Raw genomic sequence first — 55,537 nt, forward strand, 5'->3', positions numbered from 1 at the left:
CATGCCGCCCACTGCCTGACGCAACAAAGGCGTGCCGTCGGCGGCTTCGCTGGCGAACAGGTTATTGCCGTGTGCATCCGCCAGGCTGACGTGCATGTGCATGCCGGTGCCGGCCAAGTCGTCGAACGGCTTGGCCATGAAGCAAGCCGTCATCCCGTGTTTATGCGCCACGCCTTTGACCAGGCGCTTGTAGCGCACTGCTTCGTCCATGGCTTGCAGGGCATCGGCACGGTGCTCCAGGGTGATCTCGACCTGGCCGGGGGCGTATTCGGAAATCGCCGTGCGTGCCGGGATGCCTTGCAGTTTGCAGGCGCTGTAGAGGTCGGCGAGGAACGGCTCGATCTGCTCCAGTTCGCGCAGGCCGTAGACCTGGGTGGCGCGCGGGCGGCCGCCGTCTGCGTCCCGCGCCGGTTGCGGACGGCCATTGCTGTCGAGCTTTTGATCCAGCAAGTAGAACTCCAGCTCTGCGGCCATTACCGGGTAATAGCCATCGGCCTTGAGCCCGTCGATCACCTTGGCCAGCAAATGCCGGGGATCAGCCACGGTGGCTGGCAGCCCTTCGGTGGGGTGCATGCTGACCTGCACCGCCGCCGTCGGGATCAAGCGCCAGGGCATCGGTTGCAAACTGCCGCTGATGGGATAGGCACGGCAGTCGATATCGCCGATGTCCCAGACCAGCCCGGAATTTTCTACGTCGTCGCCGTTGATCGTCAGGCCGAGGATGGTGCTGGGCAACGGCCGCCCGCTTTCATACACCGCCAACAGCTCATCGCGGTGCAGCAACTTGCCTCTGGGCACGCCATTGTTGTCGAGGATAAACAGCTCGAACAGCTCGATGTCCGGGTGCTGTTCAAGGAAGGATTGGGCTTCGTGCAGGCTCGCAAAAACACTCATGGGCAATCTCATACGCAGGTGTCGGGCAGGCGCACAGGTGCGCGCCATCCTTTGGGGTGGATCAACGTAGGAGAAAGGCGTCCGGCGGGCGGGCGTGACGGCAGTGAAACAGTGCCCAGAAGGCCAGCTCGGGAAGCGTGTCTTGGCAACCGTCCATGGGTAATCGCAGTGAAGTAGGTGCGCGGCAGCGTCACACGCCTGCCCAGCCGATTAAATTCAGGCTTGGCGGAGTGTGGTTGCAGCGCGGCTAAACATTCAGCGACCTGAACCGCAGCCGTCTACGCTCTGCACACACCAACAAGAACGAGGGACATGCCATGAAGGCACTGCTGCGCATCACTTGGCTGCTGCTGTTGTGTTTCAGCCAGGTACAGGCGGCCACCACCGAGGAACAGGACGCCACCGCCGCCAAGGCGCTGCTGGAAAAAGCCTTGGCGTATTACCAAAGCAACGGTGACAAGGCCTTTGCCGCGTTCAGCCGCCAGGGTGAGTTCGTCGACAAGGACCGCTATGTGTTCGTGGTCGATACCCAGGGGGTGTTGCTGGCCAGCGGTGGGCCCTCCTCCGCGCTGATCGGTCGGGATGTGAGCGAGGTGCTCGGCCCGGACTTGCGCCAATCGTTCCAAAACGCGCTCAAGGTGCCGGAAGGCCAGGGCATCCAGCAGGCCGAATACCGCTGGCAAAACTGGAACGACGGCAAGGTCGAGCGCAAGCATGTGTTCTACCAGCGGGTCGGCGAACGCATCCTGGCGGTGGGTTACTACCTGCCACGGGCAACTCCGGAACAGGCGCGAGCGCTGCGCAACAAGGCGGCGGACGCGTTGGTCAAGGATGAAGCCGGCACACTCAAGGCGATCAACTCATTGCAGGGTGGTTTCCTGCAGGATGACCTGTATGTGTTTGTGGTCGACCTCGATACCCAGCGCTACGTGGCCCACGGCACCAACCTGCGGTTGATCAACACCGATTTCAGCAAGATCAAGGACCCGGACGGCAAGCCGGTGGGTGAGCCGATCCTTAAGCTGATGGCCGAGCAGGACCAGGGGGAATACAAGTACCGCTGGAAGAATCCGGTGACGGATAAGGTTGAGAACAAGCATGCGTATGTGCGCAAGGTGGGGCATTTTATGGTTGCGGTGGGTTACTACAGCCCCTGAAGAAATTGAAATGCAACCCAATGTGGGAGGGGGCTTGCCCCCGATGGCGGTGGCTCAGTTGGAACACTTCTGACTGGCACACCGCTATCGGGGGCAAGCCCCCTCCCACATTTTGACTTTCATTGTGTCTGTTATTTGGCCTTATCTTCCCGCCCACGCAGCACCCGGTTCGGCATCGCAATCGCCGCCGCCAACCCCAACAACGACACCGCCGCACTCACCCACAACAAATGCCGGAACGTCACCGCCAACTCCCCGCGCAACGCATCCTTTGCCGGACCCGGCGCGGCGTTGAGGCCATCGAGCAACACATTGCCCGAACCGCCCTCGCTCACCAGTGCACCGCTGGCCAGATGCGCGAAACTGGAATCCTGCAACAGCGTCAGCAACAACGCCGACATGCACGCCACCCCCACCGCCCCGCCGAGGGAACGGAACAGGTTGGTGGTGCTGGTGGCGACGCCGATGTCCCGTTGCTCCACCGAGTTTTGCGAGCCCACCAGCGACGTGGGGAATTGCATACCGGCAGCAATCCCACACAGCAGCATGAACACCCCCGTAAGCAGCACCGCCTGCGGCGCGCTGAAGGCCATGCCGAGGATTGCCAGCGGGCTCAGCAATGCGCCGCCGAGAATCATCGGTTTATAGCGACCAGTCACGGAAGTCATGCGCCCTGCCGTATACGCGCCAATCGGCAAGCCCATGGCCAGGGGCAGCAGGTGCAAGGCGGCGCTGTCGGCACCGCCGCCGGTCACCGTCTGATAGCGCAGGGGCATCAGCACCGTCAGCGAAATCGCCTGGAAACTGGTGAAAAATACCGTGCACCAGCACAGCACCGCGCTGCGGTTGACGAACAGGTGCATCGGCAACAACGGCTCCCGCGCACGGCGCTCGTGCCAGACAAACACCATCAATGCCAGCAGCCCAACGCCGAGAAGACTCAACACCTCGTGATCGCGCCAATGATGGCCCTGGCCGATTTCGGTGATGCCCAGCAGCAACGCGGTCAAGCCGATGATCATCAGCACCGTGCCGACGTAATCGATGATCGGTTTGCGCTGCGGCACCGGCAGGCCCACCAGGGTGCGATGGGCCACGTACCAGGCGCCGGCACCCAATGGCAGGTTGATCAGGAACACCCAGCGCCACGACAGGTACTCGGTCATAAAACCGCCGAGCACCGGCCCGGCCACACTGGCCACCGCGTACATGCCGCTGAAATAGCCCTGGTAACGCCCGCGCTCACGGGGCGGGATGATGTCGCCGATGATCGCCTGGCTGACCGAGATCATCCCGCCAGCACCAATGCCCTGCAGCACCCGCGCCAGCACCAGTTGCTCCATGCTTTGCGCCATGCCACAGAACAGCGACGCCACGGTAAACAGCCCCATGCCGATCAGCATCATCGGCCGGCGCCCGTAGAGGTCGCCGAGCTTGCCGTAGATAGGCACCGCCACGGTCATCGCCACCATGTAGCCGGAGATCACCCAGGCCAGCAGGTTGACGTCATGGAACTGGGCGGAAATGGCCGGCATGGACACGGCGACGATGGTCTGGTCCAGGGCGCCAAGGAAGATCGCCATCATCAGCGAGGCGAGGATGCTGCGCACAGCGGGAAGGGGCGGAGCAGGCTGATTGAGGTGGGTCACGACAGAACCTTCGAGCAAGGCCCGCAGGAAAAAGTGGCCCACGGGAATGCTCGATACGATAGCAGGCTATTCAATAGGTTCGTAAGGAAGTCCCACGTAATTTTCGGCGATGGTCCTACGGCCGGCTTCCGAGTGGATGAAGTACTCAAGCTCACTTTCGGCGATGCGCTGGCTGAACCCGTCGGCCTCCGGGAACGAGTGCAGCATCGAGGTCATCCACCACGAAAATCGTTCGGCCTTCCACACCCGCCGCAGGCAAATCGCCGAGTAACGCTGTAGCAAGTCCACCCGACCCTCGCGGTACACCTTGAGCAGGATGCGATACAACGTGCTCACATCACTGGCCGCCAGGTTCAGGCCCTTGGCGCCAGTGGGCGGCACGATGTGCGCCGCATCGCCGAGCAGGAACAGGCGCCCGTACTGCATCGGTTCCACCACAAAGCTGCGCAGTGGCGCGATGCTTTTCTCGATGGACGGCCCGGTCACCAGCTGTTCGGCCAGTTCGCGGGGCAGGCGGGTTTTCAGTTCGCCCCAGAAGCGTTCGTCCGACCATTCCTCCAGGGGTTCTTCCACCGGCACTTGCAGGTAATAACGGCTGCGGATCGGCGAGCGCATGCTGCACAGGGCAAAGCCGCGTGGGTGCTTGGCGTACACCAGCTCGCCGTGCACCGGCGGCGTGTCGGCGAGGATGCCGAGCCAGCCGAAGGGGTAGACACGTTCAAAGATTTTCAGTGAGTCGGCGGGGATCGATTGGCGAGCGACACCGTGGAAACCATCGCAGCCGGCGATGTAGTCGCACTCCACGCGAAAGGTGTCGCCCTGATGCTCGAAGGTCAGCCAGGGTCGGTCACTGTTCAGACCATGGGGCTGGACATTGCGCGCCTCGTACAGGGTGGCGGCGCCCGCTTCGGCGCGGGCGGCCATCAGGTCGCGAGTGACTTCGGTCTGGCCGTAGATCATCACGGATTGGCCGCCGGTCAGTGCCTTGAGGTCAATGTGGGTGAGTTGGCCATTGAGCGCCAATTCAAAACCGTCATGCACCAGGCCTTCCCTATCCATACGGTGGTGAACGCCCGCTTCGCGCAACAGGTCGACCATGCCTTGTTCCAACACCCCGGCGCGGATACGGCCTTGTACGTAATCGGCGCTCTGGCGCTCCACAATCAGGGTTTCGATACCCGCGTTATGCAGCAACTGGCCGAGCAACAGTCCGGAGGGACCGGCGCCGATAATGGCGACTTGGGTTGTTAGGGTTTTCATTATTTTTATCGCCCGTAAATTCCACCCGAACGGATAGAGTGAAAGCGTTGTCATTGTGTTTGTTGCTGACATTTTTCACTTGAGCGGTCGGCATAAGAAGGTGAAAACTGAGCCAAAGCCTGCGCTTTTTACCAATCGGGGCGATTACCGCACCACTCTCCTGGGTATCGGATTGAAACCATGACAAAAACCGCGATTCCGGTCTTCAAGCTTTACGGGGAAAGCCAACAATGGCCCACCCCCGATTTGTTGCACTGCGAAACCATTTCCCGACGGAGCCGGGAATACCAGTGGGAAATCCAACCCCACCGGCACGCGGACCTGTGCCAACTGCTTTATGTGCATAAGGGCCAGGCACAGCTGGAAATCGAAGGCCAGCGCACCACGTTGAACCAGGCGACATTGCAAGTCCTGCCGCCGATGTGCGTGCACGGTTTCCGGTTTTCCGAAGACGTTGAAGGTTACGTAGTGACGCTGTCGGCACCGCTGGTCAGCCATTTGCAGGCGCAGCTGGGTTCGACGGTGGACGGTTTGCAGGCACTGGGCAGTTACCCGGCAGGAAAGGACAGCGACTACCTCAACAGCCAGTTCGCCCGCCTGCAGGACGAATACGCCGATGAGCAGCCGGCGCGGGACATGATGCTGCACGCGTTGGTCAGCGTGTTGCTGGTGTGGATCAGCCGCCAGGCCATTCAGCTCCGCCATCCACGCGCGCCACGCGGGCGCGAATATTTCCGGCGCTTCACCCAGTTGGTCGAACAGCATTACCGCGAACACCCGAAGATTGAGGATTTGGCCCACAAGCTGGGTATCTCGGTCTCACACCTGAATGGGACATGTCGGGAATTGGGTGGGCAGCCTGCATTGCAGATCATGCATGACCGCCAATTGCTGGAGGCCAAGCGCTTGCTGACCTACACCAGCATGACCATCAATGAAATGTCGGAGGTATTGGGTTTTTCCGACCCAACCAACTTCTCCCGGCTGTTTCGCCGGCGGGTCGGGTTCTCACCCAAGGCGTTTCGTGAACAACTCAAGGCCGAACAATCGGCTACCTGAGTGCACTGAAACTGCCGCTACGGGGCACACACAAATCCTGATGGCAACTGACCGCAAAGGTCGGTTGCATGCGCGTCTGTTCAACACGATAGGCGGCGGTGCCATACAGCGCAGTCGCTATGGCGCAGAGGATGAAGATCATCAGGTACTTTCTGATTTTTAGAGTCATGGCACAGACCTCTGAACGGATCTAAACGGTGCTGTTTAAAGCATAGGTCAGACCGGGCGAGTTGCCATTATTGGACGCCATTCAACAGGTTTATGTCGGCTTACAGACCGACATCCCACGCCGGCTCCTCCGGGAACCGCAACACCAGGAAATCCAGCAGGCTGCGCAGTGCCGACGGCATGTGCTTGCGCGAGGCGTACACCGCGTAGATGTTCATCTGCCGGGGCTCGGCGTGGGGCAACAGGCGCACCAGTTCGCCGCGGCGGATGTAGTCGCCGGCCTGGTAGCTGGGCAACATGCCGATACCCGCGCCCGCCAAGGTCACGCGCAACAGCGTGCTGGCTTCGTTGGCGGTGATATTGCCGTGCACCGGCACTGACACGGGCTCCCCGCCCTCATCAAAATGCCAGAGGCTTTTGCCGTAGTAGGAATGGGTGAGGCAGTTGTGTCGGGCCAGGTCTTCGACTGTCTGCGGGCGCGGGTTTTCCAGCAGGTACGCCGGCGAGGCGCACACCACCGAGCGGCATAAGGTCAGCCTGCGGGCGATCAGGTTGGGGTCCAGGTCGCTGCTGGTGCGGATGGCCAGGTCGATGCGCTCGTCCACCAGGTTTACCGTGCGGTCGAGCATTTGCAGGTCGACGGTCACCAGCGGGTAACGCTTGACGTATTCGGCGATGGCCTCGGCCAATTGCGCCTGGCCGAACGAGGTGCTCACGCTCAAGCGCAGCAGGCCACGCGGCGCTTCATCCGGCTCGCTGACGGCGGCCTGCATGTCACCACACAATTCCAACATCTGTCGGCAGCGCGGCAGGGTTTCGCCTCCGGCGGCGGTGAGGCTGAGCTTGCGCGTGGTGCGGTGCAGCAAACGCGCGCCCACCCAGTCTTCCAGCTCAGCCAAGTAGCGCGACACCACCGGCCGCGAGAGGTCCAGATGATCCGCCGCGGCGGACTGGCTGCCCAGGTCCACCACGGTGACAAACACACGCATTGCTTGAAGACGGTCCATGATCTGCCCGATTTTAGAAACAAACTATGTCCCAGCATCGCATTTTTAGTTGTGTTTGGTGCAACTAAGCTCTGTGCATCTTTTATGCGATGGCAGGAGCTGCCCGATGTTCTCGACTTTCAAGCGTTTGACCCTGGCCACCGCCGCCCTGGCCTTCGCCGCCCACGCGGCAGCGGCCGACCTGACCCTCGACGTGTACAACCCAGGCGAAGCCGCGATCTTCCCGGTCAGCTCGGTGCTGGTCAGCGGCACCAAGGACGCGATCCTGGTGGACGCGCAATTCGGCAAGGGCCAGGCCGAGCAACTGGTGCAGAAGATCCGCGCCAGCGGCAAGCACCTGACCACCATCTATATCAGCCATGGCGACCCGGACTACTACTTCGGTCTAGACACCCTGACCGCCGCGTTCCCCGACGCGAAGGTGCTGGCACCGCAACCGGTGGTTGACCACATCAAGGCCACCGTGGCCGGCAAGCTGGAATTCTGGGGCCCGAAAATGGGCGCCGACAAGCCCGCCAAAACCATCGTGCCGGGCGTGCTCGAAGGCCACAGCCTGACCCTCGAAGGCCAGCAATTGGACGTCATCGGCCTGGACGGCCCGCAGCCGGATCGCAGCTTTGTATGGATCCCGTCGATCAAGGCCGTGGTGGGTGGCGTGGTGGTCGCAGAAAACATCCACCTGTGGATGGCCGACACCCAGAGCGCTCAATCCCATACGGATTGGCTGACTACACTGCAACGCATCCAGCAGTTGCAACCGAGCAAGGTGATTCCGGGTCACTACCTGGGCACACCCACCCTTGCCTCGGTGGCCTTTACCGCTGACTACATCAAGGCTTTCGACATCGAAACCGCCAAGGCCAAGGACTCCGCCGCCCTGATCGCGGCGATGAAAAAGCGTTACCCCACCCTCGCCGACGAAAGCTCGCTGGAACTGAGCGCCAAAGTCGCCAAGGGCGAAATGAAGTGGTGAATGGTTTAAACCCTAACGAGTTGGAGAATGTCATGAGCAAGATTGCAATCATCGGTGCCACCGGCCGTGCTGGTAGCCAACTGCTGGAAGAAGCGCTGCGTCGTGGGCATAGCGTGGTCGCTATCGCACGTAACCCCGAGTCCATCGATGCAAAGGCTGGTGTGACTGTTAAACAGGCTGATGCGTTGAATGCAGACGAACTGCAACAGGCTGTCAGCGGAAGTGATGTGGTAATCAGCGCCGCACATTTCGCGACCGTGCCAGCCGAAGCAGTGATCGGCCCGGTGAAAAAGGCGGGCGTGAAGCGTTTGTTGGTGGTGGGCGGTGCCGGATCGTTGTTGCTACCTAGTGGAGAACGTGTGATCGACAGCGCTGGATTCCCCGAGGAATACCGTGAAGAGGCTACCGCTGGCAGCGTGTTTCTCGACAAACTGCGCCAAGAAAAGGAACTGAATTGGTCCTTTCTGTCACCATCTGCAGAGTTCGTTGAAGATGTGCGCACCGAAGACTTCCGTTTGGGTCAGGACCACTTGCTGATCAGCAGTAAGGGCAGAAGCTGGATCAGCTTCGCTGACTACGCCATCGCACTGATCGACGAAGTTGAATCGCCAAAACACTCCCGCCAGCGCTTCACTGTGGGCTACTGACACAACTCGGTTAAAACCTGTGGGAGGGGGCTTGCCCCCGATAGCGGTGGATCAGTTACAGATGTATTGGCTGACACACTGCCATCGGGAGCAAGCTCCCTCCCACATTTTGATCCTCAGTGTCAGGGCTGTTGTGACTGGCTCACCAACCAATCCATCAGGGCTTCCAGGCCTTCAGACGGCACCGTCCCCCGCGGATACACCAGGTAATACCCCATCCCCGTCGGCACCCTCAGTTCAAACGGCATCACCAACCGTCCCGCCTTCACATCCTCGCCAATCAACGCACTGTCGCCAATCGCCACGCCCGAACCCTGGGACGCCACCGTCATGGCCAAATCCAGCGTTTCGAAATGATGGCCCTGGCTCAAGTTGCCCAGTTGGGTATTCACCGCCTTCAACCACAACGCCCAATCCCGCTCATCCCGTGTGGGGTGCAACAAAATCTGTTGCTGCAAATCCTCGGGCCGCTGCAAACCGGCCAGCAGCGCAGGGGCGCAGACTGGGGTGAGTTGTTCATCAAACAAATGCCGCGCCTCGGCCGACTGTTCAGCGATGGGCGCATAGATCACCGCCGCGTCGAATTGCTCGCGCCGAAAATCCACGGTGTAGGCCACGGTGGTGGTGAGTTCCACCGGCACGTCCGGACGTTCTTTTTGCCATTGCATCAGGCGCGGCAGCAGCCAACGCATCACGCAAGTGGAGGCCTTGAGTTGCAGGGTCTGGCGGCGATTGCCGATCTGTTCTACCGCCTCACCGATCAGGCCAAATACCTGTTGCGTGCGCAGTGACCATTCGCGGCCTTCTTCGGTCAGGCTCAGGCCGCGTGCCTGGCGTTGGAACAACGGGTAGCCCAGGTGGCTTTCCAACCCGGCAATCTGGCGGCTCACCGCGCCTTGGGTGATGTGCAATTGCTCGGCGGCGCGGGTGAAGTTGCAGCACTGGGCGGTGACCCAGAATGTGTGCAACGCAGGCAGTGGCGGGAGGCGTTTCATAAGGGCGCAGCCATGACGTGAGGACATGGCTAGTATGACTTTTTATCGATTGTTGCCGCTACCGGCCAGCCGCTCCAATAGCGCCTTGAATCCCTGACAAGAGCGACCTCAATGGCGACCTGCGGCGAAGTATTGGTGCACCTTCTGGAAGGCTACGGCGTGGACCAGGTGTTCGGCATCCCCGGCGTGCACACCGTGGAGTTGTACCGCGGCCTGGCCCGCTCCAGCATCCGCCACGTCACTCCACGCCACGAACAGGGCGCGGGCTTTATGGCCGACGGCTATGCGCGTACCAGCGGCAAGCCCGGCGTGTGTTTCATCATCACCGGCCCCGGCATGACCAATATCACCACAGCCATGGGCCAGGCCTACGCCGACTCGATTCCGATGCTGGTGATTTCCAGCGTGCAATCGCGCAGCCAATTGGGCGGTGGGCGCGGCAAGCTGCATGAGCTGCCGAACCAAGGGGCGATGATCGCCGGCGTGGCGGCGTTCTCCCATACTTTGATGTCGGCGGCAGAATTGCCCGGCGTATTGGCGCGCGCTTTTGCGCTGTTCCAGGCGGGGCGCCCGCGCCCGGTGCATATCGAGATTCCGCTGGATGTGCTGGTGGAAAACGCCGACGCGTTGCTGGGCAGCGAGCCGGTCAGCGTGGCCCGCGCTGGCGCGGCGCCGTCGGCGGTGACGCAGATGAGCCGGTTGCTGGCTTCGGCCAAGCGGCCGTTGATCCTGGCCGGCGGTGGTGCCATCGATGCGGCGCCCGAATTGACCCGCCTGGCCGAAGCCCTCGGCGCGCCAGTGGCGCTGACCATCAACGCCAAGGGCATGTTGCCCGGCGGTCATCCACTGCTGATCGGCTCGACCCAAACCCTGGTCGCCACCCGCACACTGGTGGCCGAAGCCGACGTGGTGCTGGCCATCGGCACCGAGCTGGCGGAGACCGACTATGACGTGACCTTTGCCGGTGGTTTCGAGATTCCCGGTGCACTACTGCGTGTTGATATCGACCCCGACCAGACCGTGCGCAACTACCCTCCGCACGTGGCCTTGGTAGCCGATGCGCAGATCGCTGCCGAGGCGTTACTCGCCGAATTGAGCCGCACGCCATTGCCCGCACGCAACAGCGACTGGGGCGCCGAACGCGTCGCCCGTCTGTGGGCCGAATTGACCCCCTCCTGGGACGCCGCCACCCGTGCGCAAACCCTGTTCCTCAACATCGTATTGCAAGAACTCCCCGGCGCCGTGCTGGTGGGCGACTCAACCCAACCGGTGTACAGCGGCAACCTGACGCTCAACCCCGACCACCCACGCCGCTGGTTCAACTCGTCCACCGGCTACGGCACTTTGGGCTACGCCTTGCCGGCCGCCATCGGCGCCTGGCTGGGACGTGGCGACGGGCAACCGGTGGTGTGCCTGATCGGCGACGGCGGCCTGCAATTCAGCCTGCCGGAACTGGCCAGCGCCGTTGAAGCACGCACGCCGATCATCGTGCTGCTGTGGAATAACCAGGGCTATGAAGAGATCAAGAAATACATGGTCAACCGCGCCATTGAACCGGTGGGCGTGGATATCTACACCCCGGACTTTATTGGTGTGGCCAAGGCACTCGGTTGCGCCGCCGACAGCATCCAGGGCGTCGAGCCATTGCGCCACGCGTTGCGCGCCGCCGCTGACCGTCAGGGGCCGACCTTGATTGAAATCGACCAGGCCGCCTGGATGAAGGAGGTTGCAGCATGAGCACCGTGTTGAAGGGTGTGTACATCGACGGAACCTGGCGTGAAGGCCAAGCCCTATTGGAAGTGATCAACCCTGCCAGCGAGGCGGTGCTGGCCCAGGTCAGCGTGGGCGATGGGTTGGCGGTGAAGCAAGCGGTGGACGCGGCCAGCGCGGCCTTTTCCGGCTGGTCGAACAGCACCGGCCGTGATCGCGCGGCCCTGTTGCGCAGGATCGCCCAGGGTGTCAGCGAGCAACGCGAACAGCTGATGCACCTACAGTCGAGCAACAACGGCAAGCCGCTGTTTGAAGCCGGTATCGACGTGGACGACGTGATCGCCACGTTCGAGTACTACGCCGCTGTTGCCGAAGCGTTGGACGCTGGTCAGGACCAGCCGGTGGTGCTGCCCACTGAGGATTTCAGCGCACGTTTGCGTCGTGAACCCTGCGGCGTCGTGGTCCTGATCGTGCCGTGGAATTTCCCGATGGTCACCACCGCCTGGAAGCTCGCCCCGGCCCTCGCTGCCGGGTGCTGCGTGGTACTAAAACCCTCGGAAGTCACGCCGCTGGCAGAGCTGCAACTGGCACGGATCATTGCCGAAGCAGGCGTCCCGGCGGGCGTGTTCAACCTGGTGTGCGGCACGGGCCTGGATGTGGGCGCACCGTTGGCGGCGGACCGTCGCGTGGCGAAGATTTCCTTCACCGGCAGCAATGCGGTGGGCGTGCAAGTGATGCAACGCGCCGCCGAAACCATCAAGGGCGTCAGCCTGGAATTGGGCGGTAAATCCTCGTTGCTGGTGATGGCCGATGCCGACCTCGACCTGGCGGTGGAGCTGGCATGCGGCGGTGGTTTTTTCAATGCCGGGCAGATGTGTTCCGCCACCAGTCGCGTGCTGGTGGCTGACGGCTTGGCGGATAAATTCCTACGGCGGTTGCAGGTGCGGGCGCAAGGCATTCGCGTCGCCGATCCGTTTGCCGATGATGTGGAAATGGGTGCGCTGATCAACCGTGCGCAGTATGAGCGCGTGCTGGGGCATATCCAGCGTGGCATCGAAAGCGGTGCACGGTTGCTGTGTGGGGGCGAACGCCCGGTGGATTTGCCCAACGGCTTTTTCATTCAGCCGACAGTGTTTACCGAGGTGCCGTTGGACAGTGCGTTGTGGAATGAGGAGATCTTCGGGCCGGTGCTGTGTGTCAGACGTTTTGCCACTGAAAGCGAGGCAATTGCCCTGGCCAACGACAGTGATTTCGGCTTGGTCGCCAGCGTGGTCAGCGCCAATACCGAAACCGCCGAGCGTGTCGCCAATGCACTGCAGGCCGGGACGGTGTGGATCAACGCGCCGCAAGTGATCTTCCCTCAGACCGCATGGGGCGGTTACAAGCAGAGCAGCATCGGTCGCGAGCTGGGGCCGTGGGGGTTAGCGGCGTTTCAGGAGATCAAGCATGTGATCCGTGCCCACTGACACCCCAAACTCCCCTGTCAAATGGGGACCAATGTGGGAGGGGGCTTGCCCCCGATAACGGTGGGTCAGTAGCAGATGTGCTGGCTGACACACCGCCATCGGGGGCAAGTCCCCTCCCACACTTGATCGCATTTTTTCAATAAGTCCTGCGACTTTCTGATTTGCCCCTCGCCCCCGCCGATGGCCTGATTCACGCCTGTTCTCTCAAGGCCTGCCCATGGAAACCGTCCACACAAAACCCACCACCGCCCTGTGGCTGATGCTCAGCGTCGTGCTCGTCGCCCTTAACCTGCGCCCGTCAATGGCTGCCGTGGGGCCTTTGTTGTCATCGATTCGCGGCGACGTGCCGTTGAGTTTCAGCAGCGCGGCGTTGCTCACCATGCTGCCGGTCATGGCCATGGGCCTGGCGATGTTCTTTGGCATGGGCCTGGCCAAGCGCTTCGGTGAACACCGCAGCATTGTGCTGTCATTGTTGGTGATCGGCGTGGCCACGTTGTCACGCTTGTTCCTCGATTCGGCGCTGGAGTTGATCGTCAGCGCCATCGCTGCCGGGGTGGGCATCGCGATGATCCAGGCGGTGATGCCGGCGCTGATCAAGTCGCGGTTCAGCGATAACGTGTCGTTGTTCATGGGCCTGTACGTCACCGCGATCATGGGCGGCGCAGCGCTGGCGGCGTCGTTCGCGCCGTTCGTGCAGGTGCAGACCGGCAGTTGGCGCATCGGCCTGGCCGTGTGGGCCGCGCTCGCAGTAGTGGCCCTGGTGTTCTGGTACGCCCAGCGTTCGGTGTTACCGCCACTGCCCCAAGTCGCTCCTGGCCTGCAAGAGTCGTTCTTCGGCAACGCTCGCGCTTGGTTGCTGGCCGTCTTCTTTGGCCTGGGCACGGCCGCCTACACTTGCGTCCTCGCATGGCTGGCGCCGTACTACGTGGAGCAAGGCTGGAGCGAACAGAATGCCGGTTTACTGCTGGGCTTTTTGACGGCGATGGAGGTGGTATCCGGCTTGATCACACCCGCCATCGCCAACCGTCGCCGGGATAAACGTAGCGTGGTCGCCGGGTTGCTGGTGCTGATCATCCTGGGTTTCTGCGGCCTGATTCTTAGTCCGCAACACCTCAGCCTGCTGTGGCCGTGCTTGCTGGGCCTGGGCATCGGCGGTCTGTTTCCGATGAGCCTGATCCTGTCCCTCGACCACCTGGACAACCCACGCCGCGCCGGTGGCCTCACCGCGTTTGTGCAAGGCATTGGCTACTTGATCGCCGGCCTGTCGCCGCTGATTGCGGGCATGATCCGCGACCAGTTGGGCAGTTTCGAATGGGCCTGGTGGTCACTCACGGCGGTGATCGTGGTGATGCTGCTGATGGTCACGCGCTTTAATCCTGTGCATTACGCACGACATATCCGCTGACGTCGTGTTGCAAACAGTATTTGTCTCACTTCAAACATAGAAACGCCCTACAGAACTTTCTTATGGCACGACCGTTCCGTTAAGCTTTTGCGCTGTCTTGTACTGAGTTCGGTGCAAGGGTTTACGGACGGAACCGATGCTAAACAGTAACTTGCTCAGAAAACTCGATATGCAGGACTTGATGGTGTTTCTCGCCGTCTACGACCAGAGCAGTGTTACCGAGGTGTCTGAAACACTGTTCGTCAGCCAGTCCACGGTGAGCTACAGCTTGAAGAAGCTGCGCACCAGTTTTGAGGACGAGCTGTTTATCAACACCCGCGCGGGCATGCGCCCCACCGGCAAGGCCACCAGCATGTATGGCCATGTGCAGAAAATCCTCGAAAACATCAACCTGTGCCACGCCGGCGGCCAAGCGTTTGACCCTACGCAACAGGCCGTGACCTTTAACGTGTGCGCCCCGGAATATTTCGAGCAACTGATTTTGCCGCGCCTGTTGAAGCACTTCGACCGCGCAGACCTGCCGGTGATCGTCAACGTGCAGAAACTGGAAACCGACATTCCCGCCGACGACCTGCGTGAAGGTCGCCTCGACCTGGTGATCTGCTTCGGCCCGCACTTTCACCGCGCCCACAAAGACTTCAAGACCCAGATGCTGCTGGAGGACGATCTGGTGTGTGTGTTCGACAAACGTGCCGCGCCCAATGAGCCAGCCTTCAGCCTGCAATCCTTCGTCGAGCGGCGTCACGTGTTCCCCACGCCGTGGACCTCCGACACCAACATGATCGACGGCTGGCTGACGCGCCAGGCACACAAGCGCCAGGTGATCGCCCGCGCCAACAGCTACGGCGCGGCGTTGAAGATGATCACCGGCACCGACTTTATCGTCACCCTGCCCCGCCGCGTGCAAAAACTGCTGGCGCCCGCCACGGTGTTTGGCCACTGCGACGCACCCAAGGGCTTGCCGGGTTTTACCCTGGACATGCAGTGGCACGAAACCAGTGGGCGGGACAGCGCCAATGCCTGGTTTCGTGAGCAAGTGGTGAAAGTGTGTGCGGATCAGGGCTTGCTGTAGCGGTCAGCCGATGGCGACTTTGCTGTAGGACTCACGATCGATATCCAGCAGCTCAACGCTCAATTGCACCTGCACACCTTCTGGCCATGGACCGAGGTCCTGCACCACCGCCAGCAGGCTTTCCGACAGCTGCTTTTTGATCTGCGGCGAACGCCCGCTGAGCAGGGCCAAGCGCACCGCGACAAACCCACGTTCATTCAGGCCGGTGCCCACACGAAAGCTCTCGACCTTGAGGGCGCGGCTCTTGATATCGAACTCGGCACCGAACTGACCGGAGGCCACCAACGCATGGTTCAGGCGCAACAGAGCCTTGTCGGTGTCCAGCTGCGTCAGGTTGGCGGTGTATTCCAGGTGCAGATGCGGCATGGGTGTCTCCGAGGTTTACGTAGGAAGACTCGTAGATATATCACGGATAAAAGCATCAGGCCTTGTTCGCCACCCCTCGGTCACTCATGAACGCTTCCAGCCGCGAACGCACCCAGCGCTCGGCGGGGTCCGTGTCGACGTGGCTGAGCCAGACCATGGACAAATCCAGGGTCGGCGTTTCGAACGGGAACGGCTCACAGAACAGGTTGCCCGACACCGCCATGGCCTCGGCGGTGTAGTCCGGCAGGCTGGCGATCAAATCCGTACCCGCCAGCAGTGCAGGCAGCGCACTGTATTGCGGCACCGACAACACCACCTGGCGCTTGCGGCCGATTTCCGCCAGCCACTCATCGGCAAACCCGGACACGTTGGCAGTGTGGGACACCAGCACATGGGGGCGTGAGCAATATTCATCGAGGGTCAGCGGTGTGTCCGACGCGTCGGCACGCAAGATGCGCGGGTGGATATGGCGCAGCAACTTGCGCTTGGCATTCGCCGGCAGGCCACGGGTCTGGGTGATGCCCACGGTGATGTCACCGGACGCGAGCAGGTCGGGAATGCGCCAGTAATCCACATGCTGCACCACGAACACCACCTGCGGCGCTTCCCGGCGCAGGCTGCGCAGCAAGGGTGGCAGCAGGCCGAATTCGACGTCATCGGACAGGCCGATGCGAAAGGTCATGGTGCTGATGGACGGGTCGAAATCGTGGGTCAGGCTGAGGGCCGACGACAGTGAATCCAGGGCCGGCGACAGGTGCTGGATGATTTCCTCGGCGCGCGCGGTGGGCTCCATGCGGTGCCCCACGCGAATGAACAGCGGGTCATTGAACAACGTTCGCAAGCGGTTGAGGGCCGAGCTGATGGTGGGCTGCCCCAGAAACAGCTTCTCCGCCACCCGCGTCACATTGCGCTCAAGCATCAAGGCTTCAAACACCACCATCAGGTTGATGTCGGCTTTGCGTAATTCATTGCGATTCATCGGCGCCTGCCCCTTCCCCAAGACAAGCCGCAGTTTAGAAAGCTCGCGGGGTGGCGTCTATGTGTACGGTTCCTGCCAAGGCTGAATATACAACCAATGTAGGAGCGAGCTTGCTCGCGAAAAACGTCAACGATAACGCGTGCAACCTAGATGAACCCGTTGCCTTCGAGTTCTTCGCGAGCAAGCTCGCTCCTACATAAAGGCATCAGGGTTTGAGCGGACGCTCCTGGTCGCGCTCGGAAAGCTCTGTCCCATCGTCTGGATGTTTCCAGGTCTGCGGTTTTTCTTCTTCGCGCCGTCGGGGTTGTTCACGTTCAGGCTCGTCTTTCGGTTTCTGTTGCTCAGCCATTGCCACCTCCCATCCGTAAGAATTGGTCACACCGTCAAGCATAGATCAGCGTTGGCACTTTCGACCCACCTTCCAATTGATAGCCAACACACATCAATCCATCCAAATTTGTCACTTATCATTTCTAAATGTGTCAGCCACTATTCTCGGTCTTAGGCGAAACAAGCACTTTAAAAAGAACGCTGGAGACACAAAACCATGACTAGCCCTACCCGGCCCGACTCTGCCCGTTCGAAAGTTGGTGCGGTATTCCGCGTTACTTCGGGCAATTTCCTCGAACAGTTCGACTTCTTTCTGTTCGGTTTCTACGCCACCTACATTGCTGCCGCGTTCTTCCCTGCCGCTAATGAGTTTGCGTCATTAATGATGACCTTCGCCGTGTTCGGCGCAGGTTTCCTGATGCGTCCGTTGGGCGCGATCATTCTGGGTGCCTATATCGATGACGTCGGTCGTCGCAAAGGCCTGATCGTGACCCTGTCGATCATGGCCAGCGGCACGCTGCTGATCGTGCTGGTGCCCGGTTATCACACCATTGGCCTGTGGGCGCCGGCGCTGGTGCTGCTGGGCCGCCTGCTGCAAGGTTTCTCGGCCGGCGCGGAGCTGGGCGGTGTCTCGGTATACCTGGCCGAAATGGCCACCCCGGGCCGCAAGGGTTTCTACACCAGTTGGCAATCGGGCAGCCAACAGATCTCCATCGTGGTCGCCGCTGCACTGGGCTACGGCCTGAACGTGTGGATGGAACCTGCCGTGGTGGCCGATTGGGGCTGGCGCATTCCGTTCGCCGTCGGCTGCGTGATTATCCCGTTCATCTTCATCTTGCGTCGCAACCTGCAGGAAACCGAAGAGTTCGCCAACCGCAAGCATCGCCCCACCATGCGTGAAGTGCTGGCCACCCTGGTGAAAAACTGGTCCGTGGTCATCGGCGGCATGCTGATGGTGGCGATGACCACCACCGCGTTCTACCTGATCACTGTGTACGCACCGACCTTCGGCAAGACCGTGTTGCAATTGAGCACCTCCGACGCCCTGCTAGTGACCTTGTTGGTAGCCGTGTCGAACTTCATCTGGCTGCCGATCGGCGGCACCCTCAGCGACCGCTTTGGCCGCAAGCCGGTGCTGATCGCCATGACCGTACTGACCGTTCTGACTGCCTATCCAGCACTGTCCTACGTCGTAAGCGCACCGAGCTTCGCCCATATGCTGGAAACCCTGCTGTGGTTCTCCTTCCTCTATGGCCTGTACAACGGCGCGATGATCCCGGCGCTCACCGAGATCATGCCGGTCGAAGTGCGCGTGGCGGGCTTCTCCCTGGCCTATAGCTTGGCGACGGCGATTTTCGGTGGTTTCACCCCGGCGATCTCGACCTGGTTTATCCACATCACCGAAGACAAGGCTTCGCCGGCCTACTGGATGATGTTCGCTGCCGCGTGCGCCCTGTGCTCGACGCTGGCGTTGTATCGCCGCGCCAACAGCCGTGGCCAGGTGATGCAGGGGGCGGCATGATCAAGCCTCTGTTCAAGACCCTGACGGCCCTGGCCCTCGGCGCCCTGGCGCTGACGGCCCAGGCCGAAGCACTCAAGGTGATGACCTCCGGTGGCTTCACCGCTGCGTATAAATTGCTTGGCCCGCAGTACGCCGAGCACAGCGGCGACACCCTGGACACCATCCTCGGTCCGTCGATGGGCAAGGCGCCGGAAGCGATTCCCAACCGCCTGGCCCGTGGCGAACACGCGGATGTGGTGATCATGGTCGGCTACGCCCTGGATGACCTGATCAAACAGGGCAAGGTCGACAAGGCCTCCCGCGTGGAATTGGCAGACTCGCGCATCGGCCTGGTGGTGAAGGAAGGCGCGGCCAAGCCAGCCATCGGCACCGATGCGCAGCTCAAGGCCGTGCTGAGCAACGCCAAGTCAGTGGCGTATTCGGACAGCGCCAGCGGCGTGTATGTCGAGAAAGAGTTGTTCAAGAAACTCGGCATGCCCGCCAAGGGCACCATGATCGAACGCATCCCGGTGGCCGAACAGGTCGCCAAGGGTGATTACGAGGTGGGCTTGCAGCAGGTGGCGGAACTGCTGCCGGTCAAGGGCGTGACTTACGTCGGCAAGATCCCGGAAGACGTGCAATCGGTCACGCGTTTCGCGGCGGGCATTCCAGTGAATGCCCAACACCCTGAACAGGCCAAGGCGCTGTTGCAGTACCTGGCCTCCCCCGAGGCGCAACCGGTGGTGCAATCCACCGGCCTGGACTCGGTGTCACGCTGACCGGAACGGCATCTCCCGCACCAACCGCTCCAACTCCAACGCCGCTGGCGGCAATGTCCGCCCGCGGCGTTTTATCAAGCCCACATTGCGCATCACCTGCGGCTCCACCAGCGGCACGCTGACCAGAATCGGGTGCTCATTGGACGGCATGGCAATCGACGGCACCATCGCCACCCCCAGCCCGGCTTCCACCAACCCGATCATTGTGGTCACGTGATGGGTCTCGCAGATACTCGGCTTTTTCACCCGCACACCGCGCAAGGCCTGATCCAACAGAAAACGGTTGCCTGAGGTTTTGTCCACCGTGATGTAGTCATGCTCATAGGCCTCGGCCCACGGCACGCTCTCACGCCCGGCCAGCGGATGATCACGGCGACAGGCCAGCACATAGCGTTCCTGCAACAGCAACTCGAACTCCACTTCATCGGCCAGGCTGCCACTGAAACTCACGCCAAAATCCGCCTCGCCACTTTCCACCGCGTTGCACACTTCACCGGCGCTGGCATCCAGCACCCGCAGGCGAATCTTCGGATACAGCTTGTGGAATTCGGAAATCACGTGGGGCATGAAGTAGTACGCCGTGGACGGCACGCAAGCGATGGTGACATTACCCATGCGCGTTGAGGCGACGTTGCTGATACCCATCAGCGCCACGTCAAGGTCGTCGAGCATGCGCTCCACTTGCGGCAGGAACGCGCGGCCGACCATGGTCAGGCTGACCCGCCGCGTGGTGCGCTCGAACAGCTTGACGTCGAGGGCGGTCTCAAGCTTCTCGATGCGGCGGCTCAGGGCTGGCTGGGAGATACGAATGGCCTCGGCGGCGCCGCGAAAACTGCCCTTGTCTACCACGGCGCGGAAGGCTTGGAGGTCGTTGAGGTCGAAGTTGATGATCACAAGGAGACGCCAGGGTGGTCGAGGTGGGTTGGCATTATCGTATGGCAACTGAAGGCGCGCCATTCATGCTGGCAGCGGCTTGCATGAATAACCCTGCTACAAATATGAAGTCATACATATCAGTGGGTTATTTACCCACTTGAACCACGCAATCGCCAAAAAGCGTCAATACTTCCGGCCTGACCTACTCACCGGGAGAGAGAATGACTCATGGAAACCTGCCAGAACCCCTGCCTTTTTTGGTGCGAAGATGAGACATCGGATATCAGCGTCGATCAGTTGCTTCTTGCATCACGCCAATGGTCAAGTAGGATTGAATCCTACCCATCATCGGCAGACATCCAAATGCGCTCGACCCAACAAATGAGCATCACCTTGCCCATCGAAATGGCTGCCATGGTCAAGGCCAAGGTCGCTGCCGGTGACTATGCCAGTGAAAGTGAAGTGATCCGCGATGGCTTGCGCGTACTGCTGGCACGTGATCGCGCCATGGAAGCCTGGTTGCGCGACGAGGTGATTCCAGCGGCGGCCGCCCTTGAGGCGAATCCTGGGCGAGCACTGTCCGCCGAGCAGGTTCGTGAACACATGAAGGCCAAGCGTCAACGAAAAGGTTCCGACAAACCGTGAGTTATGGGGTAGCCTTTTCGCCTAAAGCCTTGGCGCAACTTGACGCCCTTGAAGACTACATCAGCAATGCTGGCTCCCCGCAGGTTGCTGAACGCTTTATCGACAACCTCATCAGCTACTGCGAAAGTCTTTCCCTGTTTCCCTTGCGCGGCATTCGCCGTGACGACCTGTTACCCGGACTGCGGATCACCCATTACCGGCACACCACCAGCATTGCATTCAGGGTGGACGCCAATACCAACACGGTATCGATCCTGGGGGTGTTCTACGGTGGCCAGGATTACACGGTGCTGTCACAGGAAGACGCGGACTAGTCCCTGACAATAAGAGCGATCAATGACAAATACCGCTGGAAGAACCAATGGCACACGCTTTCGAGCCTTGAAAACAGGGCTCTGGGTGATCGGCATGCTCTGTGCGGCCACCCTGGGTTTCTTCGCCTGGCAAAGCTTCTACCCGGTGAGCGCGGCAAGCGGTTGGCAGGTTCAGGTCGTGCACCGCGATGTACCGAAAGCAGCCTCGCTGCTGCCGCAACCGGACGGCTCGCTGCTGGTCAGCCAGGAACTCGACAGGGGCATGGGCAGTATCGTACGCATCCGCCCCGACGGCACACGCGAGGTGGTGGTGGCCAACCTGTCCAAACCCGACGGCATGATCCCGACCCATGGCGGTTGGGTGTTCAGCCAGGAATCTGGCGGCCTGCCCGTCAGTTTCTACAAGGACGGTGTGGTCACCGAACTGTTCAAAGGCGAAAGCGTGCAGGGGCTATGGGATGAAGGCGATGACCTCTACGCCATCGAAGACCGCAACCCTACCGGTCGCCTGATGCGTTATCGCTGGAGCGACCAATCCCTGACCGTGTTGCGCGACCAGGTGAATGAAGGTGAATCCATCATCCGTTGCACCGATGGCCGCCTGCTCTACAACGAAAAAAAGCGAGGCGTAGTGCGCGAGTTGACCGACGACGGCAGCGACCCGGTGATACTCAGCAACCTGAACCAGCCGACCTTCCTGATGTGCGATGAACGCGGGTTGTGGGTCAATGAAGACTCCACACACCGGGCGCGCTTGCTGCTGATTGATAAACAGGGGCGCCAGCAGACGATTCTTTCATTCCTGAAGGCGCCCCAGTCGATTGTGCCGACGGGCCGCGGAAGTTATCTGCTGGCTGAGGGCGGCAGGAATCGGGTGCTGGAACTGACGCCTGAGTAACGTTTTGTCTTGGGGCATGCGCTCGTCGAGCGTACGAGAGCATGTCCTTCGCACGGGCATGGACGCCATGGGGAAGGTCTAGGCACTTTCCCTTAAGCAGGGTTGAAATGGAAAAGACTGTCATTGCAGCTGTATTGATTTTTTGCATGACCGGCTGTGTCGGCGTGCAAGTTTCACTTCCGGATAAAAAGAACGAGCGCATCGCAGATCACCAAAAATCGCCTGATGAAAAATCAGAACGCGAATGGTGCGGCATGACACTTTGGGTTGGGTTGCCTCTGCCTTTGCAGCTCCCTGTTTGCCAGTCACGCCCCCCACCCTCCTACCTATATGCATGCGGGCCTTTCATGTTCCTGGGACCGATCATGCACAGCTATAAGGGAAATGCCTTGTGTGGAAAATTTCTTTGATAGCCATCCGCAAATACTGAAAAAAGTGACAAAAACCTCTGCTTGCACAAGTCCCATCATGGGACTAAGATCTCCTCATGAGAATTATCGCGATCAGCCAACTCAAGACCTTTTGGCAGAAATACCCGGATTCTGAACAGCCATTGCTGTCCTGGATAGACGAGGCAAAAAATGCCAACTGGTCAGCACCGACTGACATCAAGGACCAGTTTCGAAGCGCCAGTATTCTCAAGAGCCGAAGAGTCGTCTTCAATATTAAAGGCAACGACTACCGGCTAGTGGTCGCTGTGGCTTACCGCTACGGCGCTCTCTACATCAAGTTCGTCGGCACACATAAGCAATACGACGCGATTGACGCCGATACCGTTGAAACGGAGTAACCCATGAACATCCGCCCTATTCACACTGAACAGGACTACAAAGACGCACTCAAGTCAGTTTCCCCACTGTTCGACAACGAGCCAGACCCAGGCACACCAGAAGGTGATTATTTTGATGTGATGATCACCTTGATCGAGGCCTACGAAGCGAAGCGCTTTCCAGTAGACCTCCCTAATCCGGTCGATGCCATTCGCTTCAGGATGGAACAGTCTGGGCTATCGGCAGCCGACCTTGTGCCCGCGATCGGTCGTCAAAATCGCGTTTATGAGGTGCTCAATGGCAAACGCGCACTGACGTTACCAATGATCTGGAAGCTGCATGAAATGTTTGGCATTCCTGCCGAAAGCCTGATCAGGCCCGTAAAACACGCGTGAAGGCAGAGGCTGGTTGATCGAACACACCGATATTATGAAAGCCTGTCGAGTATCGGGCTCGGCAGGCTTTTCTTATCTCTTGAGCGCTTCATCAACCCTCGGGGCGATGACACAAAACGCCTACTGACAAGTCCCACCCTTATGATGCGAGCCCGTGCCACCCACTGGATGCGTCCCCTTCGGACACCCCATTGCCAGCATCGGGCTAACAGCCAATACCACCAGCAAACCCAGCAACGACAGCTTCTTCATAGCATCCTCCGTGACCATCACGACACGTGATGGCACAAAGATATCATGCATCCAAGAGGCGATCGCCTTGTTATTTCACCCAGGCTTGCGGGCTACTGAAAAACGCTTGCGCATTGCTGTCCAGCGTCTCCAGGTGATAGCCCCCCTCTTGCACAATCACACAGGGCAGTCCCAGCCCACGAATGCATTCCCCCAATCGGGCAAACCCTTCACGGGTCACCGCGACTTTGCTTTGCGGGTCCAGCTCGTAGATATCGAAGCCTAGGGACAACACCAGCACATCCGCCGAAAACGCCTTCACCGCCGCCAGCGCCTGTTCGAGTTTTTCGAAGAACAGCGCCTCACTGGCGCCGTGGGGCATTGGCAGGTTGAGGTTGAAACCCTCGCCGCTGGCGCTTCCGCGCTCTTCGGCAAACCCCGCGACGCCGGGATAGAAGTTGGTGGGGTCGCCATGGATCGAGACGTAGAGCACGTCGTCACGCTCGTAGAAAATGTCCTGGATGCCTTGGCCGTGGTGCATGTCAGTGTCGAGTACGGCAACGCGCTGAAAACCGTCGCGCAGCACCTGGGCCGCCACCGCAGCGTTGTTGATGTAGCAGAAACCTCCCGCCGCATCGAAACGCGCATGATGGCCCGGTGGACGGCACAGTGCGTACGCGGCGGGTGCGCCGTCGAGAATATCCTTCGCCGCTGCGACGGCACTCTGCGCGGACCAATAAGCCGAACGCCAAGTGAGTTCGCCGACAGGGCAACTGCCATCGGCCAGGTAGCGCGCAGCCTGGGCGAGGATGCCGCGCAAGGCGTTGGGCTCGCGTACAAAGATGTTGGACATGACTTCGTCGCCCCAGTCTTCGGGGACTTCTTTCCAGCGTGGGTGGGCCTCTTCAAGAAAGGTCAGGTAAGGCGCACCGTGCACGGCCAATAACGGGTCCAAGCCATGGTCCTGGGGTTGCTGGATATCAAACCCCAGGGTTTGCGCCGCCAGCAACAGGTTGCGGGCGCGCTCCGGAACCTCTTGAGGCGTGCGCATCTGGCCTCGGGAGTAGTAGCTGCGTGGATGGTGCAAGAGTTGCTCGGGGTGAAAAAACGTACGCATGGAAGTCTCCTTACTGAACCTGGCCGGCGCGTTTCAACACGGCGTTGAGCAATACATCGGTGCCCTGGCGCACGTCCTCGGGCAGTACGTCTTCGGCTTCGTTATGGCTGAGTCCGCCGACGCACGGGATGAAAATCATCGCGGTTGGGCAATAGCGCGCCAGGTGAATGGCATCGTGGCCGGCGCCGCTGACAATACGTTGCTGGCTGTAGCCCAAGGCATCGACCGCATCCTGCACGCAGGCCACGCATTGCGCGTCGAACGGGGTGGCCGGGCTGATCCAATGAGGGCTGATGGTGACGCTCAAGCCGCGTATTTCTGCGATAGCCTCCAGGCGTGCTCGCACCTGTTGTTCCATGGCATCAATGTCGGTATCACGGTGATGACGCAGGTCGACGGTAAAACTCAACAAGCCCGGAATGGTGTTGCGCGACGATTTGGCGATGCTCAATTCACCGACAGTGGTCAGGCCTTCTGGCGCGAAATCCGCAGCGAGGCCTTCCAGGGCCTGAATCATTTGTGCAGCCCCATACAACGCGTCCTTGCGCAGCGGCATCGGCGTGGTGCCAGCGTGAGCGGCCATGCCTTCGACCCGTACGTCCAACCAACGAATCGCTTGCCCACCGGTGACGACGCCAATGCTCTTGGCGTTATCTTCAAGGATCGGACCTTGCTCGATATGCGCCTCGAAATACGCATCCACCGCGCCACCCAATGGGCGTGAAACGTTGTAGCCATTGGCGCGCAACGCCTCTGCGACACTGACACCGTCGACATCCGTCGTCGCCAGTGCCTTGTCCAGCGCCAGGGTGCCGGTAAACACCGCAGAGCCGAGCATGGCCGGGGTAAAACGGGCGCCCTCCTCGTTGGTCCACACCGCGATTTCCAGCGGCTTGCGAGTCTGGATGCCATGGTCATCCAGGCTGCGAATCACTTCCAAACCGGCCAATACACCATACACACCATCGAAGCGTCCGCCCTCTGGTTGGGTATCGAGGTGGCTGCCCATCATCACCGGTGCCGCGTCGTTGTCAGTACCGGCGCGACGCGCAAACAGGTTGCCGACGGCGTCCACGCTCAGGGTCAGCCCGGCAGCAGTGCACCAATGGCTGAACAGTTCACGGCCCGCCTGGTCTTCGGCGCTCAAGGCCAAACGGCAACTGCCGCCACGCGCAGTGGCGCCGACCTCGGCCATGGCCATCAGGCTGGCCCATAGGCGCTCGCTGTTAATCTTCAACATTACACAATCTCCATCAGACGCTATGCGCCATTTCATGACGATGAGCCGTGGCGTGGCGACGTGACAGCGCCAGTACGCACACCAACGACACCGCCGCAATCACGCTGTAGAACACCGCCATCGGCCACCACTGGCCCTGGTATTCATGGGCCAGCCAAGTGCCGATCAACGGCGTCAGGCCACCGGCCAACGCGCCGCACACCTGGTAAGCCAGGGAGATCGCGGTGTAGCGCACACGGGTTTCGAACAAACCGCTGACGAACCCGGCGATCACGGCATAAAACGAGGCCATGCACACCACAGCCAGGGCGATGCCCAGGATGATCAACGGCGCCTGGCCGCTGCTGACCAGCACAAACATCGGGTAAGGCGAGGCCATCGCCAGCACGGTCATGGCGCAGAGGAAACGCGTGGCACCGACCTTCTCGGCGACCCACGCGGCCAGCGGCTGGACGCAGAATTGAATGATGGCGACGAAGAACAAGCACTCTAGAATCAACGAGCGCGGTAGGCCCAATTGCTGAGTGCTGTAGGCAATCATGAAGGTGTTGGTGAAATACACACCGGCGATGCCCAGGGTGTTTGCGCCAATGCACAGCAACAGAGGGCGCCAGGCCGTACGCAACACTTCAATCACAGGGGCTTGGTCTTTCTTGATGGCCCGCGCTTTTTCCGCCAGGGCTTTGTCTTCGAGGAACTCAGGGGACTCGTTGACGCCCAGGCGAATCGCCAGGCCCACGACCAACAGCAAGGCACTGGCCAGGAACGGCACGCGCCAGCCCCAACTCATCAGGTCCTCTTCCGGTAAACGCGTCACGGCGCTGAACGCCAACAACGAAAGAATCAAACCCGCCGGGCTGCCCAACTGAGCGAACGAGGCAAAGAAGTTTCGACGACCTTTCGGCGCATGCTCGCCGGCCATCAACACCGCCCCGCCCCACTCGCCACCGACCGCGATGCCTTGCACCACGCGTAGCAGAATCAACAGCACCGGCGCAGCCGCGCCAATTTGCGCGTAGGTCGGCAACAGGCCAATACACACGGTGACCACACCCATCATCACCAGCGTGATCACCAAGGATTTCTTGCGACCGATGCGGTCACCGATATGGCCGAACACGATGCCACCCAACGGCCGCGCAAAGAAACCCACGGCAAAGGTGCCGAACGCGGCCATGGTGCTGAACAGTTTGTCTTCAGAGGGGAAAAACAGCTGACCGAACACCAGCGCGGCGGCAGTGGCGTAGATGTAAAAGTCGTACCACTCGATCATGGTGCCGATAAAAGCGGCGGCCGCAGCACGGCGAGGCTGGGGCGAAGCGGAAGGCTTCATGGGGCTGGCTCCTTTGGTTATTTTTTTGGCAGGAGAAAGGTCGAACACGTGCGCTCTATGGGCGCTTGTTGAGGGTAATTTTTCGTCTCGGGGCTAGGATTAGTCAATTTTCTATTTATTATTCAGATTATAAATCCTGCTTATGATTGAGCCGAAGCATGTCCGAACTCCGTCGCAATACTCACCCGCTACTCAACGACCGCCTGGACTGGAACCTGCTGCGCACCTTCCGCGTCATCGGCCAAGAGCTAAGCATCAGCCGCGCCGCCGCCCGCCTGCACTTGACCCAACCCGCCATCAGCCAGGCCCTCAAGCGTCTGGAAGAACAACTTGGCTGCGAACTCATCGCCCGCCGTGGCCCACGCTTTGTGCTGACCGAAGCTGGCGAACAAATCTTCACCATTGCCGGCGAGATGTACGGACAGGTGTCACAGATGAGCAACGCGCTGCAAAAACCCGGCGACGAAGTGATCGGCAAGGTGCGGCTGTTGATGATCAGCCGAATCAATTCGGACACCTTCGATGACTTTCTCGCAGGCTTCCATCGCGAACATCCTCGGGTGGACCTGGAGGTCGAAGTGATGCGCAGCTCGGACATCGTCGCCGCGCTCCTGGAAAAAACCGCGACCCTGGGCTTGAGCCTCAACCGTCGCCCGCAGCCACGCCTGGAACAACACCTGTTCCTGCGCCAGCGCTACGCGTTCTTCTGCGGACGACACCACCCGCTGTTTGGACGCACCGGCCTGGCTGAGGGGGATTTACAGTCGGAAAATTTCGTCAGTTTCACCAGCGACCAGATTGGCGGGATGCTATCGCCGCTGACGATCTTTCGCGATCAACAGGGCTTCAGCGGGCGGATTGTGGCCTCATCGTCCAGCCTGGAAGAAGTGCGACGCTTGGTGATTGCCGGGTTTGGCCTGGGCTGCCTGCCGATTCATGTGGTGGCCGAGGATGTAAAGAATGGGCTGCTCTGGCGGCTGCCGCCGGATGAAGGGATTGCGGATGTGGACATTCACCTGCTGTGGAATCGGGAGCAGAAGATGAGTCGGGCGGAGGGGGTGTTTATTGAGAGTCTTTTGGCGCGGTTGACCCGCTAATACTACCCGTTGATGTACTTGGAGATTTTCCTGACGGGGTTACCAGACGCTTCTCTCAATGAAGCCCTTGAGGGGTATCAACGCAGCACCTACAGTTCTGTCGAGCTGTGCAATGAGGCACAGTTTGATCGCCAATCACTATTCACATAAGCTGGACGCCATGAACACACATCCCTCGGAGGCTCCGATGGCCACCACCCGAAAAGGCGAAAAGCCACGCAAGAAAGTTGTCAGCCGAGAGCTGACCTTCCTTGACGTACGGCAAGCCGCGCGTGATGGCCAGAAAGTCTTCGACTCCTTTGTGATCAGCGGCAAGCTTCCAATCTCCAAGTAGGATTGAATGCCCGCTGTCAAAATCTCCCCACTGTTCCAACAGATCAACCAATGGGAAAATTTCGCCGCGCACTTTTACAACTACAAAGTTTGCGGCGAACTGCCTTCAATTTTCGGTCGAGATGAAAGCCTCGACCTGAGCGACATGCATCATGTCCATCTGGCAAGCACCTCCCGAATCCAAGCTCGATGGGCCAAGATCAGACGCCAGTACGACCGCACCACCGCCACAAACGACCCCAATAACGATTTCTGGCTTATTTACGCTCACGACGAATACTGCGACAGCTACTTGCTGCTGACGGTCGTCGGGCCTGACGCCCACAGTCGCGTCGAATGGGGATCGTACCTGCGCACGATATATAACGATGTAGTTTCGCCATGGATCCTGGGCCGAGCTATCTATCCCGATATCGACGATGTGGGCGAATAGGTCTTGCACCTAAGTCCTTTGACTGTCAAAAGCCGAGTGGCTACAACCCCGTCACATCGATAGCACTGATGATTACTATCGAAACGACAGTCTGCTGAATTTCCCCACCCGGTTCATATAATCGCCTGCCAATCCTTCCCCGCGCCTGGTTTTCAGGCGGCATTCCTCTTGGACTCCAACACCATGCCCAGCACAAGCCAGGCCCCACGCGGCCGTCCCGAACATAATCAACAAAGCGTCAAACAGCAATGGTTGGCGATTCTCTCGGTCGCCGTAGGTGCCTTTGCCCTGGTGACCAGTGAGTTTCTCCCGGTGGGCGTGCTCAACGACGTCGCCAGCGACTTAGGGATCAGCGCCGGTCACGCCGGCTTGATGGTGACCCTGCCCGGCATCATGGCCGCCCTCGCCGCGCCGTTGCTGTCGGTATTTATTGGCGCCATGGACCGCCGCTACCTGCTGATCAGCCTGACGCTGATCATGATCATCGCCAACTCGGTGGTGGCCTTTGCCAGTGACTTCAACCTGCTGCTGTTCGGACGCGTGCTATTGGGCATCAGCATCGGCGGGTTCTGGGCCACGGCCATCGCCCTCAGTGGTCGCCTTGCCCCCAAGGGCGTGGGCGTAGCAAAAGCCACCTCGATCATCATGATGGGCGTCACCCTGGCCACCGTACTGGGCGTGCCCGTCGGCACGTGGCTCAGTGGCCTGATGGGTTGGCGCATGACCTTCCTCGTCACCGCGCTGGTCGGCGTGCCAGTGCTGCTGGCACAGGTCTTTCTACTGCCGCGACTCAACCCGGAAAAGGCGATTCTCATCAGCGATCTGCCGGCCCTGTTTATCAACCCCCAGGCGCGGGTCGGGTTGATCGCCGTGTTGCTGATCGGCCTGGCGCACTTTGCCGCCTACACCTATGTCGCGCCGTTCTTCAAACAGAGTGCAGGCTTTGATGGGCCGACCATTGGTTCGCTGTTGCTGCTCTACGGCGTGGCCGGGGTGATGGGCAACGTGTTCGCCGGTTTCGCCGCCAACCGCAGCGTGCGCCACACCTTGCTGCTGGTGGCGCTGATGATCGGCACCAGCACCGCGCTGTTCCCGCATTTCGCCACCGGCATGACCGGCGCTGCGATGCTGATCGCCCTCTGGGGCTTCGCCTTCGGCGCCTTCCCGGCGTGCGCGAGTATCTGGATGTTTGTGGTTGCGCCCAAGGATGTTGAACGAGGCATGCCGCTGTTTGTGGCGTTGTTCCAGGTGATTATCGCGCTGGGTTCGTTCTTTGGCGGGCGGATCGTTGACCAGATGGGCAGTGCGGTGTTGTTGAGCTTGGCGACAGCGTTGGTCGGTGCTGGGTTTGTGACGGTACTGGTGCTGGGCCGTAAGGTGAGTAACACGCTGGTGGCTCAGGCTGCATAGCCAGACAAGATCCACTAAAAAGCCTGCTGAGCGTTGAGTTCAGCAGGCTTTTTCAATTCCTGCCCAACAGCAAACACACGTCCTGAAAAGCCCGGTAATGAGAATTCCCCCGGCGACGCTTGTGGGCGCACGCCCCTGAGCTAGCCTCGAAAGGGTCGCCGGTGTGGCGACTTACTGTTCAGGAGCGGATATGCCAACGAGATATCGTGATGCGGTGACAGGGGAATACGTGACGGAGAGTGAGGCGAAGAAAAGGCCGAGGGAAACAGTGAAGGAAACCGATAAAAAAACCCCACCTAAGCCACAGGGCAAAAAGTGAGGCGAACTGAAATGGAGAACGCCATACGTCTCAACGGACTTGCCAATAAAACGCCTATCACTCACTGTAAAGACCAATGTCATTACATGAGAAAACATTCCATGGCATCCATAAATGTCCGCATCGATGACGACTTGAAAGCTCGCGCTTATCGTGAGCTGGAAAGACTCGGCGTCACACCTTCCGAACTGATGCGCCAGACCCTGCAATATGTCGCGGAACGTGGCCAATTACCCTTCAAGCCCGTCCTGATGACTGAAGATGACGAAGCCTTGCTTGCGACTGTTCGAGAACGCCTTGCCTCGCCTCAACGCGTAAGGGTTTCTATAGATGACCTATAGCCTTGATTTTGATGCGCGCGCATTGAAGGAATGGCAAAAAATCGGCGATACCGTCCGCCAGCAGTTGAAGAAGAAGTTGGTGGAAATCCTGAAAAACCCACGTATTGAGGGCAATCGACTGCACGGCCTGTCTGACTGCTACAGGATCAAACTGCGCAGTAGCGGTTACAGGCTGTTCTATCAAGTGATTGATCAGGAAATAACGGTGGTCGTTGTGGCAATCGATAAGCGGGAGCGTAATCAGGTTTATCAAAAGGTCTCTGAGCGTTTGAGTTAATGCGGGGTTTGACCGCTCAACACCCATAAAGCCAAAAAACAAAAAAGCCCCGTAGCTTATTCAGCTACGGGGCTTTTTCTATGTAATGGCGGAGAGATAGGGATTCGAACCCTAGGTACCGGTGAAGGTACAACGGATTTCGAATCCGTCCCATTCGGCCACTCTGGCATCTCTCCAACGGCGCGCATCATAACAGCGTAACTTGGGAAAGCAAAGCTCGAAGCGAGATTTTTTTCCGTGCTATCAGATGCTTGCGTCGATTAAAGCGGTACGCCGAGACGGTTGGCGACTTCTTCGTAGGCTTCGATCACGTCACCGAGGCCCTGGCGGAAGCGGTCTTTGTCCATCTTCTTCTTGGTGCCCTTGTCCCACAGGCGGCAGCCGTCCGGGCTGAATTCGTCGCCCAGGACGATGGAGCCGTCGTGGAACACGCCGAATTCCAGTTTGAAGTCCACCAGCAGCAGGCCAGCGTCGTCGAACAGCTTGCTCAGCACGTCGTTGACCTTGAGGGACAACTCCTTCATGCGCGCCAGTTGCTCAGCGGTGCCCCAGCCGAATGCCACCACGTGGGATTCGTTGATGAACGGGTCGCCCTTGGCGTCGTCCTTCAGGAACAGTTCGAAGGTGTAAGGGTTGAGCTTGAGGCCCTCCTCCACGCCCAAACGCTTGACCAGGCTGCCGGCGGCGTAGTTACGCACGACGCACTCGACCGGGATCATGTCGAGCTTCTTGACCAGGCACTCGTTGTCGCCCAGCAGTTTGTCGAATTGGGTCGGAACGCCGGCCTCTTCGAGCTTCTGCATGATGAAGGCGTTGAACTTGTTGTTCACCATGCCCTTGCGATCCAGTTGTTCGATGCGCTTGCCGTCGAACGCCGAGGTGTCGTTGCGAAACAGCAGGATCAGGCGGTTGGCGTCGTCGGTCTTGTAAACCGATTTGGCCTTGCCGCGGTAGAGTTCTTCACGTTTTTCCATGATGGGCTCCGCTTTGAGTGAGGTGGGCTAGGCGATGTGTCGCCAGTCGAGCCCTGAATCTTGATCGGCCAGTTGCAGCCAGTCCGGGTCGCACCCGAGGGTGTCGACAAAACATTGCCGGGCAAGCGTCGGCAGGTTGTTCTTGCTGCTCAAGTGGGCCAGGACCAGGTGTTGCAGGTCTTGCCAGCCCAACTCATACACCAGGTACGCCGCCTGATGGTTGTTCAAATGTCCCAGTTCGCCGCCGACCCGCTGCTTGAGAAAGCGAGGGTAATGACCGCGCGCCAGCAGGTCCCGGCAGTGGTTGGACTCGATCATCAATGCATCGAGGTCACGGTAACCGTCCAGTACCTTGGAGCAATACGACCCCAGGTCGGTGAGCACACCAAAACGCCGCTCGCCATCGCTGAAGACATACTGCGTCGGTTCCTGAGCGTCGTGCGCCACGGCAATCACGTCGATGCTCAACGCGCCGATTTGCAATTGCTCGCCACCGGCCAGGAAACCTGCGGGTTCAATGGGTTTGCGCATCCCGCGCAAGGTGCCGCGACTGAGGTACACCGGAAGATTGTAGCGCCGAGACAGCAAACCCACGCCATGCACGTGGTCGGCATGTTCGTGGGTTACCAGAATCGCGCTCAGCTGCGCGGGGTGAACCCCCAGGCGCAGTAGGCGCCGCTCGGTTTCTTTTAACGAGAAACCACAATCCACCAGCACATACGTGTCGTCATGTGCGACCAGCGTGCCGTTCCCTTGGCTACCGCTGCCGAGAACGGCAAAACGCATCGGATCAGCCCAGGTTGTCCTGAATCACGCCCAACACTTTGCGCGCGGTTTCAGCCGGTGCAACGGTGTTGATGTTCTTCTCGACGGTGACTTGCACGCTGTCGCCCACCTTGCTCAAACGAACCTGGTAACGCTCGGCACGGGTCTCGATCTCTTCCTTGGTCGGCGCACTGCCGAACAATTTGCTGAAGAAACCTGGCTCGTCATCTTTCTTCTCGGCCTTTTCAGCCACGTTGATGTAGTACAGGCCCAGGCTGCGGTTGATGTCTTCAACACGCCAAGGGCCTTGCTCCAACGCGCGGCCAACACTGGCCCAAGCACGGTCCAGGTCTTCACCCAGGTTCAGCACCACGTTGCCGCTACCGTCTTCACTGAGGCTGACGCGGCTCGGGGTGTCGTAATCACGTGCAGCGAGCAGGGAAACCGAACCACCCTTCTCGGAGATACGGCTCATGCTGGCCAGCATCTCGTCGACCAGTGCCGAATCGACACCAGTGTTGACCGAACGGTTGGTGAAATCGACGTTGGCGGTGCTGCCGGCAGGACGCTCGGCGCTGACGACGTAGACTTCACTGGTATTGCGCTGCACGCCGGGCTCGATGCGCACACGCACACGGGCTTCGCTGTCGGCGGCTACACCGCCGGCCTGCAGGCGCTTGGCCATGGTGGCGGACAGCTCGCTGCCTTGCTGCCATGCGGTGGTGAACTCACCGGTCTGCGGACGTTGCTCATCGATGCGGAAGCCATTGTCCTGGAAGAACTGTACGGCCACCGGCCAGACTTCGGCAGGTGGGCGCTGAGCCATGATCCAGCGATTGTCGCCGCTCTTTTGCAGGCTGTAGTCGCTGGCGTCCGCCACGGCCGAGATCGGCTGTGGACGTGGCACGACGTACTCACCCTTGGTGGTGTCGTCGGCAACGTTACGCGGGATCGGCAATAGCGGATCAAGGCGCTTGGCGACGTTGACGTCCGGCGGCAGTTGCATCGGTTTGGTTGCTTGGGCTTCCAGGTAATCGCTACCGCGGTCGCGGAAGTAACCTTCCGGGCCCCAGATCCAACCGCAGCCACTGGTGCTGGAGATAATCAAGGCAAGTGCGGAAAGTCCGGCCAATCGCTTCATGCGTAGTGCTTCCTCAATTAAACCAGGACGCCGGACTGGCGCAGGGCCTGTCGCAGCGGTTCGTGACAGGCTTCGCTCAGACGGGTGAGCGGCAGACGGATACCGTCCGGCATCAGGCCCATCTCGAACAGCGCCCATTTCACGGGGATAGGGTTGGATTCAATAAACAGTGTCTTGTTGAGCGGCATCAGCTTCTCGTGGATCGCGCGGGCGGTTGCGGCGTCACCCGCGATGGCGGCAGCGCACATTTCGCTCATGGCGCGCGGGGCCACGTTGGCGGTCACGGAGATGTTGCCCTTGCCGCCCAGCAGGATCAGCTCGACAGCGGTGGCGTCGTCACCGGAATACACCAGGAAGTCGCTGCTCACGCCGGCCAGGATGTCCTTGGCGCGCTGCAAGTCGCCGGTGGCTTCCTTGATGCCGATGATGTTCGGCACGGTGGACAGGCGGATCACGGTCGCGGCCTGCATGTCGCACGCGGTGCGGCCCGGTACGTTGTAGAGGATCTGCGGGATATCGACGGCTTCGGCGATGGCGCGGAAGTGCTGGTACAAGCCTTCCTGGGTCGGTTTGTTGTAGTACGGGGTCACCAGCAGGCAGGCATCGGCCCCGGCCTTCTTGGCGTTGTTGGTCAGCTCGATCGCTTCACGCGTCGAGTTGGCGCCCGTACCGGCGATGACGGCAATACGGCCCGCTACGCGCTTGACCACGAATTCGATGACCTGGATATGTTCTTCCACATCCAGGGTGGCCGACTCACCTGTGGTGCCGACCGCCACAATGGCGTTGGTGCCTTCTTGCAGGTGGAAGTCCACCAGTTTGCCCAGGCTGTCCCAGTCGAGATGACCTTGTGCATCCATGGGTGTGACCAGTGCCACCATACTGCCCGCAATCATGCAACCGCTCCTGCCGGAAAAAGAGAGCCGTAATGGTACTGGCGCCAAGATGCTTGCACAAGCGAAGTACCGCGTGAGGATGCGTTATGGCGCAACTAAACGACGGGCAATGCCATCATTGGGCCAAAGCACCGCGTGAAGCAGGATGAAATAAGCTCGATCGCGTAATGAAAACGCCACCTCCTATCCCTTGGCGGCGCTTTTCGCTACCCTTCATCCTTTGATCGATACAGCCCTCACGGTATCGACCGCTCATCGTTTTAGGAAGGCTGCATGTCCACCCCCACAGTCCGCGAACAATTCCTTGTCATCAGTGCCCTCGGCGCCAACCCCATGGAGCTGACCAACGTCCTGTGCCGCGCCAGCCATGAAAACCGCTGCGCCGTCGTGACCTCCCGCCTCACCCGCCACGGCGAATGCAGCGCGCTGGTCCTGCAGATCTCCGGCACCTGGGACGCCCTGGCGCGCCTGGAAACCGGCCTGCCGGGCCTGGCCAAGAAGCATGACTTCACCGTCAACGTGGTGCGCAGCGCCGCACTGGAAAATCGTCCACAAGCCCTGCCTTATGTCGCGTACGTCAGCTCGGCTTACCGTTCGGACATCGTCAACGAGCTGTGCCAGTTCTTTATCGACCACAATGTCGAGCTGGAGAACCTGACCTGCGACACCTACCAGGCCCCGCAAACCGGCGGCACCATGCTCAACGCCACGTTCACCGTGACCTTGCCGGCCGGCGTGCAAATCAGCTGGCTGCGCGACCAGTTCCTGGACTTTGCCGACGCACTGAACCTCGACGCCCTGATCGAACCGTGGCGCCCACAGAATCCAATGTAAGGAAGACCCCATGGCAGTTGTCATCGACACACCCGTCGCCGATTTCGAAGCCCAGGCCACCAGCGGCCAGACCTTCAGCCTCGCCGCCCTCAAGGGCAAGCAAGTGGTGATCTACTTCTACCCGAAGGACAGCACCCCCGGCTGCACCACCGAAGGCCAGGGTTTTCGTGATCAGTACGCCGCGTTCAAGGCTGCCAACACCGAGGTGTTTGGCGTGTCGCGCGACAGCGTGAAATCCCACGAGAACTTCAAGGCCAAGCAGGAATTCCCCTTCGAGCTGATCAGCGACAAGGACGAAGCCGTTTGCCAGTTGTTTGATGTGATCAAGTTGAAGAAGCTGTACGGCAAGGAATACCTGGGCGTGGATCGCAGCACGTTCCTGATCGATAAGGATGGCGTACTGCGTCAGGAATGGCGTGGTGTGAAGGTGCCGGGGCATGTCGATGCCGTGTTGGCGGCGGCGCAGGCTCTCAACAAGGCATAAATTGTGGCGAGGGAGCTTGCTCCCGTTGGAGTGCGAAGCGCTCCCAGGTTTTTAGGGTCTGCTGCGCAGCCCAGCGAGAGCAAGCTCCCTCGCCACAAAGAGCACCATCGCTACAACAAGGGGGCAACCACCGGCTCTTGCCGCGGCCACGCATCCAGCACCGCCTTGAACAGTGTCGCCAGGGGAATCGCAAAGAACACCCCCCAGAATCCCCACAGCCCACCGAACAACAACACTGCGCAGATGATCGCGACCGGATGCAGGTTGACCGCCTCCGAAAACAGTAGCGGCACCAGCACGTTGCCATCCAGGGTCTGGATGATGCCGTACACCGCCATCAAGTAGATGAACTGATCACTCCAGCCCCACTGAAACAGCGCAATCAACGTGACCGGCACGGTCACCACCACCGCCCCCACATACGGCACCACCACCGACACGCCCACCAGCAGCGCCAGCAATGCCGCGTAGTTCAGGTCCAGGGCTATAAACGCGATGTAGGTAACCCCGCCGCAAATGATGATCTCGATCACCTTGCCACGAATGTAGTTGGCGATCTGCCGGTTCATCTCCTCAGCCACCCGAGTGATCAACGCCCGCTCACGCGGAAGGTAACCGCGCACCCAGCGACCGATCATGGCGCGGTCCTTGAGGAAGAAAAACACCAGGATCGGCACCAGCACCAGGTAGATCATGATGTTGACCAACAGCGGCAGGCTGGACAGGGAAAAAGTCAGCGCCCATTGCCCGAATTTTCCGATCTCGCCGCGCGCCACCTCGATGGCCTGCAACACCTGCTCATCCGACACCAAATGCGGATAGCGCTCCGGCAACAGCAGCAACAGCGACTGCCACTTGGCGAGCATGCCCGGCAACTCATTGAACAAGGTGATCAGTTGGTGCCACAACAGCGGCAACACCACCACGATAAACAGTACCAGCAGCCCCATGAACAAGGCGAACACCAACCCGACCGCCGCCCCGCCCGGCAAGCGCAAACGCTCAAGGGTAGTGACCAGGCCCTGCATCAAGTACGCCAGCACCATGCCCGCCAGGACCGGCGCCAGCATGCCGCCCAAGGTGAGCACGGCCGTGAAGGCCAGAAACAGCAGGACCGCCAACACCACCGCCTCTTCATCGGAGAAGTAGCGTTGAATCCAGTCTCGTAACACTTTGAACATCAATCAACCTCGGGTGGTGTGGGCAAACGGTTCAGGCCTTGCGCAACCAGTAGCGGTACACACCGGCGGCGTCTTCTTCGTGCAACAGAGTATGCCCGGCCAACTTGGCAAAGGTCCGAAAATCACGCTGGGAACCTGCATCCGTGGCGATTACCTTGAGCACCGCACCACTGGCCAATCGATTGAGTTCCAGTTTGGCCTTGAGTAAAGGCAACGGGCAATTGAGGCCGCTGGCATCGAGTTCGACATCGAAGGCTACAGCGTCGGTCATGGTTTTACTCCGGGCATGGCTTTGGGCTGCTTAGAATATCTGGTCCGAAGCCCAGTGTCCGGCTACAGTAAGCTCTTTGTCGAAAGGCTCTGTGCATGACTTTTTTGCGCCCCACCCTGCTGACGCTGGCTTGCCTGCTGGCCTCCCCAGGCTTCGCTGACGACCTGCCGTCGCTCGGCGACGCCAGTTCTGCCATTGTCTCGCCACAACAGGAATACCAACTGGGCCGCGCATGGCTGGCGTTTTTGCGGGGCCAGGTCTCGCAACTCAACGATCCGCAGCTTAAGGATTACGTCGAAACCAGCGTGTACAAACTGGTGGAGACCAGCCAGGTCAATGACCGGCGCCTGGAGTTCATCCTGATCAACAGCCCGCAACTGAACGCCTTTGCTGCGCCCGGCGGGATTGTCGGGGTCAACGGCGGCCTGTTCCTCAATGCACAGACCGAAGGCGAGTACGCCTCGGTACTGGCCCACGAATTGGCGCACTTGTCCCAACGCCACTTTGCTCGTGGTGTCGAAGCGCAACAGCGTATGCAGATCCCGATGATGGCCGCCCTGCTTGGCGGCATCATTGCTGCCGCAGCAGGCGCAGGCGATGCGGGCATCGCCGCAATTGCCGGCACCCAGGCAGCGGCGATCCAGGAGCAGCGCCGCTTCTCGCGTCAGAACGAACAGGAAGCGGACCGTATCGGCATTCTCAACCTGGAAAAAGCCGGTTACGACCCGCGGTCCATGCCAACCATGTTCGAGCGCCTGATGCGTCAGTACCGCTTCGACGCCAAGCCACCGGAATTCCTGCTGACGCACCCGGTGACCGAATCGCGGATCGCCGATACCCGCAACCGCGCCGAGCAAGCCAAGGCCGGCGGCAAGGAAGACAGCCTGCGCTATCAATTGATTCGCGCACGGGTGCAGTTGCAGTACGAAGACACCCCCGGCCTCGCCGCCAAACGCTTCCAGGCACAACTCGACGAGAACCCGAAAAACGATGTGGCACGCTATGGCCTGGCCATCGCCCAGATCAAAGGCTCCCAGTTCAAGGACGCGCGGGAAAACCTCGCGCCACTGCTGGCCAAGGCCCCGACGGATATCACCTACAACCTCGCGCAGATCCAACTGGACATCGACAACAATCGCTTGCCCGATGCCCAGCAACGTACAGACAAGATGCTCACCCAGTACCCCGGCAACTATCCACTGAATCAGGTACGAGTCGACCTGCTGCTCAAGCAGAACCGCACTGCCGATGCGGAAAAGGCCTTGGATGGCCTGCTCAAGTCGCGTCCGGACGATCCTGACGTGTGGTATCAGGTTGCGGAGACACGTGGCCTGTCTGGCAACATCATCGGCCTGCATCAAGCGCGTGCCGAGTACTTTGCATTGGTGGGCGACTTCCAGCAGGCCATTCAGCAACTGGACTTTGCCAAACGCCGGGCGGGCAGCAACTTCCCGCTGTCGTCGCGCATCGATGCGCGCCAACGTGAGTTGATCGAACAGGAACGCCTGGTCAAAGGGATGATGAGCTAAAGCCATCGCCCACAAAAAAGCCCCGCCTTCGCTAAACGAAGGCGGGGCTTTTTATTGGCCTAGCGGATTACTCGGCCAGCTTGAAGGTAATAAAGCTGGCGCGACCTTGACGCAACACACGCATCGACACCGAACGATTCTTCGGCAGCGCCTTGGCGATGTCGGTGAATTCCTTGGTGGAGTTGATCGCCTGGTTGTTCAGATGAGTGATCACATCGCCTGGCTGCAAGCCGATCAGGGCCGCAGGACCGTCCTGCACTTCCTTGATCACGACGCCGCTCTTGAGGTCGAAGCTCTTCTTCTGCTCAGCGGTCAACTCGACCACGGCGATGCCCAGGCGGTTGCTGCTGCGCTCAGCGCCCGGCTTGGCGTTGCCCAGTGCATCCAGGGTGGCACCTTCTTCAGGGATGGCACCCACGGTCAGCTCAACGGTCTGGCGCTTGCCTTCGCGGATCACTTCCAACTTGGCCTTGCTACCGGCCTTAAGGGCGCCGACCAAGTGCGGCAGATCGGCCGACATGACGATTGGCTGGCCATTCATGCTCAGGATCACGTCGCCAACTTGCAAGCCGCCTTTGGCAGCAGGACCGTCGTCCTGGATCTGTGCGACCAGAGCGCCCGCTGGCTTATCCAGACCAAAGGACTCAGCCAGGTCTTTGTTCACTTCCTGAATGACGACACCCAACCAACCACGGCTGACCTTGCCACCGCTTTTCAGCTGGTTGGAAACATCCATCGCCACGTCGATTGGGATGGCGAACGAAACGCCCATGAAACCGCCAGAACGGGTGTAGATCTGGGAGTTGATGCCGACCACTTCGCCCGCCAGGTTGAACAGCGGACCACCGGAGTTACCCGGATTGATTGGCACGTCGGTCTGGATAAACGGCACGTAGTTTTCGTTCGGCAGGCTGCGACCAATGGCACTGACAATACCTTGGGTCACAGTGTGGTCGAAACCAAACGGCGAACCGATGGCGACTACCCATTGACCGGCTTTCAAATCCTGGGATTTACCCAGTTTCAGCACTGGCAGATCTTTGCCGTCGATTTTCAGCAAGGCCACGTCCGAACGCGGATCAGTGCCCACCAACTTGGCTTTCAACTCACTGCGATCGGCCAGGCGCACGAGAATTTCGTCTGCATCGGCAATCACATGGTTGTTGGTGAGGATGTAGCCATCCGGAGAGATGATGAAGCCCGAGCCCAGGGACTGCGCTTCACGCTGACCACCACCGCCACCGCGCGGTGAACGCTGCTGCGGCATGCCGCGCTCGAAGAACTCGCGCAGCATCGGTGGCAGGCCTTCGAGGTCCGGCATCTGCTGGTTGGAGACTTTGCGGTCCGGCAGTTTTTGCGTAGTACTGATGTTCACCACGGCCGGCGAGGCTTGCTCAACCAGTTGGGTAAAGTCAGGCAGTTCGGCCGCTTGCGCGGTCACTGCCTGGCCCAACACCAACACCGTGGCGACTATGGAAAGGTAAGACTTCAAACGTGGTATCGACATACAGCTCCCGTTACGACGAGCAGGGTTGAGCGACAGGGTTCAAGAAACGTCGGAAACTGCCACCGACATCTTTGTTCCGCGAACAAAACAAGGCCAGAGCCGACAAGCCCTGACCTATAAAAAACATGAGAGATTTTTGCAAGTGAAAATGCTGATCCGGACATTTCATGCTCTCGGCAGCCAACCGGGCGTGAACGTACAGTGAAAGGTCAAGATGAACATAGGATTAACAACTCACGGCTTGGCGTCTGGCTTTTTTTCACCGCGCACCGATAGCGCGATGCGTTCGGCGGTACCAATAGGAATTTCGCCTACAACCGTCACCATCATTTCGCCGTCCACCGTATTCAGTCGACGGGACACAGCGACTGTGGGACCCAACTGGGTACGGGTTTCCGTCACGCTCGCATCGCTGATCGGCTCAAGGAACACTGAAAAACGCGCCAGCCCATCTTCATACATCAGGCTGTCGACGGTCGCTTTGGTTTGGGTGTCCTGGTGTGTACTGCTACTGGTCAGCTGAAAACCGCGCGGCAACCACTCCATGTGCCAGCTCTCGATTGGGGTCACTTGCGCAGCGTTGGTTTTGGCAGCGGCAATGGGCGCGCATTCGCTGCTGGGCTGCAGGTCGTGGTCGTTGGGCGCAGTTGAAGTATCCAGACGCGTAAACTGGAAACGCTCCAGCAACTGGCCTTGGTCATTCAACAACAATGACTTGAGTGGCAGCGCGGTTTCACGGTCCAGATGCAGTTCAAAGCCATAGCGATATTGGTCACGCGGCGTGATCGCCACGATCACCGCATTACGACCGGCCACGCGGGATTTGCCAATGACGGCCAATTCATAAAATTCGTTGAGTTTTTGCGGATCGAGCGCCCGTGACGGGGCGTCCCGGGAATTGCCAAGGCCGGCGACAAGGGTGCCGCTGACGCATTGTGTACGACCATCTACACGCACGACTTCCTGGGCAGATCCATCAAGCTGCAACAGCCGCTCACGGACTTGGCCATCCTGGACACGATGCCAGATGTCATGGGTAGAAAAACTGCCATTACGTTCATACACGAACGTACCTTGAAAGCTTTGCTGCTGCTCTGCACGCCCAAGTCGAGTCAGCCAGTCTTGGGCTTCATCGGCATGGGCGGGTAGTGCAAACCAACCACTGAGCAAAAGCGTAAGGAGCGATATGGCGCGCATAGAGCTCCTTACGAATCAGCGGTTTTCCAGGCTTGCGGCGCGAGCATAAGGCAGAGCGCTTTCAGTGCCTTTCAGAGCTGATTCCTGTGCGTGTTGGCGCAGGTAGCCAGGAAGACGCTGGTCCTGCCAGCCGGATTGCCCTTGCAGAACACCGTTGGCCATCGGGCCGGTGGTGTCAGAGCTTTCCTTGTAGCCGGCCAATACCGCCGGGCCTTTGACCTGAGGTCCAGCCATCACCGGTTGCTGAGTCTGCTGGGCCAATTCGGCACCGGCAATCTCGTCCTGGTTGTACAGACGAACACCGGCCAGTACTGCAACAGTCACCGAGGCTGCAACCGCCAGGCGACCCAGGCTGCGCCATGGACCACGAGCAGCTTTTGCCGGAACGGCTTCATCAGCCAGCGCAGCAGAAACGGCCGCAGCAATATCCAGACGAGGGATTAGAAGATCCTTGTGCATCACCGCCCGAGCGACTTGGTAACGAGACCAGGTATCACGGGTTTCGGCGTCATCAAATGCATTGAGCACTCGACGAAGTTCCAGTTCATCCGCTTCGTTATCCATCACTGCGGACAGCGATTCCTGCAGGGCATCACGACTCATGGCGGTTCCTCTCTTGGCTGTCGCCGCTGTCTTTAGTTTTCCTGCAACAACGGTTGCAAGGCTTTATCGATGGCTTCCCGGGCCCGGAAAATCCGTGACCTTACAGTCCCCACCGGACACTGCATGACGCTCGCAATGTCTTCGTAACTCAGACCATCGAATTCACGTAAAGTTAACGCCGTACGCAAATCTTCTGGCAGTTGCTGAATTGTGCGATGAACGGTCCCTTCAATCTCGTCGCGCAGCAATGCACGCTCCGGCGACTCGAGATCTTTGAGGCCGTGATCACCATCGTAAAATTCTGCATCTTCTGAACTTACATCGCTATCCGGTGGGCGGCGTCCGCGAGACACCAGATAGTTCTTCGCCGTGTTGATGGCGATGCGGTACAGCCACGTATAAAACGCACTGTCTCCGCGAAAGTTGCCGAGTGCACGGTACGCCTTGATAAAGGCTTCCTGTGCAACGTCCTGCGCTTCATGGGTGTCGTGCACAAAACGCACGATCAACCCGAGAATTTTGTGCTGGTATTTCAGCACTAGCAGATCAAAAGCTCGCTTGTCGCCGCGTTGAACGCGCTCGACCAGCTGCTGATCCTCTTCCTGGGTTAGCATGAACACTCCTCGTTGTACTTGAAGGAGGCTTGCATAACTAAACGATCAGGCTTGCAAACATAGACTCGGTCTTTTCGCAAAAGTTCTCCCCCTTCAAGCAAGTTTCCGGTACGCACTGATTTGGCACACACGAAAAACGCAGCGCGGGCAACGCCGGCTGCGCGAATAATCTTGTCGCCGGTTTTCTGACGCGTCCAATGCTCCCGACGGGCCAATAAACTCAACGTTTTCCCAGCTTTCGGGCAACCTGCTATTGAGTCGGGGCTTATGCAAAAAGTTCCCGCTTCAATAACCAGGCGATTCTACCCGAGCCGTGCACCGTAATCTCACATTGCCACGAATGCCCGGCTATTGTGCCGGTCAGCCCCTCTATATACTAGTGGCCCGTGTGCCCCATTGATTCGCCGATCCAGGCGTCCTGTTTGCGCCAACTCTTCGGATCGCTTTTTGCGGAATCCTTCAAATGAGCCAACAGTTTCAACACGATGTCTTGGTGATTGGTAGCGGCGCGGCCGGCTTGAGCCTTGCGCTGACCCTGCCCAGCCACTTGCGGATTGCAGTACTGAGCAAAGGCGACCTGGCCAATGGCTCGACCTTCTGGGCCCAAGGTGGTGTCGCGGCGGTGCTGGACGACACCGACACCGTGCAGTCCCACGTCGAAGACACGCTCAATGCCGGCGGTGGCCTGTGCAATGAAGAGGCGGTACGTTTCACCGTGGAACACAGCCGTGAGGCGATTCAATGGCTGATCGACCAGGGCGTGCCTTTCACCCGTGATGAACACGCGGGCAACGACGACGGCGGTTTCGAGTTCCACCTGACCCGCGAAGGCGGCCACAGCCACCGCCGCATCATCCACGCCGCCGACGCCACCGGCGCCGCGATCTTCAAGACGCTGCTCGAACAAGCCCGCCAACGGCCCAACATCGAACTGCTGGAGCAACGCGTCGCCGTCGACCTGATCACCGAGAAACGCCTGGGGCTCGAAGGCGAACGCTGTCTCGGTGCCTACGTACTCAACCGCGCCAGCGGTGAAGTGGATACCTACGGTGCCCGCTTCACCATCCTGGCGTCCGGCGGCGCGGCCAAGGTCTACCTCTATACCAGCAACCCCGACGGGGCCTGCGGCGACGGTATCGCCATGGCCTGGCGCTCGGGCTGCCGGGTGGCCAACCTGGAATTCAACCAGTTTCACCCCACCTGCCTGTATCACCCCCAGGCCAAGAGTTTCCTGGTCACCGAAGCGCTACGCGGCGAAGGCGCCCATCTGAAACTGCCGAATGGCGAACGCTTCATGCAGCGCTTCGACCCACGCGCCGAACTGGCCCCGCGGGATATCGTCGCCCGCGCCATCGACCACGAGATGAAGCGCTTGGGCATCGATTGCGTGTACCTGGACATCAGCCACAAGCCCGAAGCCTTCATCAAGACCCACTTCCCCACCGTCTACGAGCGCTGCCTGGCGTTCAATATCGACATCACCAAAGGCCCGATCCCGGTGGTGCCTGCTGCCCACTACACCTGCGGCGGCGTGATGGTCGACCAGCACGGCCGCACCGACGTGCCCGGCCTGTATGCGATTGGCGAAACCAGCTTTACCGGCCTGCACGGCGCCAACCGCATGGCCAGCAACTCACTGCTCGAATGCTTCGTCTATGCACGCTCGGCGGCCGAAGACATTCTCGACCAGTTGCCGCATATTCCCGTACCGGACGCCCTGCCCCGCTGGGATGCCAGCCAGGTTACCGATTCGGATGAAGACGTGATCATCGCCCACAACTGGGACGAGCTGCGGCGCTTTATGTGGGACTACGTGGGGATCGTGCGCACCACCAAGCGCCTGCAACGGGCTCAGCACCGCGTGCGCATGCTGCTGGATGAGATCGATGAGTTCTACAGCAACTATAAAGTCAGCCGCGACTTGATCGAGTTGCGCAACCTGGCCCAAGTGGCGGTACTGATGATCCGCTCGGCCATGGAACGCAAGGAGAGCCGAGGCCTGCATTACACCCTCGACTACCCCGACATGTTGCCCGAAGCCCGTGACACTATCCTGGTGCCAACCACCTACGGCGGCTGAACTTCAAGCGTACCCGCAGGCGCCGATGCACATCGGCGGCCTGCGAATCCACGGGTACGCAGATCGAACGTACCCGCCACTGCCCCGGCACCCGATAGCGCAGCACCACGATCAACGGCAACGCCAGGCTGTCGGGACGCAACTGCACGCTGTGCCAACCCTGCTCGGTGCTCAACAGTTGCCATCCGTCGGCATCACGGCGCAGGCCGCGAATCGACGAACGGTGAGTCAGCAGGATATGACGCGGCAAAACCCAGACGGCATGCGCCAAACACAGCACCACAGCCAGGCTTGAATAAGGCAAATCGATGAATAACAGCGCACCCAGCGCAAACAACTGGGCAAAAAGATACACCGCCAGCAACAGCCGTGAGGCCTGCCAGCGGCATTCAAAGGCGGGATTACTTGGGCTGGACACGGTCCAGAATCATCCGGACCATGCGCTGCAACTCCGGATCTTCCGACTCGCTGCGCTCCATAAACCAGCCGAACATGTCCTGGTCTTCACAGGTCAGCAACCGGACATAGAGGTCGCGATCCACCTGATTGAGGGTGGCGTACACCTCTTTGGTGAACGGCACCAGCAACACGTCCAGCTCCAGCATGCCACGACGGCTGTGCCAGTAGAGGCGATTGATTTCTACATCTTCGACCATGGAACGCTCCTCAAATAGGCGGCAAGTATACAGGCCCGACGACACCGGAACAGTCGGCTTTGGTCGCGCTATACGGAAACTATCCATTTGCCGGGCGCCCCTCTATGATGCACCCATGACTTTTTGACCTGCGATGACCCATGGCTGACTCTGCTTTCTTCTGCCCCCTGTCCCACGAAGGCGTTCTCGCCGTCCGCGGCTCCGACGCGGCCAAGTTCCTGCAAGGGCAACTGACCTGCAACCTCAACTACCTGAGCGATACCCAGGCCAGCCTCGGCGCGCGCTGCACGCAAAAGGGGCGCATGCAGTCGAGCTTCCGGATTCTGTTGCAAGGTGACGGCGTATTGCTGGCCATGGCCAGCGAGCTGTTGGAACCGCAGTTGGCAGACCTGAAGAAATACGCGGTGTTCTCCAAATCCAAGCTCACCGACGAAAGCGCCGGCTGGGTGCGCTTTGGCTTGGTCAACGCTGATCAGGTCCTGGCCAATCTTGGTCTTGAGCTGCCGAGCGAAACCGACAGCGTCGTACGTACCGACACATTGATCGCCATCCGCGTATCCCCCGGCCGTGCCGAGCTGTGGGTGCCTGCAGAACATGCCGAAACCCTACGCAGCCAATTGACGGCAGCGCTGAAGGAAGCCGACCTGAACGAATGGCTGCTCGGCCAGATCCGCGCCGGCATCGGCCAGGTCATGCCGCAAACCCGCGAGCTGTTCATCCCCCAGATGCTCAACCTGCAAGCCGTCGGCGGTGTCAGCTTCAAGAAAGGCTGCTACACCGGCCAGGAAATCGTCGCGCGCATGCAGTACCTGGGCAAACTCAAGCGTCGCCTGTACCGCTTGAGCCTTGATGCGGCTGAAACGCCCGAGCCAGGCACCCCGCTGTTCTCCCCCAGCCACAACAGCTCAATTGGTGAAGTGGTGATCGCAGCAAAAGCCGGCCAGACCATTGAACTTCTAGCCGTGCTGCAAGCCGAAGCAGCCGATAGTGGCGATGTGCGTTTAGGCACACTGGAAGGCCCCAGCTTGCACCTGCTTGACCTGCCTTACACGCTCGACCGTGATCGAGAGATCCAGCGTTAATCGCCGTACTTTTTTGCAACACCCTAGAGATCATGAATGAACAAGCTGGCGGAAAAAGTCCAACAGGCGTTGGTTGCGGCCATCGATAACGATGACCTGGTTCTGCCGACTTTGCCGGAAGTGGCCCTGAATATTCGTCAGGCGGCCGAAAACCCGGAGATCAGTATCAGCGACTTGAGCAAAGTGATCGGTCGCGATACCGCGCTGTCGGCGCGCCTGATCAAAGTGGTCAACAGCCCGTTACTGCGCGCGACTCAGGAAGTCACCGACCTGCACACCGCCATCACTCGGCTAGGCACCAACTACAGCAGCAACCTGGCCATCGGCCTGGTGATGGAGCAGATCTTCCACGCCCGTTCCGAAGCAGTGGAACAGAAGATGCGCGATGTGTGGCGGCGCAGCCTGGAAGTGGCCGGCGTGAGCTATGCCTTGTGCCGCAGCCACAGCCAGCTCAAGCCGGACCAGGCAGCCCTCGGCGGCCTGGTGCACCAGATCGGCGTACTGCCGATTCTCACCTACGCCGAAGACCACTACGAATTGCTCTCGGACCCGGTCAGCCTCAACCACGTGATCGACAGCATCCATCCCTTCCTGGGGGATAAGCTGCTGCACGGCTGGGACTTCCCGGAAATGCTCGCCAGCCTGCCAGGCCAATACATGAACCTGGAACGGGATTCAGCCAGCCTGGACTACATCGACATCGTGCAAATCGCCGTGCTGTATTGCCATCGCGGCACTGATCATCCGTTGGCGACCGCTTCGGTCTCCAGCTTGCCCGCCCTCCAAAAACTGCGGGTCGACCCTTACAGCGAAGCCCTGCGCGCCGAGCTGGATGAAGCCCGCTCGATGTTCTATTGATCAGCCGGCGATAAAACTCACCCGCACTTTCAGCCCGGCCTGCTCGCCGTCGTGCAGGCTGATTTGCGCCAGGTGCGCACGACAGATTTCACCGACAATCGCCAACCCAAGGCCCGAACCCATGCCCTGCTGGCTGCGCCGGTAGAAGCGTTCGAATACCCGGTCACGCTCCTCCTGGGGAATGCCGGGGCCATCATCTTCCACCTCCAGCACCGCCGGTGCCGTCACCCGCAGAATCACGTTGCCACCCGGCGGCGTGTGGGCCAGGGCGTTGTCCACCAAATTGCTCAACAGCTCGTTCAGCAATGTCGGTTCGCCGCGCAGCCACACCGGCTCGTCCGCCTCCAGCGCCAGGGCCACGCCGCGAGCATGGGCCAACGGCGCCATGGCCATGCCCAGCTCACGGGCCAATTGACTGAGGTCGAGCAACTGCGCGCCGCCTTCGGCAATCGCTCGGGCACCGTTTTCGATGCGGGCCAGGGACAACAATTGATTGGCCAGATGGGTCAGGCGGTCGGTGCCTTGAGCGGCGGTTTCCAGGGTGCTGCGCCAGGTGACCGGCTCGTCACTGCGCAGGCCCAACTCCAAGCGCGCCTTGAGCGCCGCGAGTGGTGTGCGCAACTCATGGGCCGCGTCGGCAATAAATTGCGCCTGACGCTCGAACTGGCCGCGCAGGCGTTCGGTGAAATGGTTGAGGGAACGCACCAGCGGGCCAAACTCATGCTGCACTTCCACCAACGGCAGCGGGCGCAAGTCATCGGGCTGGCGCTCCTCCACCGCCGTGCGCAAGCGCTCCAGCGGACGCAGCGCGGCACTCACGGCAAACCACACCAGCAACAACGCACCCACCGCCAGCATGCCCAAGCGCAGCAACGTATCGGCCATCAGGCTGCGCGCCATGCTCACACGCGCCTCATCGGTCTCGGCCACGCGGATCTCCGCCATGCCGTTCATGTTCGGTTCCGAGACCGCCTTGAGCAGGCTCACCACCCGCACCGGCTGGCCCAGATACACCGCGTCATAGAAACGCGCCAGCGCCGGATAATCGTCAGTGCGCGGTGTGCCGGGCGGCGGCCCGGGCAGGTTTTCGTAACCGGAAATCAGCTTCTGATCAATATCATTGACCTGGTAATAAATACGCCCGGCGCTGTCGTAGGCGAAGGTGTCCAGGGCCACATAGGGCACGTTGGCACTGAGGGTGCCATCCACCTGGGTCAGGCCAGCGGCGATGGTGCGCGCCGAGGCCAGCAGTGTGCGGTCGTAAGCGGTGTCGGCAGCTTCGCGACCATTCCAGTACGCGCTCATGCCGCTGGCCAGCATCAACAGCACCAGCAACAGCGCCAGGTTCCACAGCAGTCGCCAGCGCAGGCTGCTGGGCTTATGCATCGCGGGCTTCCAGCAGGTAGCCGAGGCCGCGGAAGGTCACGATGGCGATAGGTTGGCCGTCGAGTTTCTTGCGCAAGCGGTGCACGTAGATTTCGATGGCGTCCGGGCTGGCTTCTTCATCCAGGCCAAATACCTGGGAGGCGAGTTGCTCTTTGCTCATCACGCGGCCCGGACGCGCAATCAATGCTTCCAGCACCGCTTGCTCGCGGGACGTCAGGGTCATGAGTTCGCCCCCGACCGTGAAGCGTCGTGTATCGAGGTCATACACCAGCACGCCGCACGTCTGTTGACGCTCTCCGCCCAACACACTGCGCCGCAGCAGGGCCTTGACCCGTGCTTCCAGCTCGGTCAGTTCGAAAGGCTTGGCGAGGTAATCGTCCGCCCCGAGGTTGAGCCCGTGCACGCGGTCTTTCACATCACTGCGCGCCGTCAGCATCAGCACCGGAAGATTTTTCCCACGGGCCCTTAGACGTGCGAGCACCTCAAAGCCATCCATGCGCGGCAGCCCCACATCGAGAATCGCCGCCGCGTATTCCTCACTGCTCAAGGCCAAATCCGCCGCCACACCGTCGTGCAACACATCGACGGTCAAGCCTGTGCTCTTGAGCGCTTGGGCGACACTTTCGGCGAGCTGCAGGTGGTCTTCAACCAAGAGGACACGCATGGATTTCTACCTCGTTAAGGAGTGGTCGACGCCACACTTTGCCGGGCAGTTTACAGCCGCGGCCTGCCCTGTGAAGCCCGAAAACATTGAAAGGCAATTGAAAGGTTACTGAAAGCTTCGCCCTTTAGCATCCAGCCACGGTGGTCATGCCCGCCGTGCTACCTGATCCGTAGCAGCCGAAAAACGCCTTGAAGCGTTTTCGTCAAAATAAGAACAATAACGGAGTACACAACGATGCTGTCGACACAGCCCCAGGCCCTCTCGCCTGTGCGTTTTTCTCGCCTTTCCCAGACCGCCCTCGCCAGTGCCGCTGCCCTCGCCGGCTTTTCGCCGCTTAGCCAGGCTGCCTTCTTCGAAGACAGTAGCGCGACCCTGGAAACCCGCAACATGTACTTCAACCGCGACTTCCGTGACGGCACCAGCGCCCAGCAATCCAAACGGGAAGAATGGGCCCAGGGCTTCATGCTCAACCTGCAATCGGGCTACACCGACGGTACTGTCGGTTTTGGCGTGGATGCACTGGGCATGCTTGGGGTCAAGCTCGACTCCAGCCCCGACCGCACCGGCACCGGCCTGCTGCCCACCCACGACGATGGCCGCGCCGCCGACGAATATTCCAAGCTGGGCCTGACCGGCAAAGTGAAGATCTCGGCCACCGAGTTGAAAATCGGTTCGCTGATCCCCGAACTGCCGATCCTCAAGCCAAACGACGGGCGCATCCTGCCGCAGACCTTCAACGGCGGCTTGATCACGTCCAAGGAATTCAAGAACCTGGTGTTTACCGGTGGTCGCCTGGATAAAGCCAAGGACCGCGATGTCACTCACTACGAAGACATCGCCCTCAACAACAAGAACAGCCGCTTCGTCAGCGGCGCCACCGGCAAGCACTTCAACTTCGGCGGCGCCGACTACAAGTTCGCCGACAAGATCACCGGCAGCTACCACTTCGCCCAACTCGACGATGTGTACCGCCAGCACTTCCTCGGCCTGGTCGCCGCGCGCCCGATGGGCCCCGGCACCTTCGCCGCCGACCTGCGCCTGGCCATCAGTGATGACACCGGTGCAGCACGTGGCGGCAAGATCGACAACAAATCCCTCAACGGCCTGTTCAGCTATGCCCTCAATGGCCATAAGCTCAGCGCCGGTTACCAGCACATGTCCGGCGACAGCGCGTTCCCGTATGTGGATGGCAGCGACCCGTACCTGGTCAACTTCGTGCAGATCAACGACTTTGCCGGCGCCGAAGAGCATTCCTGGCAGGCGCGCTACGACTACGACTTCAGCAAGCTGGGCATTCCGGGCCTGACGTTCATGAGCCGTTACCTGTCGGGTGACAATATCAAGCTCAGGAACGGCGACACCGGCAAGGAGTGGGAACGCAACAGTGAGATCAAGTACGTGGTGCAAAGCGGCACGTTCAAGGATGTGGCGGTGCGCCTACGTAATGCCACGTACCGTTCCAACTATTCAGCCCGTGATGCGGATGAAATGCGCCTGCTGGTGAGCTACAGCGTCGCACTCTGGTAACAGCACCTCATAACAACAATGAAGGAGAAACCCATGACCCTTTCACTGCGTAAATTGGCCCTCGCCGCTGGCTGCATGATGTTCGCCGGGCAACTGCTGGCCGCCGATGAGCCCAAGCGCCCGGAATGCATCGCCCCGGCCTCCCCCGGCGGTGGTTTTGACCTGACCTGCAAACTGGCGCAGAGCGCGCTGGTCAACGAGAAGCTGCTGAGCAAGCCGATGCGTGTGACCTACATGCCCGGCGGCGTTGGCGCGGTGGCCTACAACGCCGTGGTCGCCCAGCGTCCTGCGGATGCCGGCACCCTGGTGGCCTGGTCCAGCGGCTCGCTGCTGAACCTGGCCCAAGGCAAGTTCGGCCGCTTCGATGAAGGCGCCGTGCGTTGGCTCGCGGCCGTCGGCACCAGCTACGGTGCCATCGCAGTGAAAAACGATTCGCCCTACAAGACCCTCGACGATCTCGTTAAGGCCTTGAAGAAAGATCCGGGCAGCGTGGTGATTGGCTCCGGTGGCACCGTCGGCAGCCAGGACTGGATGCAAACCGCCCTGATCGCCAAGGCCGCCGGGATCAACCCGCGCGAACTGCGTTACGTCGCCCTCGAAGGCGGCGGTGAAATCGCCACCGCCCTGCTCGGCGGCCACATCCAGGTGGGCAGTACCGATATCTCCGACTCCATGCCGCACATCTTGAGCGGTGACATGCGCCTGCTCGCGGTGTTCGCCGAAGAGCGCCTGGACGAGCCGGAGATGAAGAATATCCCGACCGCCAAAGAGCAAGGCTACGACATCGTCTGGCCGGTGGTACGTGGTTTCTACCTCGGGCCAAAAGTCAGCGATGCCGACTACGCCTGGTGGAAAGACGCGTTCGACAAACTGCTGGCCTCCGAAGAGTTCGCCAAGCTGCGTGACCAGCGCGAGCTGTTCCCGTTCGCCATGACCGGCCCGGAGCTGGACACCTACGTGAAGAAACAAGTGGCTGACTACAAAGTGCTGGCCAAAGAGTTTGGCCTGATCCAGTAATCGCCCCTCTGTGGGAGCGGGCTTGCCCTAATGCCAATCAGTCAAGAGCCAGAAAGCGTAAACAGTCACCTGTGGCGAGGGAGCTTGCTCCCGCTGGGTCGCGAAGCGGCCCCAACAATGGGACTGCTGCGCAGTCCAGCGGGAGCAAGCTCCCTCGCCACAGGTACTGCGTTCGCCCTTGACTGACAGGCATTAGCTCCCACAAAAGCGGCCTAGGAGTTTCCTATGCTTTTACAACGCATTTTCGCCTCTGTGATGTTGCTGGTCTGTGCTGGCCTCGCGCTGATGGCCTGGCCGTATCAAGCCGCCTTTTCCTACGAGCCGGTAGGCCCTCGCGCCTACCCGCTGTTGATGCTTGGGCTGATGAGCCTGGGCCTGATCTACATGCTGTTTCGTCCGCAACCTACCAAACACACCGAAGACGAACCGCCGCTGGACCGCGAAACCCTGATCAAGATCGGCATCTGCGTGGCACTGCTGATCGTGTTCGCCGGCACGTTCGAGCCCCTGGGTTTCATCCTCAGCAGCATGCTGATCGGTATTCCCATGGCACGCCTGTATGGCGGGCGCTGGTTGCCGAGCGTGGTGATCGTCAGCCTCATGGCCATCGGCCTGTACCTGCTGTTCGATAAAGCCATGGATGTACCGCTGCCCCTCGGCCTGCTTGAAGTTCTGGAGAACTGATATGGATACGTTCAGCTATTTGGGCCAGGGCTTCGGCGTTGCACTGTCCCCTTACAACCTGGTGACCGCGTTGTGCGGCACCTTGATCGGCACCGTGGTCGGCCTGTTGCCGGGCCTGGGCCCGATCAACGGCGTGGCGTTGTTGATCCCCATCGCATTCGCCCTGGGACTGCCGCCGGAATCGGCGCTGATCCTGCTGGCGGCCGTGTACCTGGGTTGCGAATACGGCGGGCGTATCAGCTCGATCCTGCTCAACATCCCGGGCGAAGCCTCCACCGTGATGACCACCCTCGACGGCTATCCGATGGCCCGCAAAGGCCTGGCTGGCGTGGCGTTGTCGCTGTCGGCGTGGAGTTCGTTCATCGGTGCGTTTATCGCCACCTGCGGCATGGTGCTGTTTGCGCCGCTGTTGGCCAAATGGGCGATTGCCTTCGGGCCGGCGGAATATTTTGTACTGATGGTGTTCGCGATTGTCTGTCTGGGCGGCATGGCCGGTGACAAACCGCTGAAGACCTTTGTTGCGGCGCTGATCGGCCTGTTCCTGTCGGCGGTGGGCATCGACGCCAACAGCGGCGTGTACCGTTTTACCGGGGATAACATCCACCTCACCGACGGCATTCAGTTCGTGGTGCTGGTGCTGGGTCTGTTCTCCATCAGCGAAATCCTGTTGCTGCTGGAAAAAACCCACCGCGGCCAGGAAGCCGTGAAAGCCACCGGGCGCATGCTGTTCAACTTCAAGGAAGCGTCGGCGGTGTTTGTGGTGAACATTCGCTGCGGCCTGTTGGGCTTCATCATGGGCGTGCTGCCCGGTGCCGGTGCGACGTTGGCGTCAGCCGTTGCCTACATGACCGAGAAACGCCTGGCCGGTGCCAGCGGTAAATTCGGACAAGGCGACATGCGTGGCCTGGCCGCTCCGGAAACCGCCATTGGTGCATCCGCGTGCGGCGCCCTGGTGCCCATGCTGACCCTCGGCGTTCCCGGCTCGGGCACCACCGCGGTGATGATCGGCGCGCTGTCGCTGTACAACATCACCCCGGGCCCGCTGCTGTTCCAACAGCAACCCGATATCGTCTGGGGCCTGATCGCGTCGTTGTTTATCGCCAACATCATGCTGGTGATCCTCAACATCCCGATGATCCGCATCTTCACCCGTATCCTGGCCGTGCCGAACTGGGCGCTGGTGCCAGTGATCGCGATCATCACCGCGATCGGTGTGTACGCCGTTCACGCCACCACCTTCGACCTGTTCCTGATGGTCGGTATCGGCATCTTCGGCTACATCCTGCGCAAGCTCAACTTCCCACTGTCGCCGGTGCTGCTGGGCTTTATCCTCGGCGGCCTGATGGAGCAGAACCTGCGCCGTGCGCTGTCGATCTCCAACGGTGCGCTGGACATCCTCTGGTCGAGCCCGATCACCTTTGGTGTGTGGGTATTGACCGCGCTGATGCTGGCCTTCCCGCTGGTGCGTATCTACCGTAAACGTGCCCAGCAGCGTCGTGCCGTGGCCGATGTCTGAGGTCACCTTCAAACAATGGTGGGGAACACCGCTGGTCGGTCTGGCCGGCGGTTACCTGGCCAGCCTGGTCGGCTGGCCTTTGCCGTACATGGTCGGCTCGTTGCTGGCGATCATCCTGGTGCGTTGCCTCACGCCGTGGCAGTTGGCGGAGATTCCCGGCGGGCGCAAATGCGGCCAATGGGTGGTGGGGATTGGTATCGGGCTGCACTTCACCCCGGTAGTGATCGAGCAGGTGATGAGCCACTTCGGGCTGATCTTCTTCGGCGCGCTGATCACCAGCCTGTCGAGCATTGTCGGCGTGTGGTTGATGCGCCGCAGCGGTGAAGACCGTGCCACTGCATTTTTCTCCAGCATGCCCGGCGGTTCCGGGGAAATGGTCAACCTTGGCGCACGCAATGGTGCGGTGCTCAGCCGCGTGGCGGCGGGGCAAAGTCTGCGGGTGCTGGTGGTAGTGCTGTGCGTGCCGGCGATCTTCAAGTATTTGCTTGAAGGCGGCGCGCCGCAGTTTCATCCGGCGCCGGTGAGTTGGCCCTGGCTGTTCGCGCTGTTTCCAATTGGCGCGTTGGTCGCCTGGATCTGGCAGCGTTTGCGCCAGCCGAACCCGTGGCTGTTCGGGCCGTTGCTG

The 55,537-nt window shown here is 60.2% G+C and carries 60 protein-coding genes and 1 tRNA gene (2 of these 61 running past the window's edge); 33 read left to right on the forward strand and 28 right to left on the reverse strand.

Annotated elements, in window-relative coordinates:
- Positions 1-894, reverse strand: partial view of a glutamine synthetase family protein gene (locus tag DYL61_RS00860; protein WP_135306808.1) — the 5' portion only. It extends 477 nt beyond the left edge of the window; the window shows 894 of its 1,371 coding nt (coding positions 1-894); the start codon lies at positions 892-894; its stop codon lies off the left edge, out of view.
- Between the two features lie 317 nt (positions 895-1,211).
- On the opposite strand from DYL61_RS00860, the gene DYL61_RS00865 reads away from it, so the two are divergent.
- Positions 1,212-2,051, forward strand: coding sequence for a cache domain-containing protein (locus tag DYL61_RS00865; RefSeq protein ID WP_135306809.1), 840 nt, complete (start codon positions 1,212-1,214; stop codon positions 2,049-2,051).
- 131 nt (positions 2,052-2,182) lie between these two features.
- On the opposite strand, the gene DYL61_RS00870 is transcribed toward DYL61_RS00865, so the two are convergent.
- Positions 2,183-3,700 carry an MDR family MFS transporter gene (locus DYL61_RS00870; protein WP_135306905.1) on the reverse strand — a complete coding sequence of 506 codons (1,518 nt, stop codon included), beginning with the start codon at positions 3,698-3,700 and terminating at the stop codon, positions 2,183-2,185.
- 66 nt (positions 3,701-3,766) lie between these two features.
- Positions 3,767-4,960: a 4-hydroxybenzoate 3-monooxygenase gene (gene pobA, locus DYL61_RS00875; RefSeq protein WP_135306810.1), complete on the reverse strand. Its 1,194-nt coding sequence runs from the start codon at positions 4,958-4,960 to the stop codon at positions 3,767-3,769.
- A 180-nt stretch (positions 4,961-5,140) separates the two neighbouring features.
- On the opposite strand from pobA, the gene DYL61_RS00880 reads away from it, so the two are divergent.
- A complete protein-coding gene (locus DYL61_RS00880) occupies positions 5,141-6,019 on the forward strand; it encodes a helix-turn-helix domain-containing protein (protein WP_135306811.1) in 879 nt (292 codons plus the stop codon).
- Here the strand turns inward: DYL61_RS00880 and DYL61_RS31210 are convergent.
- On the reverse strand, positions 6,012-6,188 hold the full coding sequence (locus DYL61_RS31210; protein ID WP_167497921.1) for a hypothetical protein: 177 nt from the start codon (positions 6,186-6,188) through the stop codon (positions 6,012-6,014). The two genes, DYL61_RS00880 and DYL61_RS31210, sit on opposite strands and share 8 nt — an antisense overlap.
- A gap of 100 nt (positions 6,189-6,288) precedes the next feature.
- Positions 6,289-7,194, reverse strand: a complete 906-nt coding sequence (locus DYL61_RS00885) for a LysR family transcriptional regulator (protein WP_135306812.1) — start codon at positions 7,192-7,194, stop codon at positions 6,289-6,291.
- Between the two features lie 106 nt (positions 7,195-7,300).
- Between DYL61_RS00885 and DYL61_RS00890 the strand changes: the two genes are divergently transcribed.
- Positions 7,301-8,167 carry an MBL fold metallo-hydrolase gene (locus DYL61_RS00890; protein WP_135306813.1) on the forward strand — a complete coding sequence of 289 codons (867 nt, stop codon included), beginning with the start codon at positions 7,301-7,303 and terminating at the stop codon, positions 8,165-8,167.
- Between the two features lie 32 nt (positions 8,168-8,199).
- Positions 8,200-8,814, forward strand: a complete 615-nt coding sequence (locus DYL61_RS00895; RefSeq protein WP_135306814.1) for an NAD(P)-dependent oxidoreductase — start codon at positions 8,200-8,202, stop codon at positions 8,812-8,814.
- A gap of 122 nt (positions 8,815-8,936) precedes the next feature.
- Here DYL61_RS00895 and DYL61_RS00900 read toward each other — a convergent pair whose 3' ends face one another.
- Positions 8,937-9,809 carry a LysR substrate-binding domain-containing protein gene (locus tag DYL61_RS00900; RefSeq protein WP_135306815.1) on the reverse strand — a complete coding sequence of 291 codons (873 nt, stop codon included), beginning with the start codon at positions 9,807-9,809 and terminating at the stop codon, positions 8,937-8,939.
- Positions 9,810-9,920: 111 nt separating this feature from the next.
- Here DYL61_RS00900 and DYL61_RS00905 point away from each other — a divergent pair, with 111 nt between their 5' ends.
- The 4 genes from DYL61_RS00905 to DYL61_RS00920 all read left to right on the forward strand — a co-directional run bounded on the left by DYL61_RS00905 (position 9,921) and on the right by DYL61_RS00920 (position 15,462).
- A complete protein-coding gene (locus DYL61_RS00905) occupies positions 9,921-11,546 on the forward strand; it encodes a 5-guanidino-2-oxopentanoate decarboxylase (RefSeq protein WP_135306816.1) in 1,626 nt (541 codons plus the stop codon).
- Positions 11,543-12,985, forward strand: a complete 1,443-nt coding sequence (locus DYL61_RS00910) for an aldehyde dehydrogenase family protein (protein ID WP_135306817.1) — start codon at positions 11,543-11,545, stop codon at positions 12,983-12,985. The genes DYL61_RS00905 and DYL61_RS00910 overlap by 4 nt, the downstream gene beginning before the upstream one ends.
- A gap of 217 nt (positions 12,986-13,202) precedes the next feature.
- The gene (locus DYL61_RS00915) at positions 13,203-14,390 is read left to right on the forward strand and encodes a cyanate transporter (protein ID WP_135306818.1); all 1,188 of its coding nucleotides are present in this window, start codon (positions 13,203-13,205) and stop codon (positions 14,388-14,390) included.
- A gap of 136 nt (positions 14,391-14,526) precedes the next feature.
- Positions 14,527-15,462, forward strand: coding sequence for a LysR family transcriptional regulator (locus DYL61_RS00920; protein ID WP_135306819.1), 936 nt, complete (start codon positions 14,527-14,529; stop codon positions 15,460-15,462).
- Between the two features lie 3 nt (positions 15,463-15,465).
- On the opposite strand, the gene DYL61_RS00925 is transcribed toward DYL61_RS00920, so the two are convergent.
- The 3 genes from DYL61_RS00925 to DYL61_RS31215 form a co-directional block, all read right to left on the reverse strand.
- The gene (locus DYL61_RS00925; protein WP_135306820.1) at positions 15,466-15,828 is read right to left on the reverse strand and encodes a 5-carboxymethyl-2-hydroxymuconate Delta-isomerase; all 363 of its coding nucleotides are present in this window, start codon (positions 15,826-15,828) and stop codon (positions 15,466-15,468) included.
- A 55-nt stretch (positions 15,829-15,883) separates the two neighbouring features.
- Positions 15,884-16,807, reverse strand: coding sequence for a LysR family transcriptional regulator (locus DYL61_RS00930; protein ID WP_135306821.1), 924 nt, complete (start codon positions 16,805-16,807; stop codon positions 15,884-15,886).
- A 205-nt stretch (positions 16,808-17,012) separates the two neighbouring features.
- Positions 17,013-17,156: a hypothetical protein gene (locus tag DYL61_RS31215; RefSeq protein ID WP_167497922.1), complete on the reverse strand. Its 144-nt coding sequence runs from the start codon at positions 17,154-17,156 to the stop codon at positions 17,013-17,015.
- Positions 17,157-17,354: 198 nt separating this feature from the next.
- Here DYL61_RS31215 and tcuC point away from each other — a divergent pair, with 198 nt between their 5' ends.
- Positions 17,355-18,659, forward strand: coding sequence for an MFS transporter (tcuC, locus tag DYL61_RS00935; RefSeq protein ID WP_105696777.1), 1,305 nt, complete (start codon positions 17,355-17,357; stop codon positions 18,657-18,659).
- On the forward strand, positions 18,659-19,417 hold the full coding sequence (locus DYL61_RS00940; RefSeq protein ID WP_135306906.1) for a substrate-binding domain-containing protein: 759 nt from the start codon (positions 18,659-18,661) through the stop codon (positions 19,415-19,417). Before tcuC ends, DYL61_RS00940 begins: the two co-directional genes overlap by 1 nt.
- Here the strand turns inward: DYL61_RS00940 and DYL61_RS00945 are convergent.
- A complete protein-coding gene (locus tag DYL61_RS00945; RefSeq protein WP_105696778.1) occupies positions 19,409-20,311 on the reverse strand; it encodes a LysR family transcriptional regulator in 903 nt (300 codons plus the stop codon). The genes DYL61_RS00940 and DYL61_RS00945 overlap by 9 nt on opposite strands.
- A gap of 345 nt (positions 20,312-20,656) precedes the next feature.
- Between DYL61_RS00945 and DYL61_RS00950 the strand changes: the two genes are divergently transcribed.
- From DYL61_RS00950 to DYL61_RS00975, 6 genes are all read left to right on the forward strand, one after another.
- Positions 20,657-20,938, forward strand: coding sequence for a type II toxin-antitoxin system ParD family antitoxin (locus DYL61_RS00950; protein ID WP_167497923.1), 282 nt, complete (start codon positions 20,657-20,659; stop codon positions 20,936-20,938).
- A complete protein-coding gene (locus DYL61_RS00955) occupies positions 20,935-21,252 on the forward strand; it encodes a type II toxin-antitoxin system RelE/ParE family toxin (protein WP_135306823.1) in 318 nt (105 codons plus the stop codon). The genes DYL61_RS00950 and DYL61_RS00955 overlap by 4 nt, the downstream gene beginning before the upstream one ends.
- Positions 21,253-21,346: 94 nt before the next feature.
- Positions 21,347-22,150, forward strand: a complete 804-nt coding sequence (locus tag DYL61_RS00960) for a hypothetical protein (RefSeq protein ID WP_135306907.1) — start codon at positions 21,347-21,349, stop codon at positions 22,148-22,150.
- A 107-nt stretch (positions 22,151-22,257) separates the two neighbouring features.
- Positions 22,258-22,560, forward strand: a complete 303-nt coding sequence (locus DYL61_RS00965) for a hypothetical protein (protein WP_135306824.1) — start codon at positions 22,258-22,260, stop codon at positions 22,558-22,560.
- A gap of 77 nt (positions 22,561-22,637) precedes the next feature.
- Complete coding sequence (locus DYL61_RS00970) at positions 22,638-22,940, forward strand: type II toxin-antitoxin system HigB family toxin (protein ID WP_135306825.1); 303 nt, start codon at positions 22,638-22,640, stop codon at positions 22,938-22,940.
- Between the two features lie 3 nt (positions 22,941-22,943).
- Positions 22,944-23,315, forward strand: a complete 372-nt coding sequence (locus DYL61_RS00975) for a helix-turn-helix domain-containing protein (RefSeq protein WP_135306826.1) — start codon at positions 22,944-22,946, stop codon at positions 23,313-23,315.
- Positions 23,316-23,637: 322 nt separating this feature from the next.
- Here the strand turns inward: DYL61_RS00975 and DYL61_RS00980 are convergent, their stop codons facing one another.
- The 3 genes from DYL61_RS00980 to DYL61_RS00990 are packed head-to-tail and all read right to left on the reverse strand — an operon-like array spanning position 23,638 to position 27,236.
- Positions 23,638-24,663: a histone deacetylase family protein gene (locus DYL61_RS00980; RefSeq protein WP_135306827.1), complete on the reverse strand. Its 1,026-nt coding sequence runs from the start codon at positions 24,661-24,663 to the stop codon at positions 23,638-23,640.
- A gap of 10 nt (positions 24,664-24,673) precedes the next feature.
- On the reverse strand, positions 24,674-25,903 hold the full coding sequence (locus DYL61_RS00985; RefSeq protein WP_135306828.1) for a Zn-dependent hydrolase: 1,230 nt from the start codon (positions 25,901-25,903) through the stop codon (positions 24,674-24,676).
- 13 nt (positions 25,904-25,916) lie between these two features.
- A complete protein-coding gene (locus tag DYL61_RS00990; RefSeq protein ID WP_135306829.1) occupies positions 25,917-27,236 on the reverse strand; it encodes an MFS transporter in 1,320 nt (439 codons plus the stop codon).
- A 158-nt stretch (positions 27,237-27,394) separates the two neighbouring features.
- Here DYL61_RS00990 and DYL61_RS00995 point away from each other — a divergent pair, with 158 nt between their 5' ends.
- The 6 genes from DYL61_RS00995 to DYL61_RS01020 all read left to right on the forward strand — a co-directional run bounded on the left by DYL61_RS00995 (position 27,395) and on the right by DYL61_RS01020 (position 31,446).
- Positions 27,395-28,333 carry a LysR family transcriptional regulator gene (locus tag DYL61_RS00995; RefSeq protein ID WP_135306830.1) on the forward strand — a complete coding sequence of 313 codons (939 nt, stop codon included), beginning with the start codon at positions 27,395-27,397 and terminating at the stop codon, positions 28,331-28,333.
- Between the two features lie 187 nt (positions 28,334-28,520).
- Positions 28,521-28,667, forward strand: a complete 147-nt coding sequence (locus DYL61_RS31220) for a hypothetical protein (RefSeq protein ID WP_167497924.1) — start codon at positions 28,521-28,523, stop codon at positions 28,665-28,667.
- Between the two features lie 6 nt (positions 28,668-28,673).
- Positions 28,674-29,099 (forward strand): type II toxin-antitoxin system YafO family toxin, encoded by a 426-nt coding sequence (locus DYL61_RS01000; RefSeq protein WP_135306831.1) that lies wholly within the window; start codon positions 28,674-28,676, stop codon positions 29,097-29,099.
- Between the two features lie 183 nt (positions 29,100-29,282).
- Positions 29,283-30,509, forward strand: coding sequence for an MFS transporter (locus DYL61_RS01005; protein WP_135306832.1), 1,227 nt, complete (start codon positions 29,283-29,285; stop codon positions 30,507-30,509).
- A gap of 420 nt (positions 30,510-30,929) precedes the next feature.
- Positions 30,930-31,169: a type II toxin-antitoxin system RelB/DinJ family antitoxin gene (locus tag DYL61_RS01015; RefSeq protein WP_135306908.1), complete on the forward strand. Its 240-nt coding sequence runs from the start codon at positions 30,930-30,932 to the stop codon at positions 31,167-31,169.
- Positions 31,159-31,446, forward strand: a complete 288-nt coding sequence (locus DYL61_RS01020) for a type II toxin-antitoxin system RelE family toxin (protein ID WP_135306834.1) — start codon at positions 31,159-31,161, stop codon at positions 31,444-31,446. Before DYL61_RS01015 ends, DYL61_RS01020 begins: the two co-directional genes overlap by 11 nt.
- An 86-nt stretch (positions 31,447-31,532) precedes the next feature.
- On the opposite strand, the gene DYL61_RS01025 is transcribed toward DYL61_RS01020, so the two are convergent.
- From DYL61_RS01025 to dapA, 5 genes are all read right to left on the reverse strand, one after another.
- Positions 31,533-31,622, reverse strand: a tRNA-Ser gene (locus DYL61_RS01025).
- 84 nt (positions 31,623-31,706) lie between these two features.
- The gene (gene purC / locus DYL61_RS01030) at positions 31,707-32,420 is read right to left on the reverse strand and encodes a phosphoribosylaminoimidazolesuccinocarboxamide synthase (protein WP_135306835.1); all 714 of its coding nucleotides are present in this window, start codon (positions 32,418-32,420) and stop codon (positions 31,707-31,709) included.
- Between the two features lie 27 nt (positions 32,421-32,447).
- Complete coding sequence (locus DYL61_RS01035; protein ID WP_105696792.1) at positions 32,448-33,206, reverse strand: MBL fold metallo-hydrolase; 759 nt, start codon at positions 33,204-33,206, stop codon at positions 32,448-32,450.
- 4 nt (positions 33,207-33,210) lie between these two features.
- Positions 33,211-34,326 carry an outer membrane protein assembly factor BamC gene (bamC, locus tag DYL61_RS01040; protein ID WP_105696793.1) on the reverse strand — a complete coding sequence of 372 codons (1,116 nt, stop codon included), beginning with the start codon at positions 34,324-34,326 and terminating at the stop codon, positions 33,211-33,213.
- Positions 34,327-34,343: 17 nt separating this feature from the next.
- Complete coding sequence (gene dapA / locus DYL61_RS01045; RefSeq protein WP_135306836.1) at positions 34,344-35,222, reverse strand: 4-hydroxy-tetrahydrodipicolinate synthase; 879 nt, start codon at positions 35,220-35,222, stop codon at positions 34,344-34,346.
- Between the two features lie 273 nt (positions 35,223-35,495).
- Here dapA and DYL61_RS01050 point away from each other — a divergent pair, with 273 nt between their 5' ends.
- Entirely contained in the window at positions 35,496-36,056 is a 561-nt protein-coding gene (locus tag DYL61_RS01050) for a glycine cleavage system transcriptional repressor (RefSeq protein WP_003172487.1), read from the forward strand.
- Between the two features lie 10 nt (positions 36,057-36,066).
- The gene (locus tag DYL61_RS01055; RefSeq protein ID WP_135306837.1) at positions 36,067-36,540 is read left to right on the forward strand and encodes a peroxiredoxin; all 474 of its coding nucleotides are present in this window, start codon (positions 36,067-36,069) and stop codon (positions 36,538-36,540) included.
- 110 nt (positions 36,541-36,650) lie between these two features.
- Here DYL61_RS01055 and DYL61_RS01060 read toward each other — a convergent pair whose 3' ends face one another.
- Together DYL61_RS01060 and DYL61_RS01065 are read right to left on the reverse strand one after the other, a co-directional pair.
- Positions 36,651-37,721 carry an AI-2E family transporter gene (locus DYL61_RS01060; protein ID WP_105696796.1) on the reverse strand — a complete coding sequence of 357 codons (1,071 nt, stop codon included), beginning with the start codon at positions 37,719-37,721 and terminating at the stop codon, positions 36,651-36,653.
- 31 nt (positions 37,722-37,752) lie between these two features.
- Complete coding sequence (locus DYL61_RS01065; protein WP_135306838.1) at positions 37,753-37,992, reverse strand: sulfurtransferase TusA family protein; 240 nt, start codon at positions 37,990-37,992, stop codon at positions 37,753-37,755.
- A gap of 95 nt (positions 37,993-38,087) precedes the next feature.
- Between DYL61_RS01065 and DYL61_RS01070 the strand changes: the two genes are divergently transcribed.
- Positions 38,088-39,521: a M48 family metalloprotease gene (locus tag DYL61_RS01070; RefSeq protein ID WP_105696797.1), complete on the forward strand. Its 1,434-nt coding sequence runs from the start codon at positions 38,088-38,090 to the stop codon at positions 39,519-39,521.
- Between the two features lie 67 nt (positions 39,522-39,588).
- Here the strand turns inward: DYL61_RS01070 and DYL61_RS01075 are convergent, their stop codons facing one another.
- From DYL61_RS01075 to rpoE, 4 genes are all read right to left on the reverse strand, one after another.
- On the reverse strand, positions 39,589-41,028 hold the full coding sequence (locus DYL61_RS01075; protein WP_135306839.1) for a DegQ family serine endoprotease: 1,440 nt from the start codon (positions 41,026-41,028) through the stop codon (positions 39,589-39,591).
- 234 nt (positions 41,029-41,262) lie between these two features.
- Entirely contained in the window at positions 41,263-42,225 is a 963-nt protein-coding gene (locus tag DYL61_RS01085; RefSeq protein WP_135306841.1) for a MucB/RseB C-terminal domain-containing protein, read from the reverse strand.
- 15 nt (positions 42,226-42,240) lie between these two features.
- A complete protein-coding gene (locus DYL61_RS01090) occupies positions 42,241-42,828 on the reverse strand; it encodes a sigma-E factor negative regulatory protein (RefSeq protein WP_003172479.1) in 588 nt (195 codons plus the stop codon).
- Between the two features lie 32 nt (positions 42,829-42,860).
- On the reverse strand, positions 42,861-43,442 hold the full coding sequence (gene rpoE / locus DYL61_RS01095) for an RNA polymerase sigma factor RpoE/AlgU (protein WP_003172477.1): 582 nt from the start codon (positions 43,440-43,442) through the stop codon (positions 42,861-42,863).
- A 463-nt stretch (positions 43,443-43,905) separates the two neighbouring features.
- Here rpoE and nadB point away from each other — a divergent pair, with 463 nt between their 5' ends.
- Entirely contained in the window at positions 43,906-45,522 is a 1,617-nt protein-coding gene (gene nadB, locus DYL61_RS01100) for an L-aspartate oxidase (RefSeq protein WP_135306842.1), read from the forward strand.
- On the opposite strand, the gene DYL61_RS01105 is transcribed toward nadB, so the two are convergent.
- Positions 45,491-45,940: a protein YgfX gene (locus DYL61_RS01105; RefSeq protein ID WP_135306843.1), complete on the reverse strand. Its 450-nt coding sequence runs from the start codon at positions 45,938-45,940 to the stop codon at positions 45,491-45,493. The two genes, nadB and DYL61_RS01105, sit on opposite strands and share 32 nt — an antisense overlap.
- Positions 45,924-46,178: an FAD assembly factor SdhE gene (locus DYL61_RS01110; protein ID WP_135306844.1), complete on the reverse strand. Its 255-nt coding sequence runs from the start codon at positions 46,176-46,178 to the stop codon at positions 45,924-45,926. Before DYL61_RS01110 ends, DYL61_RS01105 begins: the two co-directional genes overlap by 17 nt.
- Before the next feature lie 140 nt (positions 46,179-46,318).
- On the opposite strand from DYL61_RS01110, the gene ygfZ reads away from it, so the two are divergent.
- Both ygfZ and DYL61_RS01120 read left to right on the forward strand, forming a co-directional pair.
- Positions 46,319-47,260 carry a CAF17-like 4Fe-4S cluster assembly/insertion protein YgfZ gene (gene ygfZ, locus DYL61_RS01115; RefSeq protein WP_135306845.1) on the forward strand — a complete coding sequence of 314 codons (942 nt, stop codon included), beginning with the start codon at positions 46,319-46,321 and terminating at the stop codon, positions 47,258-47,260.
- A gap of 36 nt (positions 47,261-47,296) precedes the next feature.
- Positions 47,297-48,118 (forward strand): HDOD domain-containing protein, encoded by an 822-nt coding sequence (locus DYL61_RS01120; protein ID WP_135306846.1) that lies wholly within the window; start codon positions 47,297-47,299, stop codon positions 48,116-48,118.
- Here the strand turns inward: DYL61_RS01120 and DYL61_RS01125 are convergent, their stop codons facing one another.
- Positions 48,119-49,504, reverse strand: coding sequence for a sensor histidine kinase (locus DYL61_RS01125; protein ID WP_105696806.1), 1,386 nt, complete (start codon positions 49,502-49,504; stop codon positions 48,119-48,121).
- Positions 49,497-50,168: a response regulator gene (locus tag DYL61_RS01130; protein ID WP_017736361.1), complete on the reverse strand. Its 672-nt coding sequence runs from the start codon at positions 50,166-50,168 to the stop codon at positions 49,497-49,499. The genes DYL61_RS01125 and DYL61_RS01130 overlap by 8 nt, the downstream gene beginning before the upstream one ends.
- A 234-nt stretch (positions 50,169-50,402) precedes the next feature.
- Here DYL61_RS01130 and DYL61_RS01135 point away from each other — a divergent pair, with 234 nt between their 5' ends.
- From DYL61_RS01135 to DYL61_RS01155, 5 genes are all read left to right on the forward strand, one after another.
- Entirely contained in the window at positions 50,403-51,695 is a 1,293-nt protein-coding gene (locus DYL61_RS01135) for an OprD family porin (protein ID WP_135306847.1), read from the forward strand.
- Positions 51,696-51,728: 33 nt separating this feature from the next.
- Positions 51,729-52,712: a Bug family tripartite tricarboxylate transporter substrate binding protein gene (locus DYL61_RS01140; protein ID WP_105696808.1), complete on the forward strand. Its 984-nt coding sequence runs from the start codon at positions 51,729-51,731 to the stop codon at positions 52,710-52,712.
- A 225-nt stretch (positions 52,713-52,937) separates the two neighbouring features.
- Complete coding sequence (locus DYL61_RS01145; RefSeq protein ID WP_135306848.1) at positions 52,938-53,396, forward strand: tripartite tricarboxylate transporter TctB family protein; 459 nt, start codon at positions 52,938-52,940, stop codon at positions 53,394-53,396.
- 1 nt (position 53,397) lies between these two features.
- The gene (locus DYL61_RS01150) at positions 53,398-54,912 is read left to right on the forward strand and encodes a tripartite tricarboxylate transporter permease (protein WP_135306849.1); all 1,515 of its coding nucleotides are present in this window, start codon (positions 53,398-53,400) and stop codon (positions 54,910-54,912) included.
- Positions 54,905-55,537: the 5' portion of an AbrB family transcriptional regulator gene (locus DYL61_RS01155; protein ID WP_135306850.1), read on the forward strand. Its footprint extends 396 nt past the window's final position; only the first 633 of its 1,029 coding nucleotides appear in the window; its start codon is at positions 54,905-54,907; its stop codon lies beyond the right edge, outside the window. The genes DYL61_RS01150 and DYL61_RS01155 overlap by 8 nt, the downstream gene beginning before the upstream one ends.

Source organism: Pseudomonas nabeulensis (assembly GCF_004682045.1).
GTDB lineage: Bacteria > Pseudomonadota > Gammaproteobacteria > Pseudomonadales > Pseudomonadaceae > Aquipseudomonas > Aquipseudomonas nabeulensis.

Coding starts and splice junctions, on each gene's coding strand:
- DYL61_RS01005 (WP_135306832.1), top strand. CDS start 29,283: ATGCCCAGCACAAGCCAGGCCCCACGCGGCCGTCCCGAACATAATCAA.
- DYL61_RS01110 (WP_135306844.1), bottom strand. CDS start 46,178: ATGGTCGAAGATGTAGAAATCAATCGCCTCTACTGGCACAGCCGTCGT.
- DYL61_RS01120 (WP_135306846.1), top strand. CDS start 47,297: ATGAACAAGCTGGCGGAAAAAGTCCAACAGGCGTTGGTTGCGGCCATC.
- dapA (WP_135306836.1), bottom strand. CDS start 35,222: ATGATTGCGGGCAGTATGGTGGCACTGGTCACACCCATGGATGCACAA.
- tcuC (WP_105696777.1), top strand. CDS start 17,355: ATGACTAGCCCTACCCGGCCCGACTCTGCCCGTTCGAAAGTTGGTGCG.
- DYL61_RS00930 (WP_135306821.1), bottom strand. CDS start 16,807: ATGAATCGCAATGAATTACGCAAAGCCGACATCAACCTGATGGTGGTG.
- DYL61_RS00975 (WP_135306826.1), top strand. CDS start 22,944: ATGAACATCCGCCCTATTCACACTGAACAGGACTACAAAGACGCACTC.
- ygfZ (WP_135306845.1), top strand. CDS start 46,319: ATGGCTGACTCTGCTTTCTTCTGCCCCCTGTCCCACGAAGGCGTTCTC.
- DYL61_RS00925 (WP_135306820.1), bottom strand. CDS start 15,828: ATGCCGCATCTGCACCTGGAATACACCGCCAACCTGACGCAGCTGGAC.
- DYL61_RS00990 (WP_135306829.1), bottom strand. CDS start 27,236: ATGAAGCCTTCCGCTTCGCCCCAGCCTCGCCGTGCTGCGGCCGCCGCT.
- DYL61_RS01135 (WP_135306847.1), top strand. CDS start 50,403: ATGCTGTCGACACAGCCCCAGGCCCTCTCGCCTGTGCGTTTTTCTCGC.
- pobA (WP_135306810.1), bottom strand. CDS start 4,960: ATGAAAACCCTAACAACCCAAGTCGCCATTATCGGCGCCGGTCCCTCC.
- DYL61_RS00900 (WP_135306815.1), bottom strand. CDS start 9,809: ATGAAACGCCTCCCGCCACTGCCTGCGTTGCACACATTCTGGGTCACC.
- DYL61_RS00885 (WP_135306812.1), bottom strand. CDS start 7,194: ATGGACCGTCTTCAAGCAATGCGTGTGTTTGTCACCGTGGTGGACCTG.
- DYL61_RS01125 (WP_105696806.1), bottom strand. CDS start 49,504: ATGCATAAGCCCAGCAGCCTGCGCTGGCGACTGCTGTGGAACCTGGCG.
- DYL61_RS01090 (WP_003172479.1), bottom strand. CDS start 42,828: ATGAGTCGTGATGCCCTGCAGGAATCGCTGTCCGCAGTGATGGATAAC.
- DYL61_RS00985 (WP_135306828.1), bottom strand. CDS start 25,903: ATGTTGAAGATTAACAGCGAGCGCCTATGGGCCAGCCTGATGGCCATG.
- DYL61_RS31215 (WP_167497922.1), bottom strand. CDS start 17,156: ATGGCTGAGCAACAGAAACCGAAAGACGAGCCTGAACGTGAACAACCC.
- DYL61_RS00980 (WP_135306827.1), bottom strand. CDS start 24,663: ATGCGTACGTTTTTTCACCCCGAGCAACTCTTGCACCATCCACGCAGC.
- DYL61_RS01075 (WP_135306839.1), bottom strand. CDS start 41,028: ATGTCGATACCACGTTTGAAGTCTTACCTTTCCATAGTCGCCACGGTG.
- bamC (WP_105696793.1), bottom strand. CDS start 34,326: ATGAAGCGATTGGCCGGACTTTCCGCACTTGCCTTGATTATCTCCAGC.
- DYL61_RS00905 (WP_135306816.1), top strand. CDS start 9,921: ATGGCGACCTGCGGCGAAGTATTGGTGCACCTTCTGGAAGGCTACGGC.
- DYL61_RS01065 (WP_135306838.1), bottom strand. CDS start 37,992: ATGACCGACGCTGTAGCCTTCGATGTCGAACTCGATGCCAGCGGCCTC.
- DYL61_RS31220 (WP_167497924.1), top strand. CDS start 28,521: ATGGCCACCACCCGAAAAGGCGAAAAGCCACGCAAGAAAGTTGTCAGC.
- DYL61_RS01015 (WP_135306908.1), top strand. CDS start 30,930: ATGGCATCCATAAATGTCCGCATCGATGACGACTTGAAAGCTCGCGCT.
- DYL61_RS31210 (WP_167497921.1), bottom strand. CDS start 6,188: ATGACTCTAAAAATCAGAAAGTACCTGATGATCTTCATCCTCTGCGCC.
- DYL61_RS01050 (WP_003172487.1), top strand. CDS start 35,496: ATGTCCACCCCCACAGTCCGCGAACAATTCCTTGTCATCAGTGCCCTC.
- DYL61_RS00910 (WP_135306817.1), top strand. CDS start 11,543: ATGAGCACCGTGTTGAAGGGTGTGTACATCGACGGAACCTGGCGTGAA.
- rpoE (WP_003172477.1), bottom strand. CDS start 43,442: ATGCTAACCCAGGAAGAGGATCAGCAGCTGGTCGAGCGCGTTCAACGC.
- DYL61_RS00865 (WP_135306809.1), top strand. CDS start 1,212: ATGAAGGCACTGCTGCGCATCACTTGGCTGCTGCTGTTGTGTTTCAGC.
- DYL61_RS01140 (WP_105696808.1), top strand. CDS start 51,729: ATGACCCTTTCACTGCGTAAATTGGCCCTCGCCGCTGGCTGCATGATG.
- DYL61_RS00950 (WP_167497923.1), top strand. CDS start 20,657: ATGCGCTCGACCCAACAAATGAGCATCACCTTGCCCATCGAAATGGCT.
- DYL61_RS01130 (WP_017736361.1), bottom strand. CDS start 50,168: ATGCGTGTCCTCTTGGTTGAAGACCACCTGCAGCTCGCCGAAAGTGTC.
- DYL61_RS00915 (WP_135306818.1), top strand. CDS start 13,203: ATGGAAACCGTCCACACAAAACCCACCACCGCCCTGTGGCTGATGCTC.
- nadB (WP_135306842.1), top strand. CDS start 43,906: ATGAGCCAACAGTTTCAACACGATGTCTTGGTGATTGGTAGCGGCGCG.
- DYL61_RS00965 (WP_135306824.1), top strand. CDS start 22,258: ATGGAAAAGACTGTCATTGCAGCTGTATTGATTTTTTGCATGACCGGC.
- DYL61_RS01020 (WP_135306834.1), top strand. CDS start 31,159: ATGACCTATAGCCTTGATTTTGATGCGCGCGCATTGAAGGAATGGCAA.
- DYL61_RS00890 (WP_135306813.1), top strand. CDS start 7,301: ATGTTCTCGACTTTCAAGCGTTTGACCCTGGCCACCGCCGCCCTGGCC.
- DYL61_RS01070 (WP_105696797.1), top strand. CDS start 38,088: ATGACTTTTTTGCGCCCCACCCTGCTGACGCTGGCTTGCCTGCTGGCC.
- DYL61_RS01035 (WP_105696792.1), bottom strand. CDS start 33,206: ATGCGTTTTGCCGTTCTCGGCAGCGGTAGCCAAGGGAACGGCACGCTG.
- DYL61_RS00960 (WP_135306907.1), top strand. CDS start 21,347: ATGCTCTGTGCGGCCACCCTGGGTTTCTTCGCCTGGCAAAGCTTCTAC.
- DYL61_RS00995 (WP_135306830.1), top strand. CDS start 27,395: ATGTCCGAACTCCGTCGCAATACTCACCCGCTACTCAACGACCGCCTG.
- DYL61_RS01145 (WP_135306848.1), top strand. CDS start 52,938: ATGCTTTTACAACGCATTTTCGCCTCTGTGATGTTGCTGGTCTGTGCT.
- DYL61_RS00895 (WP_135306814.1), top strand. CDS start 8,200: ATGAGCAAGATTGCAATCATCGGTGCCACCGGCCGTGCTGGTAGCCAA.
- DYL61_RS01150 (WP_135306849.1), top strand. CDS start 53,398: ATGGATACGTTCAGCTATTTGGGCCAGGGCTTCGGCGTTGCACTGTCC.
- DYL61_RS00920 (WP_135306819.1), top strand. CDS start 14,527: ATGCTAAACAGTAACTTGCTCAGAAAACTCGATATGCAGGACTTGATG.
- DYL61_RS01060 (WP_105696796.1), bottom strand. CDS start 37,721: ATGTTCAAAGTGTTACGAGACTGGATTCAACGCTACTTCTCCGATGAA.
- DYL61_RS00970 (WP_135306825.1), top strand. CDS start 22,638: ATGAGAATTATCGCGATCAGCCAACTCAAGACCTTTTGGCAGAAATAC.
- DYL61_RS00880 (WP_135306811.1), top strand. CDS start 5,141: ATGACAAAAACCGCGATTCCGGTCTTCAAGCTTTACGGGGAAAGCCAA.
- purC (WP_135306835.1), bottom strand. CDS start 32,420: ATGGAAAAACGTGAAGAACTCTACCGCGGCAAGGCCAAATCGGTTTAC.
- DYL61_RS01085 (WP_135306841.1), bottom strand. CDS start 42,225: ATGCGCGCCATATCGCTCCTTACGCTTTTGCTCAGTGGTTGGTTTGCA.
- DYL61_RS01000 (WP_135306831.1), top strand. CDS start 28,674: ATGCCCGCTGTCAAAATCTCCCCACTGTTCCAACAGATCAACCAATGG.
- DYL61_RS01055 (WP_135306837.1), top strand. CDS start 36,067: ATGGCAGTTGTCATCGACACACCCGTCGCCGATTTCGAAGCCCAGGCC.